Source organism: Lysobacter sp. CA196 (assembly GCF_052078695.1).
Taxonomy (GTDB): domain Bacteria; phylum Pseudomonadota; class Gammaproteobacteria; order Xanthomonadales; family Xanthomonadaceae; genus Lysobacter.
Genome location: NZ_JBQJIN010000003.1, coordinates 1 through 57,671, shown reverse-complemented (window position 1 = coordinate 57,671; position 57,671 = coordinate 1). Strand labels below are relative to the sequence as shown.

The following is a 57,671-nucleotide window of genomic DNA, read 5'->3' as shown; positions in this document are numbered from 1 at the left end:
AAATCGAGACCACCAGATCGTCGCCGACCCGCAGCAGCCTCAACGCTTCCTGGGCGATACCGTCGCCGAACTGAAGGAGATCGACGACGCCGGCTTCCGTACCGGCGACGATTTCGTCGTCGCCGAAGCCGACCTCGAAGTGGTAGACGTCGGTTCCGAGCCCGCCATCGAGCTTGTCGTTGCCCGCATCGCCTCGCAGCGAATCGTTGCCGTCGCCGCCCAGCAGATGGTCGTCGCCCGCGCCGCCCAGCAGCGCGTCGTTTCCGCCGTCGCCGCGAACAGAGTCGTTGCCACCGCCGGCCCAGACCGAATCGTCGCCGCTGCCGGCATTGATGCGATCGTTGCCGCTGAAGGCGCCCACATCGTCGTCGCCGTAAAGAATATCGTTGCCGGAGCCGCCAAACAGCAGGTCGTCTCCACCGAAGCCGTAGATCACATCGGCCCCGTCGCCGCCGTCCAGGGTGTCGCGACCGTGCTGTTCCGGCGCCACCGACAAACCGTCTCCGTCGAGGTAATCGTTACCGGCACCGCCGGCGAGGGTATCGTCGCCCTCGCCGCCCCAGGCCTGGTCGTCGTCGTCTCCGCCATCGAGCCGATCGTTGCCGCCATTGCCGTACAGCTTGTCCTTGCCGGCACCGCCGATGACGGTGTCGTTGCCGTGAGCCGCCAGCTCGACGTCCGCCACATTGGCGTCGCCCATCAGCACGTCGTCGCCCGCACCACCTTCTACAAGGTCGCTGCCGCCCTGGCCGAACGCGATATCGTTGCCGGCGCCGCCGCGAAGCAGGTCGTTGCCGTGATAGGCGGTGCCGAGCGCGGCGTCGTCGCCGATCAAAGTATCCGCACCGTCGCCGCCATCGATGACGTCGTGCCCGCCCATGCCCCACAGCTGATCGTTGCCGATACCGCCGTCAAGGGTATCGTTGCCGTGCAAAGCACCTGCCGTAACGGCGTCGTCGCCAATGACGATGTCGTCGCCATCGCCGCCTCGCACCGTGTCATGACCGGCATTGCCTTCGATGCGGTCGTTGCCGCGGCCGCCATCGATCAGATCGTCCTCGGCCACGCCTGGGTTGCGCGCATCCGATTCCGGTTCGCTGCCGATGCGGTCGCCGCGAATCACATCGTCGTCGTCGCCGCCGTCGATCACGTCGTCGCCGCCCTGGCCATAGATCACGTCCGCGCCGGCGCCGCCCATGATCACGTCGTTGCCGGAAACGTTCGCGTCGGTCGAAGCGGCCCAGCTGCTGCCGTCCAGCGCGGTGGCCGTGCCGAGCAGCACGTCGCCGAAGATGACGTCGTCGCCGGTGCCGCCCTGGATGAAGTCGTCGTCCTCGGCACCGAGCAGCAAGTCGTTGCCGCTGCCGCCGTCGATGGTGTCGTCGCCCTCGCCCGAGCGGACTACGTCCGAGCCGGCGCCGGCGTCGATCACATCGTCGCCGCTCTGGTTGCCTGCGTTCGGGTCGAGGTCTACGAAGGGGTTCGTCGGCTCGCGGCCCGGTTCGGCGTTGACCTCATCGGCGGTCATGCCGCCCCGCTGGGCGTACATATCGAGCCGGCGCAGGTAATCGCGCGCATCGACCGCCGCCTCGCTGGGGCCGAAGAAGTACCAACCGTTGCCCGCGGCCAATTCGCGGCCGGGCCCGGTGGTGTCGACCCAGGCCCAGGGATGCGTTACGTTCGCCGGATCCGACCATCGCTTCCAATACATCACCGTGGAGCCGTCGAAGATGAAGTCGTTGCCGTCTCCACCGATCAGGGTGTCGCGCCCGGGACCGCCCATCAGCAGATCTTCGCCGTCGCCGCCATCCAGGTGATCGTCGCCGTAGCCGCCATCCAGGCCGTCGTTGCCGGCCATACCGTAGACGCTGTCGCTGCCGCTGTGTTCGAGCAAGGGATTGCCGTCGCGACCGAAAAGGTCGTGGAGGCCGGTGAGCGATTGTCCCGTAGGCAAGCTCATGCCGCCCGGATCGGGCAGATCGATGCCGAGATCGCCATTGCTCCAGTTCTGGACCACGATGCGCGCATTGGTTTCGCGATGGACCAGGATCAGGTTCTGCGAGGCGCCTTCGCCCACCAGCAACAAACGGAACAACTTATCGGTGGTCAGCCAGCTGAAACCGTCTTGAGTAACCGAAGTGAACGGCGAATCGGCTCCGACCGCAAGGCCCTCGTAGCGGATACGGCCATTGCCATCGGCGTCGACGATAATGTCCTGGGTGCGGCCGTCGAAGAAGTCTTCGCGGGTGAAATCGTAGAAGTCGTGCCCCTCCCCGCCCTTGAGGGTGTCGTTGCCGACACCACCGATCAAGGTGTCGGAACCGGAGCCGCCGAGCAACATGTCTGCGCCGTTCTGGCCACGCAAGACATCGTCGCCTTCGTCACCGCCCAGGTAGTCGCTTAATGCGCCACCTTCGATCGTGTCGTTACCGGCACCGCCGACGATGGAGTCGCGCAGGTTCGATCCCAGAAGAACGTCGTCACCTTCGGTACCCAGCCGCGCGACATAGTTCAGATTCGGGAACGTGACTGACCCGTTGTCGAATTCGGCGAAGACGCGCGATATCAATGCGCCGATATCCTGATCTTCCTTCTCACCGAATACCCCGGCGAAGAACTCTTCGGCATCTTCCTCGACCTGTACGCCGAAAACCGTCGCCGTAGCCACGACGATGACCGAGGCGGCCAATGCGACCGGCGCGCTGATGGCGCCCGCGGCGACCGCGCCTGCTACGGCCATGTTCCCGATTGCCGCCAGCGCCTCGGTCGCTATGTATCCGGCGACGACGCCGGCCAGTTTCGCACCGTCCCGGTTGACGACCGCTGCGATCAGATCGCCGGCGGTCAGTGCGTCGTCCACCCGTCCGAGCACTTTTCCATACTTGGCGCCGTCGGCGAAGCGTCCGAGACTCTTATTGAGATTTACGTTGAAATGATCGGCGAACTGCTGCAGGCGCTGGATCGGGGCCAGGCTCTCGTTCGCCAGCATTCTGGCCAGGCGGTCGTAGTCGAACATAGCCTGCGCCGCCAGGCGCTTACGAATGGAATCTCGCCTGAGCTCGGGGCTATTGGCCACCTCCAGCATCCGCTCCGACGAGAGCTTTGCGCTCAGGATCAGAGCGCGGACCATCGCAGCTTCTTTGTCCACGTCGTATATGTCGCCGTTTCGCAATTTTTCCGAAACGTCGGCGAGCCCCGACAAGAACGAAATCGTAGCTTCGTTCAAATCCTGTTGGATGTTCGCCAAGTCTTCCCGCGTTGCGGAATCAATGCCTTCAATGCCTTCCATGCCCCATCCTTGTTCGTTCGTTTGACCCCGACCCCGGGGAATTCGCCAGTGATGCCCAGCCCCACGCGGATCGCCAGGCATTCCAGCTGATGCTGCCCCATGCCTGTATCCGGGCATGAGATGTTAGCGAGGCGCACGCGCCTCCACCACTGGAAGGAAAAGCCAGTACCGGCAACGGCGTGGCGAGACCCGCCGCCGTATCCGGCGCGGCGGCGCTCGGTGAGCGCGGCTCAGGCGGCCTGCACCGCCAGCGCAGTCGCGATTCGCACCCCGCCAGTCAGCACCTTATGGATCGGGCAGGCGTTGGCGACCTGCAGCAGGCGCTCGCGTTGCTCATCGCTGAGGTCGCCGCTCAGGACGATGCGGCGGCGGATGTCGGTGCCCTCGGTGGGCTTGCCGTCGGGATTGAAGCTCAATTCCACTTCGACCGCGCTCAGCGGCCATTGCTTGCGTGCGGCGTACATGCGCAAGGTGATCGCGGTGCAGGCGCCGAGGCTCGACAGCAGCAGGCGCTCCGGCGGCGGGCCGCTGTCGGCGCCGCCCTGTTCGGCGGGCTCGTCGGCGAGCCAGTGGTGGTCGAGGTCGTCGCTGAAACGAACCTGATACGGGACGCCGTCGCTGCTGGCCACGACGGTGGCGATGGCGGACATGGATGACTCCGGTACGATTGAAGATCGACCGGTTATCGCATGCGCTCAACCAAAGCAGAAGCACTCGCAGTGGAACGCTGCATCGGGGCTTGAGGCTTGGTCGGTGCTGCGCACGAACACCGCGCTTGCGCGATCGGATAGGAACATCGACAAGGCGCGGTTCGGCGCGAACCGACCGCTACCGGGAGCCGCCGGCATCGAGTGCGCCGGCGGCAGGACCGGACCGAGGCATCCTGGTTCTGAGCGTGTCCTGGCCGTGTTCTGGCCGTCTTTGCCGACCAATTGCGTACCCCTTTTTGGCGGTCGCGACGGCCGCTTCGAATCGATGCGCCCGACCGGCGCGACAACCGGCCACGAGGAGAACGGCATGACCCAGGACAGGGGCGCGGGCAACAGCTTGCTTGCGGATTTCGGGACCCGCGACATCGTGCTCGAAGTGGTCGCCGACACCGCGACCCAGGACGGAGCGCCCGAGGTCCAGGTGACCTTGCTGGTGGCGGGCGTGCTGATCTCGGGCACGGTCATCGGCTTCGAGCGCTATGCCCAGCACCACCCGATCACCGCGCGCATCCAGAAAGCGATAGCCGGCCTGGCCGCGAGAGCCTCCGATGAAGAAGGCGCGCTCCGCCCCGGGCCGCCGCTGTACCTGCATCTGAGGGATGCGATCTACTACACCCCCGGGTCGCAGCAGGCGTTTCCGTCCGATCGCGGCGTGTTCTGCCGAATCGCCCTGAAGGACGTGTCGGCGTTCAACTTCGGCAGCATCGGCTGGTCGCAGCCAAGCTGAGCCTTGTCGTCGCCGCCTTGCCCTGCTCGGCCGGGCGACGACGCCCTCAGCGATTGAGCCACGGCGAGGAGGTCGCCCAGAAAATGATGTCGGCGCCGAGATAATCCTCAGCGAAAGCGGTGAACTCCTCGCGCGTGAACGGCTTGCCGGTCTTCTGATCAGTGTAGGTCAGGGTCGGTTCCTGGATCGCCATCGCGATCAACGGCAGTTTTGCACGATAGCGATGGAAGAACGGATAGGAATTCTTCATCTGCCCCGGCTTGAACGGGACGATGTCGGGCCCGCCGAGACCAACGCCGTGCTTGGCGGCATACGCGAACAAACGGCCCATGTAGTCGTGGTCGTTATTCCATTCGCAAGGCCAGAAGTTGACGTACTGGACCACGTGCGACTTCTTGAAAGCCATGCGCGCCGCAGCCAGGTTTTCCATTTCCGCAGCGAAGTACTTATCGCAGCTGAAACCGCTGCGGTCGTGCTTGTCGTCGATGTCGATCGCGGTCTCGGGCAGGTTGATGCCTTCGATACGGCCGTCGTAACGCTTCGCCAAGGCCTGCAGCAGCTTCTGGAAGCGCTCTCTTACGGCGGGGTTCCATTGCTGCGTGGCCCAGCCGGAAGCCTGCGGTTGGTTCTCGCCGGGGTTGTCGAGTTGCGGCACGAGGCCGCCGCCATAGATTGGATCGGTCAGCAGATAGGCGGGGATGTTGCGTGCCCGGGCTTCAAAGAAACGGTCCTGGATCTGGATGAACAATTTCTTGCCCAGGGACTGCACCTGCTTGAGGTCGGCATCGATCCGATCGAAATCGTACTCGCCCTGCTCTCGCTCCAACTGCTTCCAGTGGTAGACGATCTGCACGCCGGCGATGTCGGGCCGCGCGAGATAGCGCTGCTGCTCGGCGAAATCGCCCGCGCTGGTGTAGATGTAGTCGGCAGGCGCCTGGGTCGCGTCGGCGAGCGGGCTGGCCGCGATCAAGAAGAATCCAAGGGCCGCCGCCAGGGGCTGGTATGTGCGCATGCGTTGCGACCGGTTGCCGTCGAACGACGATGGTAGCGAAGCAGCCTTCGCGTGGATGAATCAATGTTCACGCTCGGCGCGCCCGAGCTCGCACGCCTTTGCGCAGAAACCGCAAGGCGCCGTTCAGAACGCCGGCGCGTTATGCCATTGCCAGGCGCTGTCGACGATATCTTCCAGCCGGGTATAACGCGGGACCCAGCCCAACAGCGATCGCGCCGCATCGCTGGCCGCGACCAGCACCGGCGGGTCGCCGGCTCTGCGCGGCGCCACCTCATAGGGAATGCGGCGGCCGGCGATGGCTTCGGCCGCGCGGATCACCTGCAGCACGCTGAAACCCCGGCCGTTGCCGAGATTGAAACGATGCGCTCCCGGCGTGCTGTCGAGCCAGCGCAAGGCGCGGATGTGCGCGTCGGCGAGATCGAGCACGTGGATGTAGTCGCGCACGCAGGTGCCGTCGATGGTGTCGTAGTCGTCGCCGAATACCTGCAGCGCTTGCGCTTCGCCGAGGGCCGCGCGCAACACGTTCGGGATCAGATGGGTTTCCGGATAATGCGATTCGCCGATGCCGGCATGGGCCGCGGCGCCGGCGGCATTGAAATAGCGCAGCGATACCGAACGCAAACCGTAGGCCTGCGCGGCATCGGCGAGCATGCGCTCGACCATGAGCTTGCTCGCGCCGTAGGGATTGATCGGCTCGGTCCGGTGCGCCTCGTCGATCGACACCGAGTCCGGCTCGCCGTAGACCGCGGCCGTCGACGAAAACACCAGGCGCCCGACGCCATGACGCTGCATCGCCTGCAACAGATTGAGGCTGCCGACCACGTTGTGCCGGTAATAGTCGTAAGGCGTGGCCACCGATTCGCCGACCAGCGAGCGCGCGGCGAAATGCATCACCGCATCGACCGGACGCTCGAAGGCGGCATCGAGCGTGTCCGGTTTCAGCAGGTCGGCGGCGATCCAGCGGCCCCAGCGCAAGGCCTCGCGATGACCGGTGCTGAGGTTGTCGAGCACGCTGACTTCGAAGCCTTGATGCGCGAGCGCATAAGCGGCGTGCGCACCGATGTAGCCGGCGCCGCCGCAGACCAGGACATGGCAGGAATCGTGTGAGGGAACAGTGAGCGGAACCGGTGCGACGCTTGCGGGATGAGTCACGAAAGCCTCTGGAAACTGAAGGTTTTTCCTGGTCTGCCCTTGTGGCTCCGAGCATGCCGTGGGAGTATGCGTCGGACTAAAACTGTGATGCAAATCACTTAATTATCTTCATATTTATGAATGAACCGGCCCGGTAAGGAATCGAATCGGCCGGCTCGGAAGCTCGCGCGATTCCGGCGCGGAGCTCTCTTCGTTGCAACCGACATGTTGTGACCAGCAAGGACGCCTCGTGCTGATTCGCCAGACCCTGCTGTACCTGCCCGCACAACTGCTCGGCCCGCTCGCGCAGTTGGCGGCGATCGTGTTGTGGACGCACTGGCTCGATCCGAACGAGTTCGGCCTGTTCACCCTGGCCATGGCGATGCAGGAAGCGGTGTATCTGTTGTTCCTCGCCTTCTGGTCGTATTTCCTGCTGCGTTTCCTGCCCGGCGCCGACGCACTTCTGCGCGAGCGCATGGACGCGATCGAAAGTTGGGTGTTCTTCGCCAACGGTGTGCTGCAGGCGGCGGTGCTGCTGATCCTGTTGCGCTACGTCGCACACGAGTGGCCGTCGCCAGCACTGTGGACGACGCTGTTCGTATTCACCTTGACGCGTTCCTATTGCACGCACCTGGCCGAGCGCGCCAAGGTCGCCGATGCCATCGGCGTCTACACCGCCTTGCAGAGCGTCGGTCCGGTCGCCGGTCTGGCGATCGGCTGGAGCTGGGCCCGCCTGGCGGCGAACGGCCCGACCCAGATCGGCCCGCTCGAAGTGCTGGCCTCGTACGCGATCGCGCAAAGCCTGTCCTTGCTCTACGCGGTGTCGCGGTTGCGCCTGCGTCTGCAATTACGCAGGCCGGACCGAGCCGTCTGGCGCCGGGTCTGCCTGTACGGTCTGCCGCTGGCGATCAGCGGTGTGCTCGCCTGGGTGCCCGGCAACGGCATCCGCTTCGTGGTCGAACACGGCATGGGCCTCGCCGCGGTCGGTCTGTTCTCGGTCGGCTGGACCTTGGGCCAACGCGCCTGCGGGTTCGCGGCGATGCTGGTCACCGCCGCCGCGTTCCCGATCGCCTTGCGCCTGGAAGCACAGGGCGAAAAGCATCAGGCGCTGCAGCAGGTCGCGCTCAACGGCGCCCTGCTCTGCTCGGTGCTGGTGCCGACCGCGGCCGGCCTGATCTTGCTTACCGAGCCGTTGTCGCGCGCGGCGGTGTCCGCGCCGTACATCGCGACGACCTTGAGCATCCTGCCGCTCGCGACCCTGGCCGGGCTGATCAAGAACCTGCGCAGCCATTTCGCCAACCAGCCGTTCCTGCTCGCGCAGAAGACCGGTTGGACCTTGGCGATCGACGTGCTCGAAACCGCCCTGTTCCTCGCCGCCGCCGCGATCGGCCTGCGCACGATGGGTTTGGTCGGCGCCGCTGCCGGTGCGCTCGCGGCGGTGAGCGTCGGTGCGCTGGTGTCGTTCGTCGTCGCCGTACGCAAACTCGGCATGCCGATGCCCATCGCCCACCTTGCGCGCATCGCGCTGGCGACTCTGGCGATGGCCGCGAGCCTGTCGGCCTTGCCGTCGCTCGCCGGCTGGACCCAACTCATCGCCGCCGTCGCACTGGGTACGACGGTGTATGCGGCAGCGCTCGCGCTGACTTATCGCGGCCAGCTCGGCCAGTTGCGCAGCGCGCTTCGTCCCAACTCACCTTAGCGGAACGCCGTCATGCTCGAACCCACCTCGTCCCCCTTAAGCAATCTCGGCCCGCAGTCGCCGGCGCAATGGCAAGCCGCGCCGTTGCTGTTCGAACACCGGCTGCACGTCGACCCGCGTTTCAGCCGCGAGGCCATCGCGCGCACCATCGAGCGTTATCCGCGCCGTCATTACTCGATCGTGCACATGGGCGAACAAGGCGCGAACGGCAAGCGGGTATGGCGCGAAGGCGACTTCGGCGGGCTCGACGGCGAGCGCGTGCTGCAAGCGATCGAACGCGGCCGCCTGTGGCTGAACCTGCGCAACGGCCAAGACCTCGAAGCGCATTTGCTCCAAGTGTCGATGGGGTTGTTCGGCGAAGCCGGCACCCTGGCGCCGCCGCTGTCGAGTTACGACCACCGCATGGGCTTGCTGGTGTCCTCGCCCGGCGCCCAGGTGTATTACCACGCCGACTTGCCCGGCCAAGGCCTATTGCAGTTGCACGGCCGCAAACGCATCTACGTCTATCCGCCGCACCGGCCCTTCCTCAGCGCCGAAGGGCTGGAGAACATCGCCCTCAGCCAACTCGAAGTCGGCCTGCACTACGACCCGGCCTTCGACGAACAGGCCGCGGTGTTCGACCTGGAGCCCGGGCAAGGCCTGTTCTGGCCGCTCAATTCGCCGCACCGGATCGAGAACCACGACTGCCTCAACATTTCCATGACCTTGGAGTACTGGACCGAGGAGATCCGCCGCAATCACATGATCAACCTCGCCAACGGCATCCTGCGCCAACATCTGGGCTACACGCCGCATACGCGCAAACTCAGCGGGCCTTCGTTCTATGCCAAGGCCGCCTTGCAGGCGGCGTGGCGCCGCAGCGGCCGCCTGGATGCATTGCGGCGCACAGCGCGTCCGGTCGATTTCCGTCTCGATGCCGACGTGCCCGGACGCATCGTCGACCTGGCGGAGCCGGCACGGTGACGCCGAATGCGCATCCGCAGGCGGCCACGCAGGACTTCATCGCAACGGTCGATACCGATGTCGCCACAGCCTTGCCGCGCTGGCGCGAATGGATCGACGGCGGCGCCTCGATCACCGTGTTTCAAACCGAGCGCTGGCTGTCGGCCTGGTACGCCACCCTCGGCGCTCAGGCCGGGCGCACACCGCTGCTGGCGAGCATCGCGCGGCGCAGCGACGGACGCGTGCTGATGGCCCTGCCCCTGGTCGCCGAACAGCGCGACGGCCTGCGGCGGATCGGGCTCGCCGATCTTGGCGTCAGCGACTATGCCGCGCCGCTGCTGATGCCCGGTTGCCCCGACGATGCGCCGCAGGTCCGCGCGATGTTCGCCGCGCTGCGCAAGGCGTTGCCGCGCGCCGATTTGCTGGCGATCGAGAAAATGCCCGAAACCATCGGCGCGCGCGCCAACCCGCTGCTGCATCTGCCCGGCGTGCGCGCATCGGCCCTGTTCGGCAATCCGGCCACGGTCGGCGACGACTTCGACGCCTGGCGCTTCAGCCGCGAAAAGACTCACCGCAAGGAGTTGGAACGTTCATGGCGGGTGTTCACCCGTCACCCGGACGCACGCTTCGAGCAAGTGTCCGACGCCGGCCAGGCGCGGCGGGTCATGGACGCGCTGGAGCAACAGCAACGCAGTGCGATCTCCGGCAAGGGCTGGGCCTATATCCTCGACGAGCCCGGCTATCGCGACTTCTACCGCAAGCTGGTCGACGAAGGCCTCGCCAGCGGCGAAGTGGTGCTGACTGCGCTGATCGCCGGCGACGAAGTCGTGGCCGCCCTGCTCGGTCTGCGTCGCGGCGGCGAGTACGCGATGATCCGCATCGGCAGCGCCGCCGGCGAATGGCGCAGTTGCTCGCCGGGACGGCTGATCATCGAGCGCACCATGGCCGCACTGCATGTGCAGGGCGTGCGCCGTTTCGATTTCACCATCGGCGACTACGCCTACAAGAAGGGCTTCATGCCCGATCAGCTCGACCTATTCGACCTCGCCGTGCCGCTGTCGTGGAAGGGCCGTCCGCATACCCTGTGGCTCGGGCTTCGCCATCGTCTCAGGCGGTGGTCGCAGACGCATCCGCGCCTGCACGCCAGGCTGGCGCAGGCGCGCGAGGCGTGGACGCGCGCACGCGCCGGGCGCCAGGCCTCCGCTTAAGCGGAACGGGCCGAGGCGATCCGGGCGAACAAGGCCAGGTATTCGTCGACGCTGCGTTCGACCGTGAACTCCAGGGCACGCCGCGTCGCTTCGGCCTGGTCGCCCGGGCGCTGCAAACGGCTTTCGATGGCTGAGGTCATCGCCGAGACGTCGCCGACCGCGACCAGATCGCCGTAACGGCCGTCGCCGAGGATCTCGCGCGGCCCGACCGGGCAGTCACTGCTGATCACCGGGATGCCGCAGGCCATCGCCTCGATCAACACGTTGCCGAAGCCTTCGAATAAAGAAGCCAGTACGAACACGCGGGCCCGGCGCATATAGGCATAGGGATTGGCGCGCTGGCCGAGCAGGCGCACGCGCTGGCCCAGGCCGAGTTCGTCGATCAAGCCCTGCAAGGCCGGCCGCTCCGGGCCTTCGCCGATGATCGCCAGGCGCGTCTGCATCGGCATGCGCACGCCGACGAAGGCGCGGATCAGGCCGGCGAAATTCTTCTCCGGGCTCAAGCGCCCGACCGATAACACCAGCGGAGCGGCATCGGCGCCGAACCAGGGGTCGTCGACCGGCTCGTGGGCGAGCGAGTTCCAGTCGCGGCGCAACACCGGGTTTGGAATGACTTCGAGCCGCGCCCGCGTGGCTTCGGCCAGGCGCGGCTCGAAGTCGTCGCGCACGCCCTGCGAGACCGCGACCACCGCGTCGGCGAGGCGGTAGGCCCAGGGCATCAGGCGCAGGGTCGCGCGATAACGCGCGGAAGGATCGAGCCGCTGCATCGAGGACACTGGCGCGTGCTCGGTGAGCACGGCCCGGGTCGCGCCGCCTGCCCATCGCGCCGCGACCGCGGCGACGATATTGCTATGGGTCAAGGCCGAGACCAGCACCTCGGGGCGGCGCCGGCGCAAGACCTGCACCAACCGCCCCGCCGCCGACAAGGTGCGATCGGCGTCGAGCGAGACCACCTCGATATCGCCGGCAAGCGCCCTCGCCTCGGCGTCGCCGCGATGGACGACCAAGGCCACCTCCATACCGCGCGTGCGCAGGCCCTGGGCCAGGCGCAGCAGCGAAATCTCGGCGCCGCCGACCTTGAGCTGGGGCAAATACAACAGCGCGGTGCGCATGCCCGAGGCGCTGGCAGCCTGCGACGTCATTCGCCGGCTCCGCTCGGCAAGCGCCAGCCGCGGCAGCGCAGCTTGCGCCCGAGTTCGTGCAGATTGAACACGTAACGCTTGCCGTCGACGAGGGTGCGTTCGCCCCAGGACGACACGGTATGCAAGCCGTGCGGATTGGGCCCACGCGGATCCGGGCGGCAGCGGCGCACCACCTGTTCGCGATAGCGCTGCGGCGTACACACCTCGATGCGGTTGATCGCGATGGCCGCGCCGTAACCGTCGCTGCAGTCCTGCGCCGGGCGATACAGCGTCCCGCCGTGCACGAACGGCGTGCCGGCCGGACGCGAGCTGCAATGATCGAGTTTGACCGGATGCAGCGCATGCGGATGCCACGGCCCGCTCAGGTCGGCGGCATAGCTCAGGCACAGATTGTCGAATGCGCCCAGGCCGAGGTCGGTATAGGCCAGCCAGAACCGGCCCTCGTGGACGAACAGGCTGGCATCGGCGGCTGCGATACCGTCCAGCAGCACCGCCACCGGCCGCCATTCGCCGTCGGCCTCGATCCGGTACAGCTCGCAGCGGCGGTTCGCCGAGGTTTCCGGGATCGCGTACACGGCGCCGTCGTGCGCGAACAGATACGGATAGGACAAGTGCGTCGACGAATGCAGCCGCGCCGGCTCGGCCTGGACGATGCGGTCGCCGCGATCGAGTTCGATCGCTTCGATGCGGCCCAGGCCGTCGCGATAGTCGTAGACCTCGCAATACAGACGGTGGCGATCGCCGGGAATGCCGAAGGGATCGGCGCGGTAATGGGTCGAGCCGCGCCGGCCGAGCCAGCGGATCTTTGAGGCCAGCGGTGTCTCGATCAGTTCCTGGATCGGCGCATCGATCACCCCGATCATCCAACTTTCGCTGAGCCAGCGCGCCACCAGCCGGCGCCGCCACGCCAAGGCCTTGCCGCGCAAGCCCAGCACCGCCCGCCGCAACGGCGTCGGCGAAGGCAGCGGAACGAATGCCGTGGTCGTGGACAAGGCGGCGGCGACGATCAGTTCCTGCACGACGCCGCGCAGCAGGGTCGCCACTTCGCCATACAGGCGTTGGAACGAACGCGGATAGTCCGGGTCGGCGAAGAAGCGCACGGCGTCGAGCACGCAAGCGCGGTCGCGCACCAGCAACAGTTCGCCGCCGAGACCGGCGCTGATCGCCGCGTGGCACGGCCAGGCCGCGGCGAGATGGATGCCCTGCGCATCCAGCGGCTGCCAGACGCCATGCCGGCTGGCGGCGCGCCACGCCGACCATTGTTCGCACTCGCCGCCCTGGCCGACCCCGCTCGAATCGATGCCGGCCAGGTCGATCACCGCATCCCAGCGCGAATCGCCTGGCGATTGCAGGTCCGCCGACGGCGCCGGCGTCTCGGTGAGTATCGCGGTCGCGCGTTCGAGCCGGCTCCAATCGGGGCGATAACGATCCGGCACGCGGACACGGCGCACGTCGACCTGCACGCCGGGGATGCTGCCGAGGTCGGCGCGCGCCTGCTTCTGCCAGGCGCGATGACGGTCCGCCGGCAGCAGCACCGCGATCCGCACTACCCTCGTCCGCACGCTATCGACATCGAGCTGGTCCGGACGCTGACCGACCAGACTGTCCGCCGGTGCGCTCGCCGGCGTGGCTTCAGAGTCGATCATGCAAGGCGCGAGGCAGATGGGAGCGATGTTTGTTGAGGATGGAACCGAGCACCTGGGCGTTGACCGCGGCGAGGTCGTCGAGCAGCTTGCGGACCGCCGAGGCGCGGGTGACTTCGGCTTCGACCACCACGATCACGCCGCTCGCGCGGGCCGCAGCGACCAGGCCGAACGCCGGCTTGGCGTCGACCACGATCTCGTCGAAGCGCTTGCACAGGCCGCTCCAGACCGAGGCGTCTTCGATCGCCGCGTAATTGTCCTGATAGCCGCGGGCGTCGCTGGACAGCCGGGCCTGGGTGACACGACCGTTGCCGTCGTCGTCGCCGGCGGCGACGATCGAGGCGCAGGCGCGGTCCAACGCTTCCTCGACCAGGCAGGGCCAGGCGCGCTCGCGGTCGAGATCGTCGGACAACAGCAGCACCTTGCGCTTGCGCAGACGCGCCGAAGCCTCGGCGTAGGCCTGCGCCAGCGAGCTGACGCCCTCGCCCGGGCGCGCGGCGATGAACTGCACGATGCGTTGGCCGCCGCCCGCCATCTGCGCGTCGAGGCGTTGCACCAGGCCGGCCATGCGTTGCTGGGGCTGCGCAAACAAGGACTCGGCATCGACGGACATGGACGACTCCGTGGGGCTTCCATCGGTATCGACACTGAGCGAAGCCGCGCTCGGCGTTTCGCGCTCGTCGCCGCTGTCCCAGGCCAGGCGCAGCACTCGCCACAGGAACTGGCCGCCGCCGAGCACATAACGGCGCCACAAGCGGCGCGGCTCCTTGAGCAAGCGGTACAGCCACTCCAGGCCGATGCGCCGCAGCCATTGCGGTGCGCGCGGGAAACGTCCGGCCATGAAGTCGAGGATCGCGCCGCCGTTGACGATCAGCGCCGGCTGTTCGAGTGCGCCGGCCAGGCGCGCGGCGATCCGTTCCTGCCGCGGCATGCCCATGCCGAGAATCACCAACTCCGGGCGCGCGGCGGCGATGGTCGACACGCAGCGGTCCTCGCCACCGAATCCGTCAATCGAACAGACGATGTCCAGGCCCTGCCCGCGCAGAAGCTGCACCGCGCGTTGCAGATACGGCTGATCGGTGCCCGCCACCGCCACGCGCCGGCCGACATAGGCCGCGACCAACTGTGGAATCAGGTCGGTGCCGTTCATGTTCAAACCCGGTGCGCGTGCGAGCAGGCGCAGGCAAGCGGCCATGCCGACCCCGTCGCGCAGCAAGCGCTCGCTGCGCAGCAAGTCCTCGCAGAAGGCCGCATCGGTCCAGGCCAGATTGAAGGCGTGTTGATTGAGGAACGAGACCACGATGGTGCGCTTGGGCTGGCGCAGCTCGTCGAGCAGACGCCGCCGGCCGCGCGAGTCGGCGACCGTATCGAGGCGGTCGAGCAAGCGGCGGATACGCGGCATCGCCGCGGCGGAGTCGTGTTTGTCTGTCATGCGAAGGCGCCTTCCGCGCGCAATTCTTCATAGACCGCAGCGACCTGGCGGGCCATCGCCAGATCGGAATAGCGTTCGCGCTGGCGTTGCAGACCGACCCGCGCCATCGCCTGGGCCCGATGCGGCTGCTCGATCAAGCCGGCGACGGCGTGGGCGAAAGCGGCGGCATCGCCGGGCTCGACCAGCAGGCCGGCGCGGCCGTTGCCCAACACTTCCGGGATGCCTTCGTTGTCGGTGGCGACGACCGGCAAACCGACCGCGAGCGCTTCGATCAAGACCATCGGCAAGCCTTCGCCGTACAGGCTGGGCAAGGCGAACAGATCGATCCGGGCTAGTTCGGCGCCGATGTCGCGGGTGAAGCCGGTCCAGACGATGTGCTCGGCGACGCCTTGCGCCTCGGCGTAGGCCAGCACCTGCTGTCGGTAGGCCTCGCTCTCGAAGCCGCCGACCGCGCGCAGGCTCACCGGCCGGCCGGCGGCGCGCAAGTTCGCCAAGGCCTCGATCAAGACCTCGATGCCCTTGCGCGGGCGGAATAGCGCGACCATGCCGAGCACCCACTGCGACGGCGGCGGCCGCCACTCGCGCACCTCGGCCAACGCCGGCACGCCGTTGGCGACGGTGCGGATCAGGCCGTCCTCGTAGCCGATCCGGCGCAGGTAGTCGCGGGTGCTGTCGGAGACCGCGATCAAACGGTCGGCGCGGCGCAGGCTGAAGCGCTGGATCGCGCTGTTGATGCGATTGCGCACGGCGCTCTCGGTGTCGCGGTCGGTGCGGCTGTGGACGTGATGCACCATCGGCTTGGCGGCGCGACCGGCGGCGAAACAGCCGATCAGCGCCGAGCGTGCGGTATGCGTATGCAGCAAGTCGTAGGCGCCGTCGCGCAGCAAGCGCGCCACCTCGCCGGCCGGCTTGAAATCCAGGCGCGAGCGCATCGGCACGGTGGTCAGGGCGCTGCCGCTGGATTCGCGCACCCTTTCGAAGGCACCGGACTTGAGACAGGCGAAATCGACCTGCCAGCCGAATTGCGGCAGTTGCCGAGCGAGCAGATCCTGCACCCGTTCGGCGCCGGCGTAATGCTCGCCGTTGATCAGATGCAAGACGCGGCCCGGGCGCGGCGCGCCGATGACGATGCCGCTCATGCGCGGGCTCCCATGGGTGAAGAGAATGCTTGCGAGGAGCATGCTCGTGAAGAGCATGTTCGTGAAGAGCATGTTCGTGAGGAAGATGCCTGCCGAGGTGCGCCGCGGCGTTCGGCCCCGGCGGCCCGCGCGCCAAGCGCGCGATAGCCGGCGACGCCGCACAGCACCGCGAACAGCAGGGTCAGGGCGCTGGTCTTGGAGGCCAGCGAATTGGTGGTCGATGCGGTGACGAGAAACACCAGCAAGGTCCAACGGCCGCCGCTGCCGGCCCGTCGCCACAGCAGCCAGAGCGCGCAGAGCAGGCCGAGCGCGAACACCGCAAAACCGAACACGCCCAGTTGCAGCAGCATGAACAGCCAGAAGTTCTCGATCGCCTCCAGGTTGGCGCTGAGGCCGACCCGGGCCGAAACCGCCTGGATCTGCGCCGGCGAGATGCCGAACAGCACATCGAAGGTATCGAGGTAATCGAACACACTGAAGATGCGCAGGCGCACCGTCGCGCTATCGTCCAGGTACAGCCCCTCGAAGATGCGCGCGCCCAGGCCGCTGTGCCACACCAGGGCCATCGCTATCGGCAAGGCCAGCAACACCGCGATCGAGGCGCCGACGATGTGCAGATAGCCGTAGCGACCGGCACGCAGGCCGTGCAACGCGCTGAAAGCGGCATAGGCAAGCAAGGCCAGCGTGGTCAGCACGAAACTGGTGCGTCCGCCGAAGGCGAGCAAGGCCAGCACCAGGAAGGCGACCAGCGAGCCGCGCCACAGCGGCGACATCGGCCGGTCGAGCGAGGCCAACAGGACGATGCTGGTGATCAAGGCGTTCTCGAGCGGATGGCCCAGCAACGCGGTGGCGCGGAACTTGTCCTCGATGACCGGCACACCGCCGGCGACCGTATACGGCACCAGATGATGCTGCACGGCCGCCTCGACCAGGCCGAGCGTCGCGTTGGCGATCACCGCGATCAGGATCAGGCGGAACAGGCCGCGCAACTGCGCGGCGTCCAGGCGCAGCAGAACCAGAGCCATCGCAGCCGGCATCATCAAGGTGTCGATGAAGAAGGCCGAACCCGAGGCGCCGTAGCGCAACAGCGAGTAGGCGAAGCTCGCCAGCATCGCGAGCAGGTACAGGCCCAGCAAAGGCTGCGCGGCGAGACGGCGCAGCAAGGCGACCAACGGATTGCCCTGCCCGGCCAGCGACAAGGCCAGCGCGATGCTCAGCAGATAGCTGCCGGGATGCAGCTTGAACACGAAGCTACCGTAGGGCGCGTCGTAAGGAATGCCCAGCAGTGTCAGCAAGGCCGGCGACAGGCACAGGTAGGCGAGCAGGCTCAGGACCAGGAACACGCGGCTGGCGCGGTCGAAGGCACTTCCTTGGCCGTCGTACGCCTTCATCGTGCGCGCCGGCCCGATCCCAGCCTGCTCAGTCCCAGCGCACGCAACGCCGGCGCTTCCAGCTCGCCGCGCTCGCGGCCTTCGGTGTTGCTGCCGCTGGCGATGCCGAAATCGTCGGCGTAGTTCCACAGCGACCAGCCCCAGCCGTTGCGCTCGGCCAGGGTGCGCACGTCGCCGATCCAGGCATAGCGCGAAGCCGGGTCGACGCCGTTGCGGATCACCCCGAACTCACCGCAATGCACGCGCACGCCGTGCTGGCGCGCCCAGGCCGCCAGCGGCTGCCATTGCGCGGCGATGCGCTCGCGGCTCCAACCGCCCTGGAAATACTCGGCGAGCTCGTCGGTGGCGCGTTCGGCCGCGACCTGGCCGTCGCTGCGCGGCAGCTTGAGACGCGCCTGCAATGCCGGATAGCGAACGCCGCGCCAATGCCCGGCGGTGGTCCAGCGGTCGCCCTGCATCCAGCTCGCGCCCTGGTGGGTGAAGATGTACGGCAGGTAGTAATGGAAGCTGTAGATCAGGTTCGGATCGTCGAGCGGATCGAGCTCGACCAGGCCTTCCAGGCTGCCGCCCTTGCGGCCGCTGACGATCAGCGCGTGCGCCGGCAGCACCTCGCGCACCGCGCCGACCAGGCGTTGCTGATAGCGGCTCCACAGGAAGCCGCCGGCGATACCGTAATATCCCGGTTCGTTGAACAACTCGAAAACGACCCGCTTGGTCGGCGTGCGCTTGAACTCGCCGGCCAGCGTTCGCCACATCGCGATATAGCCGTCCGACCATTGCGGCTCGGCTTCGATCGCCTGCTTGGTCTGGTCGTTGGGATGCAGGTCGACGATCACGTCGAGCCTCGCCTCCAGCGCGGCATCGACCGCGCCGCGCAAGCGCGCGAGCCCGCTCAGCCGCGGCCCGCGCTGCGGCGACCAGCCCAGCGCGACCGGATCGACCGGCAGGCGCACGTGGTCGAAACCGGCCTCGTGCAGCTTGCGCAGCTCTTGCGCCGTCACCGGCGGCCCGCCGCTGGCTTCGAGCCACCGGCTCAGGTTGATCCCACGTTGCAGCGACTGGGCGTACGCGGTCGTGCCGAGCGTCAACCCGAACAGCAGGCCGACGACGCGGAACGCCCCGATCGAGTCGTTACGGCGGCGCCGATGCCGCGACGGATCGGCCGCACCCATCAACGCTCCATCCTCGGCACCGTCGCCAACACCGGCAGGCCGAAGCTGCGTTCCAGCTTCTGCGGCGACAAAAAGCTCGAACGCAGCGCTTCCGACAGGAAGGCGACGATCAGGGCCACGCCGAGGCTGAGGAAGAAGCCGATCGCCAGGATCGGCAAGCGCACGCTCTTGGGCTTGAGCGGCCAGCTCGCCGCTTGCAGCACGCTGACGCTGGTGCGTTGTTTCTGGTCGCGCGCCTCGGCGATGCGCGCGCTTTCGAGCTTGCGTGCATAGTTGGCGTAACTGTCTTCGAGCAGCTTCTGTTCACGGCTGAGGCCGGCGAATTCGGATTGCTGGCGGGTCAGCTCGGCGGCGCGGCGCTTGAGCTGGTCCAGGCGTTCCTGCAAGGCCTTGCGGCTGCCGGCGAGCGCGGACTCGTCCGAGGTCGCGCGCAGCAGATCCAGCTCGGCGGCTTCGCGCACCGGGTTGCGCCCGGTCCGCACCGTGGTCGGCGGACTGCGGCGCTGCTGTTGGATGAAAGACTCCGCCTTGGACACGTCCTTGCGCGCGTTGACCACCAGCGGGTTGCCGTCGAGATAGCGCGAACTCAGGCTTTGCTCTTTCAGCTGCAGGTCGAGCAACTGGCGCGGGATCTGCGGGTCGCCGAGGGTTTCGCTGAACTGGACCAGGTTGGCCGGGGTCTGGCTGGCGATCTGTTTCAGGGTCTTGGCGCGGGCGTTGGCGGTGCCGGCCTGCTGGCTGGTCTCGTTGAGGCGGGTTTCCAGGTCGTTGCCCTGCTGCACCATCAGGCCGAGCTGCTGCTCGTAGTTGACGATGCCATGCGCCTGCTTGAACTCGGCCAGGCGTTTTTCCGCGTCCTTCAGGCGCAACTCGACCCCGGCGACCTGGCCTTCGAGGAAACGCACCTGATCGTCGGAGAAAATCGCGCGGCGACGGTCGAGATAGGTCGCGACCAAGGTGCGCAGCGCCGACTGGGCGATGGCCGGGTCGGGATGGGTGAAGCGCAACTGGATCACCGTCGCGCCCTTGAGCAACTGCGCGTCGAGGTTCTCGCGGAACGACTCGACCGCCTGGTCGAGCTTCGGCCGGCGTGGATCGTCTTTCTGCTGGGCGATCGAGGGATACAAACGCCCCATGCCGATCCGCACGACCACTTCGCGGATCAGGTCGCGGCTGGCGAGGATTTCGTTCTCGGCGCTGAGCGCCTCGGTGCGGTCGAACATCAGCGGCGTCGCACCACCGGTGCCGTTGCCTTCGGAGGTATCGGCGACGTAGACGTACTCATGCCCGAGCCGGACCAGCAGACTGGCATCGGAAACGTAGCGCGTGGTCGGCAGCCAGGAGGCGATCAGCACCAGTGCGAAACTGATCGCGAACGCGAGCCCGATCCGGCGCCGGTCCCTGAAGGCGGTGCCGAGCAACTCGCGCAGCGAAAACGCCGAGGAAGGCCGCGAACGGGATGGGACTGCGAAGGCGTCCTGCGGTGCGCTGTCCATTCAGTAGCCCGAGCGATTGTCGTTGAGGTCGTAGGAGAAGCCGACGTTCACCGGCAGGTTCCGGCGGATGTACTGGTCGATCCACCGATTCAGGCGCGACACGTGCGAGGGCACCGCCAGCACCACGTCGAAGGGCTGCAACAACGGGTCGTTGGCGGCGTCGGCACCGTTGCGCGACTGCGAGGCGACGTCGACCCGGATCACCTGCCCGCGGCCATCGTCGCCGCGGCGCAGGATCACCACCCGGTTCGCCGCCGCGGTGTCGCGCAGGCCCTGGGCGACGATCAATGCCCGCATCACCGTCAGCGACGGCAACAACGGCTGCGCACCGGGACGCCCGACTTCGCCGCCGACAAACACCTGCTGGCGTGCGAAGCCTTTCTCGACTTCGACCGATACCTCGGGTTGGCGCAGGCTGCCGGCATAGGCGCGCTTGAGCGCGGCGGCGAGCTCGGCCGGGGTGAGTTCGGCGGCCGGCACTTCGCCGACCAGTTGCAGGTGGATGCGGCCGTCGGGCCGCACCGTCACGTTTTCGTTGAGCTCGGGCACATAGAAGAACTTGAGCGCGAGTTCGTCGCCCGGCGCGATGCGGTAGGCAGCCGAGCTCGATACGGCGTCCGGCGGCAGGTTCGATGCTTCGTTCGATGCGACGCTCGCGATCGACGCGGTGCCGGGTGCGGTGCGCCCGGCGATCTGTGCGGCCGCCGACAGCGGCAGGATCAGCAGCAACAACGCGAGACACACCCGATGAAACCCAAGTGCTGGCCGCAACAATGTGTAACGAAGCACATATGCACCCGCCGCGACGGCCTGCATCCCTGCCCTGTTTCCGCGTTCCATCGGCGCTGGTCGGCCGGTCTTGCGGAAGCGTTTGCTCATGCCTTCAATCCTGACCTGACAACATTCATTGCGAAAGCGCGGTAACACACTGATTAATAATTGATATTGGCCGCCATCAATGGCGATGCAGGCCGCGTTCGTGGATGCAATTTTGTGACGAACATCACGAATATAGACCTTAGCATCCCCGTGTCGAGATGGGGCGAACACCGTCGCTGCGAGGTTCGATCGCCGATCAGGCTGCTGAACGAGCCGCCGTTCGATGCCCGCTCTTCAATGCCTGCTCTTCGATGCTGAGTCTCAATAAGCCGCTTCGGCCGAGAGCACCGCCGGCACGGTGCGCAGCAGGATCGACAGGTCCAGCCACAGCGACCAGTTCTCGATGTATTCCAGGTCGTATTCGACCCGCTTCTGGATCTTTTCGAGGGTGTCGGTTTCGCCGCGATAGCCGTTGACCTGGGCCAGGCCGGTGATGCCCGGCTTGACCCGATGGCGAGCGACGTACTCCTCCACCGCGTCCTCGAACAGCACGTTCGCCGCCTTGGTCGCGGTGGCGTGCGGGCGCGGGCCGACCAGCGACATGCTGCCGCCGAGCACGTTGAACAGCTGCGGCAGCTCGTCGAGGCTGGTCTTGCGGATGAAACGGCCGACCCTCGTCACGCGCGGGTCGTCGCGACCGGTCTGGCGCTCGGCGTCAGCGTCGCGCAGGTGGTGATGCATCGAGCGGAACTTGTACACCCCGATCAGGCGCTGGTTGTAGCCGTAGCGTTTCTGCCGGAACAGCACCGGCCCGGGTGAGTCGAGCTTGACCGCGGCCGCCACCAACAGCAGCACCGGCGACAGCAACAGCAACGCCAGCGAGGACAGGATCAGGTCCTCGCAACGCTTGTAGACCGGCGACCAGCCCTGCAGCGGCGGCTCGGCGACCACGAACATCGGCACGCCGCCCACCGGCACCATGCTGCGATGGGCGAAGCGGAAGGTGCTCATGTCGGGGATCAACAACACTTGCACCGACAGCCGGCGCAAACGCTGGGCCATCGCCTCGTTGCGGCCCTGCGCACCGGCCGGCAAGGCCACCAGGATCTGATCGACGCGGCCCTCGCGGACCAGGCGTTCCAGCGCGTCCAGACCGCCCAGGTGCGGCAGGGATTTCGGCGGCGCTTCGCGCAGGCGATGCACGGTGCGTTCGTCGATATAGCCGATCAGGCCCGAGACCACGTCGGGGCGGTGATGGACCTGCTCGGCCAGGCGCATGGCGTTGTCGGTCATGCCGAGGATGACCGAGCGCTGGATGAAATGGCCCTGGCGGATGCGCCGCTGGAAGAACGCAAGCATGACCATCCGGCTCAACAAAAAGCCGGCCAGGCTCAGTCCGTACCACAGCAGCAGCAGTTCCAGCGGCACCTCGGCGATGAAGCGGAACAGCAGGTGCAGCAGCACCATCAGGCCGAACGAGGCGCTCCAGGCGACGAAGGTGCGCCGGATCAGCAACAGGTTGCTGAACATGTCGCGGCCGTACATGTCGAAGCTGTTGAACACCAGCACGCACAGCAGCCCGGCAAGAATCGACATCGCCAGATAACTGCGCACCGCCACCGCCTGATCGACCTGCAGCAGGGCCACCACCAGCACGCTCGGTGCGGCGGCGACGACGAAATGCAGCAGTCGCGCCATCGCTACCGTGTAACGGATCGCCGTCGGCTTGGCGAAGGCGAAAATAGCGTTGGAAAACGGTAATCGCATCTTGTATCGCAATACCCACTGCAGACGGGAACCGGGCATTCATCGGTCGACGTCTGGCGGTTGACGTCCCTGCCAATGTGCTCCGGGCTCGGATTCTGCGGGGTCAATGTGTGACAGCCTCGCGAAGAATTTGCCGCATAAGGTCACGCTTAATGTGCTTTCTTTAGTGTGCTTTCTGCGCCGCATGGCGAGCCGGTCGATCGAAGCAACACGCGGCTCTGCGCGCTGCACGCCGCCGCCGTGCATTCGCACCGACAACAATGTGCTTCGCCACATGCCTGCCATATGCGGGCGTTAGGGTTGCGCCACCTCGTGCCGAGCCAGCGCCATGCACGCCAACGATCCGCACCGTCGTCGTTTCCTCGTCCGCTCCGGCAATGCCCTCGGGCTCGCCGCCGCCAGTTGGGCCCTGCCCGCCGGCGCCGCGCCGGCCATCCTCACCGCCGAATCGGCGCGCCCGCGCCTCGACTACGGCATCCAGTTCGGCGACGTCGGCATGCGCCAGGCCACGGTCTGGGCACGCAGCGACCGCGCCTCGCGCATGCTGGTGGAAATCGCCGACAACGAAGGCTTCCGCCGCGCCCGCGCGCTGCGCGGTCCGCTCGCGAGCGCCGCCTCCGACTACACCGCCCGCCTCGACCTGCCGTTGACCCACGGCCCCGCGCAACGCTACGTCCGCGTCGCCTTCGAGGACGCACGCAGCGGCATCCGCAGCGCCTGGACCGAAGGCCGCCTGCGCAGCGCACCGCAGGGACGCGCCGACGCGCGCCCGATCCGCTTCGTCTGGGGCGGCGACGTCGCCGGACAGGGCTGGGGCATCAACCGCGAATTCGGCGGCATGCGCATCTTCGAAGCGATGCGTCTGCGCGATCCGGATTTCTTCCTGAATTCGGGCGACACGGTCTATGCCGACGGCCCGATCCAGGCCGAAGTCGCGGCCGAGGACGGTCGCGTGTGGCGCAACCTGGTCGCCGAAGGCGTGCACAAGGTCGCCGAGACTCTCGACGAGTACCGCGGCCGCTACCGCTACAACCTGCACGACGACAACCTGCGCCGCTTCGCCGCGCAGGTGCCGCAGCTGTGGCAGTGGGACGACCACGAAGTCGTCAACAACTGGTCGGCGTCGAAGGACCTCAGCGGCGACGCCCGCTACTCGGTCAAGGACGTCGCCGTGCTGGCGCGCCGCGCCCGCCAGGCCTTCCTGGAGTATTCGCCGCTGCGCATGGACTGCGGCAGCGAACGCACGCGGATCGACCGCGTGGTCCGTTACGGCCCGCAACTCGACGTGTTCATGCTCGACATGCGCAGCTATCGCGGCCCCAACACCGCCAACCTGCAGCCCGGCCCGGACGCCGACACCGCCTTCCTCGGCCGCCGCCAGTTGCGCGAGCTCGCCCACGGCCTGCACCAATCGCGCGCCACCTGGAAGATCGTCGCCGCCGACATGCCGCTGGGCCTGCTGGTGCCGGACGGCGTCGACGCGCAGGGACGCGCCCGCTGGGAAGCCGTGGCCAACGGCGAGCACGGCCTGCCGCGCGGGCGCGAACTCGAGTTCGCCGAACTGCTGCGCGCCATCCGCGAGGTGCGCAACGTGGTCTGGCTGACCGCCGACGTCCATTACTGCGCCGCGCATTACTACGACCCGGGCCGCGCCGCGTTCCAGGACTTCTCGCCGTTCTGGGAGTTCGTCGCCGGTCCGCTCAACGCCGGCTCGTTCGGCCCCAATGGATTGGACGGCACGTTCGGCCCGCAAGTGGTGTTCCAACGCGCCGCCCCCAAGGCGAACGCCTCGCCCTTCGCCGGCTACCAGTTCTTCGGCGAAGTGAACATCGATGCCGACAGCTCGGCCTTGACCGTGGACCTGCGCGGGCTCGACGGCGCCAGCGTATTCAGCAAGCGCCTGCAGGCGCAGTAGGCGCGAACCGCATAGCGTAAGCGCCGCATCCCTACGCGCGCTCGCGCGTAGGGATGCGGCGGCCGCGAATTGGAACGCAGCGATTCGACGGCCGCCGTGGCAGTGGACGAGGGCTGCGCTTAGGATGCGTGGCTAGCTTCCGGAGCCGAGCCCGCCATGACCGACTTGCGTGTGTACCAGATCGACGCCTTCACCCGGCAGCGCTACCAAGGCAATCCGGCCGGCGTGGTCGCCAACGCCGAAGAGCTCAGCGACGAACACATGCAATTGATCGCGCGCGAACTCAACAACTCCGAGACCGCCTTCATCCTGCCGGCCGAAGCCGCCGACCACGACCTGCGCGTGCGCTTCTTCACGCCAACCACCGAAGTGCCGGTCTGCGGCCATGCGACCGTCGCCGCCCATTTCGTCCTCGCCCTCGAACGCGGCCTGCCGGCCAAGCCCTGCCGGCAACTGACCGGCGCCGGCATTCAGGTCATCGAGACCCTGCGCAGCGACGACAGCTTCCGCATCGCCATCGAACAGAACCGGCCGACGTTCGAACCGCGCCTGCCGCGTGCGCTCGCCGCCGAAGTCGCCGCGGCGCTCGGCGTGGATGCGCGCGCGCTCGACCCCCGCTGCCCGGTGCAGTTCGTCTCGACCGGGCACGGCAAGCTGCTGGTCGGTCTGCGCGAGCGCCGGCAGCTGCAGGCGTTGGTGCCGGACGCCGCGCAGTTGATCGCGCTCGGCCCCAAGGTGGGCGCCAAGGGGTTCTTCGTCTTCAGCCTGGACCGCGAAGACGATGGCCATGGCGATGCCTTGACTCATGGCCGGATGTTCGCGCCGGCGATCGGCATTGCCGAAGACCCGGTCACCGGCAATGCCAACGGCCCGCTCGGCGCCTATCTGGTCAAGCACGGTTTGCTCGAAGCCCGCGATGGCGTTGCCCGGTTCCGCGCACGCCAACAGGCCGGCAACGGCCGCGCCGGGCATATGGACGTGACGGTGCGGGTCGAGGGCGACGAGCCGAGCGGTGTGCGCATCGAGGGCGATGCGGTGACCTGTTTTTGGGCGACCCTGCCGCGTACGTTCTGAGCAGCGCCGATAGCGTCTTTCGGGATGCGCCGCTCTAGGGCGATGACGGAAAGCGGCAAAGCAAATCCCCCCGCCCCCCCTTTTCCGAAAGGGGGAGCTGCCGAGCAGTTTGGACCCGACGACATGTCGCCCCGCCAGCTCGATTGCCTCCCTTTCGAAGCGAGGGCTCATGCCGTCCCGCCAGCTCGATTACCTCCCTTTGAAAAAGGGGGCTGGGGGGATTTGCTCTTGCCTCGACAAGGTCGCCCGGAATCAGCTCATCGGTGAGAGCGGATCGACACCCACCATCGGTGCTCGTGCAACAGGCCGATATTCCCGCATCCGGACAGCGACGCTTTTTCAATGCATCGACCGACCCGACATCGACGGATCCAAATCAGCACTGCCACCATCGAAACCATTCGGCGTGCACTTGCAATCCGAAACTGAGACGCAGCGCGTGAAGACTGTCGCCCCTCGACAATAGCGCTTCGCGATTTTCTATGCGCTTATCGCCGACTTCGGTCACGAATCGATAATCGGCCAATTTCCCCTGGAAAAAAGCAATTTCCGCATAGTCGGACCAGCCGCCGGAATACACTCACGCGGTAATCACACGCCCGATTCTGTGACCATGCACGAACGATAATGCGATATGCATCGCTACTTCGATCGACAAACACGCTGAGTCGTTGACCGCCCTGACAACAGGACGTAACACTGTCTGGGCAAGATGCAATCCAAGGTTTCGTCGAACAACGTCTCGCGCACTAAAAACAACAACAGCGAGCCGTTCCATTCCGATCCGTCCGCACTCCGCCGCATGGAATGCGCGACGAACTTATTCGTGACACGGAGCAAGTCGATTGAAAAACCCCAGCGCTATCGCCGCGGGATCGGTGCTATCCACGATCCCATCGATTCGGATCCTTCCACCGCAGGCGCCCATGCACTCGGCCCGGTCGAACGGCACCGTGCCCGAGCCCTGTCCCGGATGAACCTGTCCGGGATGATCTGCCTGGGATGATCCGCAGGCCCTAGCGCGGCGGCAGCGTCGATTCGCATCGAATCCGCGGCCGATCCAAATCCAGTAGTAACGCAACGAGCCGACCGGCATGCGCTTTGCGCGTGCCGCGGGAGCCATCGTGCCGACCGGCATGCGCCTTGCGCGTGCTGCGGGAATCCTCGCGCCGGCCGCGGCCGCGGTCCGACCAACAAAAACCAGCGCAGTCACCTGACCGCAGTCCTTTCGTGGAGTTCGCATGAGCAGTTCCTACAGCGACTTGTGGCGCCTGATCCGCACCGGCAAACCGTCCATCGCGCTGCTGTCGCTGGCGGCGCTGACGGCGATGGGCTCGGTGGCGGGCACGCTCTGGTTTCCGATCCAGACCAAGCAGTTGATCGACGACTTCGGCTCCGGCGGCATCGACCCGAGCCGCATCGCGATCCTCGCCGGCATCCTGATCGCGGCCAACCTGGTCGGGGCGATTTCCGCCTATCTGTTGGCGCGGGTCGGCTACCAGTTGGTCGCGCGCCTGCGCGCATCGCTGGTCGACAAACTGCTCAGGCTGCCGATCGCATCCTTCGACAGCGAAAGCAGCGGCGAGCGGGTCAGCCGGGTGGTCCGCGATTGCGAATCGATCTCCGAGCTGACCACGCGCCAGGCGATCAATCTGCTGACCGGCGTGCTGCTGCTCGGCGGCTCGATCGTGGTCCTGCTGCTGCTCGACGTACGCCTCACCCTGACCCTGCTCGGCTCGATCGGCGCTGCTTTCGTAGTGATGATCCCGATCGCCTTCCTGCTCGACGGCCTGTCGCGCCGCATCCAGGACCGCACCGCCCGACTCAGCGGCATCCTCACCCACGTGTTCCAGGAAATCCGCCTGGTCAAGGCCTTTACCGCAGAACCGCGCGAACGCGAGCGCAGCGAAGAAGAGATCGAAGGTCTCAAGCAACTCGGCTGGCGGGTGGCGCGGGTCAACGCCGCGCTCGAACCGCTGATGAGCCTGGCGATGACCCTGGCGATCATCGTCATCCTGGTCTACGGCGCCTCGCGCGTCGCCGCCGGTGAGATCACCATGGGCACGCTCACCGCCTTCATTCTGTACATCTTCAATGTCGCCAATCCGCTGGTCCAGCTGACCAACTTCACCGCCGAGTTGCAAAAGGCGAAGGGCGCCTCGGGACGGATCAGCGCGATCCTCGCCGAACCCGAGGAAGAACCCCTGCCCGGCCGCGCCGAGCGCCGCAGCGGCGGCATGCTGGAATTCCGCAACGTCTCCTTCGGCTACAGCGGCCGCGACACGACCGTGCTGCACGGCATCGACCTGCAGTTCGCGCCGGGCACCACCACCGCCCTGGTCGGCACCAGCGGCAGCGGCAAGACCACGATCCTGTCGCTGATCGAACGCTTCTACGAGCCCAGCGGCGGCGAGATCCTCTACGACGGCCAGCCGATCTCCGGCTTCCCGCTGGTCGACTGGCGCGGCAGCATCGGCTACGTCGCCCAGAACGCGCCGATCATGCCCGGCAGCGTGCGCGACAACATCGCCTACGGTCTGGCCGGCGAGTTCTCCGACCAGGCCCTGCGCTCGGCGGCCGAGCGCGCCGGCGCACTCGATTTCATCGAGCGCATGCCGCAGGGCTTCGACACCGTGCTGATCGAACAGGGCAACAACCTGTCCGGCGGCCAGCGCCAGCGCATCGCCATCGCACGCATGTTCCTGCGCGACCCGGACCTGCTGATCCTCGACGAGGCCACCTCCAACCTCGACAGCGAAACCGAACACCAGGTCAAGCTGGCCCTGGAATCGCTGATGCAGGGGCGCACCAACATCATCGTCGCCCATCGCCTGTCCACGGTCATGCACGCCGACCGCATCTGTTTCCTCGACAGCGGCCGGATCTCCGGCGTCGGCAGCCACGGCGAGCTGATCGCCACGCATCCCTATTACGCCCGCCTGGTCGAGCGCCAGTTCCAGCGGGCGCCGGAGCCGGCCTTGCTCGAAGCCGACTGACCGGAGCCGCACGAATCCGCCGACGGCCTTCATACCGTCCGGCGGTGCCGCGCCCGGTCCGCTGGTGCGGCGCAGCGAACCCAACGACACCCAGCGCTCCATCTTCAGCCCACCGGTGAGTTCATGAGCAAGGCAAATCCGCGCCCCCTGTCGGCACCGCAGTCGGAAATGTGGTTCGCACAGGCGTTCGACCCGGACAACGCGTACTACGACACGCGCGGTTTCGTCGACATCCGCGGGCCGCTCGACGTCGAGGCCTTGAGCCGCGCGATCGACGCCTTCGCCGCCGAGGCCGACACCTTGCGCCTGCGCTTCGAGCACGGCGTCGACGGGCCATTGCAATGGCTGGGCGAGAGCCGAGTGTCGCTGCTGCAGATCGTCGACTTGTCGATGCACGCGGACCCGGTCGCCGAAGCGCACGCGCGGATGCTCGCGGACGCCAGCCAGGTCTACGACCTCGCCGCTACACCGCTCACCCAGATCCTGTTCACCCAGATTCTGTTCAAGCTGGGCCCGACTCATCACCAGTGGTACCAGCGCTATCACCACATCGTCATGGACGGCTACGGCTATTCGCTGGCGACCGCACGCATCAGCGAACGCTACAACGCGATCCGCCGGGGCCTCGAAGCGGCAGTCGGCGAACTCGCCAGCGTCATGCAACTGGTCGACGAAGACTTGCGCTACCGGCAATCCGAACGTCACGCCAAAGACGCGCAGCACTGGCAGGATTATCTGCGCGACGCCCCCGAGCGGGTCGGCCTCGACGGCCGTATGCCGCGGCCGTCGACGCGTTTTCATCGCCGCAGCACGGCGATCCCGCAGGTCCTGGTCGATAGTTTGTTCGAAGCCGAGCAGCGCACCGGGGTGAAGTGGCCGCAGTTGATGACCGCCGCGGTCGCCGCTTATCTGCAGCGGATCGCCGGCCGCGAGCGGATGCTGTTCGATTTCCCGGTCGCCGGCCGTTCCAAGGTCGCCCGCGGCATTCCCGGCACGGTCGCCAACGTCCTGCCGCTGCGCCTGTCGTTCGCCAAGACCACCACCCTGCAGGAGCTGGCGAGCGCGGCCGGGCGCGAAATCGGCAACAGCCTGCGTCACCAGAACTGCCGCGGCAAGGACATCCTGCAAGCGCTCGCCGACGGCGGCCAGCAGCGCTGCTTCGGCCCACGCATCAACATCATTCCCTTCGACTACGCCTTCGATTTCGACGGCCAGCCCGGCATCCTGCATTCGCTCGCCAACGGCGTGGTCAACGACGTCGCGGTGAACCTGGAAGGCCAGATCGGCCGCGACGGATGCCTGCTGCATTTCGACGGCAACGCCGAGAGCTACGACGAGGACGAGGTCGCCGCGCATCTGCAGCGCCTGCTGGCCTTCGTCGCATCGGCAGCGGCCGACCCGCAGCGGCCGCTCGCCGCGATCGAGCTGCTCGATGCCGACGAGCGCCAACGCCTGTTGCTGGACTGGAACGACACCGCCCACGAGGTCGAACCGGAATCGGTCGCTGCCGCGTTTCAGCGTCAGGCCCGCGCCACCCCGGACGCCATCGCCGTGGTCGGCGAGCACGGCGCGCTCAGCTACGCCGAACTCGACCGCCGCGCCGATGCCCTCGCCCACGAGCTGCTGCAGCGCGGCGCGGCGGCCGAACGCGGCATCGGCCTGTTGCTGCGCCGTTCTCCCGACCTGATCGTGGCGGTGCTCGCCGTACTCAAGACCGGCGCCTATTACGTGCCGCTGCACGAGCAGCACCCCGACGAACGCCTGGCCCAGGTGCTGGCCGAAACCGACGCGACCATACTGATCGCCGACGCGAGTCTCGATGCGCGCGCCCTGGCGCATCCGAACTTGCTGCGCCTGGATCGTTTCGATTTCGTCGAATGCGCCAACCCGCGCCTGATCAAGACCGAGATCCACCCCGAACAGCTCGCCTACGCCATGTTCACCTCGGGCTCGACCGGCGTGCCCAAGGGCGTCGCGGTGCGCCACTGCGACATCGTCGAGTTCGCCCAGGACCGTCGTTTCGGCGAGGGCCACGAGGTCGTGCTGTTGCATTCGACCCACGCCTTCGATGCTTCGACCTATGAGCTGTGGGTGCCGTTGTTGAACGGCGGGCGCATCGTCGTCGCCCCGGCCGAGGCCGCCGCCGGCCGCGATTTCCAGCACCTGATCGAGCGCTTTGGGGTGCGCAGCCTGTGGCTGACCGCCGGCCTGTTCCATGAATTCGCCGAGTCGACGCCGCAGCTGTTCGCTTCCTTGCGACAAGTCTGGGCCGGCGGCGACGTACTGTCGGCGGATGCGATCCGCCGCTTGCAGGCGCGCCATCCTCAGTTGCGCATCGTCAACGGCTACGGCCCGACCGAGACCACTACGTTTGCCCTGACCTGCGAGATCCCGGCGCTGGCGGCCGACGCCGGACGCGTGCCGATCGGCGCGCCGCTCGACAATATGCGCGTCTACGTGCTCGACGGCGCCCTGCGGCCGGTGCCGGTGGGCGTAGCCGGCGAGCTGTACATCGCCGGCAGCGGCGTCGCCCGCGGCTACCTCCATCGCCCGGCCTTGAGCGCCGAGCGCTTCGTCGCCAATCCCTTCGAGCACGGCAGCCGCATGTACCGGTCCGGCGACCGCGTGCGCTGGCGCGGCGACGGCCGCATCGATTACCTCGGCCGTGCCGATCAGCAAATCAAGTTGCGCGGCTTCCGCATCGAACTGGGCGAGATCGAAACGGCCCTGGCCCGCGCCGGGCATGCGCAGAACGCGGTGATCCTGCGCGAAGACCGGCCCGGTCAGCCGCAGCTGGTCGCCTACGTGGTCGGCCACGAGATCGACACCGAGAGGCTGCGCGAGGCTCTGGCCGGGCGCCTGCCCGAGTACATGCTGCCGAGCGCCTTCGTCGCGGTGCCGGCCTTGCCGCTGACCGGCAACGGCAAGCTCGACCGCAAGGCTTTGCCTGCGCCGGAGATCGACGCCCGCAGCCATCGCGAGCCGCGCAACGAACGCGAACGGGTGCTGTGCGAATTGTTCGCGCAGGTGCTGGGTCTGGAGCGCGTCGGCATCGACGAGCATTTCTTCGCTCTCGGCGGCCACTCGCTGCTCGCGACCCGGTTGATCGGGCGGGTCCGTGCCGCGCTCGAGGTCGAGCTGAGCCTGCGTGTGGTATTCGAGGCGCCGACGGTCGAAGCGCTGGCCCGACGCTTAGGCGAAAGCGCACCGGCGCGGCCGGCGCTGACCCGGCGCACGCGTCCGCTGCAATTGCCGCTGTCGTTCGCCCAGCAGCGTCTGTGGTTTCTGCATCAGTTCGAGGGGCCCAGCCCGACCTACAACATCCCGCTGGCCCTGCGCCTGGACGGCGTGCTCGACCGCGACGCGCTGCGCCTGGCGATCGCCGATCTGCTCGACCGCCACGAGAGCCTGCGCACCGTATTTCCCAACGGCGACACGCCGCAGCAGCGCGTGCTCGCTACGGCGGTAGCGCCGTTCGAGATCGTCGATTGCGACGAAGCCGGTCTCGACCAGGCGCTGGCCCGCGCGGCGAGTCATGGCTTCGACCTGAGCCAGGAGATTCCGCTACGCGCGAGCCTGTTCCAGCTCGCCCCGCAACGCCAGGTCTTGTTGCTGCTGATGCACCACATCGCCGCCGACGGCGCCTCGTTGGCGCCGCTGGCCGAGGATCTGGCCCTGACCTATGCCGCCCGTTGCCAGGGCCACGCGCCCGAGTGGGCGCCGTTGCCGGTGCAGTACGCCGACTACGCCCTGTGGCAGCGCCGATTGCTCGGCGATGTCGGTGAGGCTGCCAGCCTGGCCGCACGCCAAATCGCCCACTGGAGCGAAGCGCTCGCCGAGCTGCCGGAAGGCATCGAACTGCCGACCGATCGGCCGCCGCCGCAGACGCCCAGCCATCGTGGCCACAGCCTGCGTTTCGCCGTGGACAGCGAGGTGCATGCCTCGCTGTCGGCCTTGGCCCGGCGCCAGGGCGCGAGTCTGTTCATGCTGCTGCAGGCCGCGCTCGCCGCGACCCTGAGCCGGCTCGGCGCCGGCACCGACATCGCCATCGGCACGCCGGCCATCGGCCGCGACGATCCGGCGTTGGAGCGTCTGGTCGGCATGTTCGTCAACACCCTGGTGTTGCGCACCGACACCTCCGGCAATCCGAGTTTCGCCGCGCTGATCGAACGCGTGCGCCGCTTCGACCTGGCCGCGTATGCGCAGCAAGAGCTGCCCTTCGAGCAATTGGTCGACGCGCTGAACCCGGTCCGCAGCCTCGGCCGACACCCGCTGTTCCAGGTGATGCTGTCGCTGCAGGCGGCCACGCCTGCGCTACCGGCCCTGCCCGGCCTGCGCAGCGAGTTGCTGGCCTTCGATGCGCCGGTCGCCAAGTTCGATCTCAGCTTCGATTTCACCGAGCACCAGGCCGGCGGCGGCGCCTCGCGCCTGACCGGCTTGCTGGAGTACGCGACCGACCTGTTCGACGAGGCCACCGCGCAATCCATCAGCGACGGCCTGATCCGGATGCTCGCGGCGATGGCCGCCGACCCGCAACAGCGCATCGGCGAGGCCGGCCTGTTTGATCCCGCGCAACGCCGACGCCTGCTCGAAGCCTCGCGCGGCGACTCGGTCGAAGTGGAAGCGACCGCCCTGCCGCAGTGGTTCGAGCGCCAGGCCGCGGCCACGCCCGAAGCGATCGCCCTGGTCTGCGGCGACGACGAGATCGACTACGCCACGCTCGAACGACGCGCGAATCGACTGGCCCACCTGCTGATCGGCGAAGGCGTCGGCGCCGAGAATATCGTCGCCCTGGCCCTGAACCGTTCGGTCGACAGTGTCGTGGCGATGTTGGCCGTGCTCAAGGCCGGCGCCGCCTATCTGCCGCTCGACCTCGAACATCTGGGCCCCCGCCAGCACGAGATGCTGCTGGATGCCGCGCCGACGCGCGTGCTTGCCCACGCCGATATCGCCGCCCGTCTCGGATCCGATCTGCCGTTGCTGACGCTCGACGACGCCGCATTCGAGGCGCGTCTGCAATCCATGCCGATACAGGCGCCGACCGATCTGCAACGAGTGCACCCGCTGCATCCGCAGCACCCGGCTTATCTGATCTATACCTCGGGCTCGACCGGCCGACCCAAGGGCGTGCTGGTCGCCCACGCCGCGCTGTCGCACCTGTTCCAGCACCAACGCAGCACCCTGTACCGCGCGGTCGCAGGCGACAACGGCACAACGCGGGTACGCTTCGCCCTCACCGCGACCTTCGCCTTCGACACCGCCGTCGAAGGCCTGCTGTGGATGAGCGCCGGCCATCAGCTGGAACTGATCGACGACGACACCCGCCGCGACGGCGAACTGCTCATCGCGCACCTGCGCGAACGGCGCATCCATGCGGTCGACCTGACGCCCTCGCATTTCGAGCCGCTGCGCCAGCGCGGCCTGCTCGATCCCGCACACTGGCATCCGCGCAGCGTGATCCTCGGCGGCGAAGCCATCGCCCCGGCGCAATGGCAGGCTTTCGCCGAGCGCGACGACGTACGCGGCTACAACGCCTACGGCCCGACCGAATACGGCATCGATGCCGCGTTCGCCGCAATCGACGGTGAGGCTGCTGCGCCCTCGGTCGGCCGCGCGATCTGGAACACCCGCGCCTACGTGCTCGACGCCTGGCTGCAGCCGGCGCCCGATGGCGTGACCGGCGAGCTGTACCTGGCCGGCCCCGGCCTGGCGCGCGGCTATCGCGAGCGCGCCGCGCTCAGCGCCGAACGCTTCGTCGCCGACCCCTTCCATGCCGGCGAGCGCATGTACCGCAGCGGCGATCGGGCACGACGCCGTCGCGACGGCCGCCTGGAAGTGCTCGGCCGCATCGACGATCAGGTCAAGATCCGGGGCTTCCGCATCGAACTCGGCGAAGTGCAGGCCGCGCTCGCCGAACTCGGCCATGCCGACAACGCGGTGATCGCACGCGAAGACCATCCCGGCCATAAGCGCCTGGTCGCCTATGTGGTCGGCGAAGCGGTCGACACCGCGGGCTTGCTGCGCCAACTCGGCGAGCGCCTGCCCGATTACCTGCGCCCGGCCGCGGTCGTCGCCCTCGACGCCCTGCCGCTGACCCGCAACGGCAAGCTCGATCGGCGCGCCTTGCCGGCACCGAGCGTCGATGTCGTGCATAGCGCCGCGCCGGAGTCGGCGCAGGAGCGCCTGCTCGCGCGCTTGTTCGCCGACGTGCTCGGCCTGGCCGAGGTCGGCGTCGACGACGGTTTCTTCGCCCTCGGCGGCGACAGCATCAGTTCGATCCAATTGGTTGGTCGCGCCCGTCAGGCCGGGCTGCGCCTGAGCGCCCGCGACGTGTTCCAGCACCAGAGCGTGCGCGCGCTCGCGGCGGTCGCGAGCGTACTCGACCCGGCATCGATGCCGGCGCAGTCGACCGTCGACCCGGTCGGCGAGCTGCCGGCCACCCCGATCGTGTGCGACCTGTTCGAGCAGGACGGCCCGTTCGGACAGTTCCAGCAATCGATGCTGCTCCGCGTGCCGGCGTTGCGCGAGGCGCCCTTGTTGGCCGCCCTGCAGCGCCTGGTCGACCATCACGACGCGCTGCGCCTGCGCGTCGAGGCCGGCCCGGCCCTGCGCGTCGGCGCCGCCGGCAGCGTGCGGGCGCGGGATTTGCTGCGACGCATCGACATCGATATCGACGGCTTCGACGCCGCCGCGCGCAAACGACTCATCGAAGCCGAAGCCAAGGCCGCGCAGACCCGGCTCGATCCGCACGCCGGCCGTATGCTGCAGGCGGTCTGGTTCGACGGCGGCGAGGACTCGCGTCTGCTGCTGACCGTGCACCATCTGGCCGTCGACGGCGTGTCCTGGCGCATCCTCGTGCCCGACCTGCGCATGGCCTGGGAGGCCTGCGCCGAAGACCGTCCCGCCCTACTGGCACCAGTGCCGACTTCGCTGCGGCAATGGGCGCTGGCCTTGCCGGCCGCCGCCGAACATCGCCGCGCCGAACTACCGTTCTGGCGCGCGATGCTCGACGGCGATGCCGTTGCGGTCGCGGCGCGTCCGCTCGATCCGCAGCGCGACCCCCTCTCCAGCCAGCGCAGCCTTAGCCTGCGCTTGGACAGCGACAGCACGCGCCTGTTGCTGACCCGCGCGCCTGAAGCGATCCACGGCCGCATCAACGACGTCCTGCTGACCGCATTCGCGCTGGCCTTGTCGGCCTGGCGCGGGGCGAGCGGCGCGAACGGGGACGACGCTTCGGTGCTGTTCGATCTCGAAGGCCACGGCCGCGAAACCGGCCTGCTCGAAGGCGCCGATCTGTCGCGCACCGTCGGCTGGTTCACCAGCCTGTTCCCGCTGCGCCTGCGTCTGCCCGATGCCAATGCCGACGCCGCGTTGCGCGGCGGCAAACCGCTGGAGCGCGCGCTCAAGTCGGTCAAGGAACAACTGCGTTCGCTGCCCGACAACGGCGTCGGCTACGGCCTGCTGCGTCACCTCGACGACGAAGGCCGCGCCGCACTCGCCGGCCTGCCGGCGCCGCAGGTCGGTTTCAATTACCTGGGCCGTTTCGATCTCGATGCCCACGCCGACGGTCTATGGAACGCCGCCGAGCCCGGCCTCGCACTCGGCAGCGGCGGCGACACGGCGATGCCGCTCGCGCACGCCATCGAACTCAATGCCCTGACCCTGGCCGGCGAGCACGGCCCGCAACTGTGTGCGAACTGGAGCTGGGCGGGCGAGCTGTTGCGGCAGGACGAAGTCGAGGCTCTGGCCGAGCACTGGTTCGCGGCGCTGCGCGCGATCGCCGCCTACGCCGCCGCCAGCGACACGCGCCGGCTGACCCCGTCGGATCTGGAACTGGTCGCGATCGACCAGGCCACCATCGAGCGCCTGGAATCGACCCAGGCGCTGGCCGAAGTGCTGCCGCTGTCGCCATTGCAGCAGGGCTTGCTGTTCCACACCTTGTACGACCGCTCCGCACCCGACGCCTATCTGACCCAGATGGTGTTCGAGCTCGACGGCGCCCTCGACGGCGACCGCCTGGAACACGCCGCACGCGACCTGCTCGCCCGCCATCCGCATCTGCGCGCGGCCTTCGTCCACGACGGCCTCGACCAGCCCCTGCAACTGATCCCGCAGGACTTGCTGCTGCCCTGGGAAGTGATCGACCTGAGGCCGTTGACCGCGGAACGCCGCGACAGCGAACTCGAACGCCTGCTCGCCGACGATGCGCAACGTCCGTTCGACCCGGCGCAATCGCCGCTGCTGCGCTTCACCTTGCTGCGCTGCGCCCACGACCGCCATCTGTTGGCCTTCACCAGCCACCATCTACTGCTCGACGGCTGGTCCTCGCCGATCCTGATACGCGAGCTGTTCGCGCTGTACCGCGACGGCGCCGACGCGGCGCTGCCGCGAGCGACGCCTTACCGCGATTACCTGCGCTGGCTCGCCAGCCGCGACACGGCCGCCGCAAGCGCCGCCTGGGGCGCGGCCTTGGCCGGTTTCGAGGAACCGACCCGCATCGCCGCGGCGACCACCGCGACGGTCGCGCCGGAAGTACGCCGCTACAACGCCGACGCCGCGCTCAGCGCCCGCCTGGACGCGCAGTCGCGCCGCCTCGGCGTGACCCTGGCCAGCTTCGTCCAGACCGCCTGGGGCCTGGTGCTGGCGCAACTGAGCCATCGCGACGACGTCGTGTTCGGCGCCACCGTGTCCGGGCGCCCGCCCGAGCTGGCCGGCGTCGAAGACATGATCGGCTTGTTCATCAACACCTTGCCCTTGCGCCTGCGACTGCATCGGGACGAGACCGTCGGCGCCTTGTTGCAACGCCTGCAGGACGAACAATCGGCCTTGCTCGACCATCAGCACCTCAGCCTGACCGAGATCCAGCAGTCGGCCGGTCATGCCGAACTGTTCGACACCCTGGTGGTGTTCGAGAACTTCCCGATCGGCGCCGACGCCAGCGGCAGGGTCGAGGTCGACCCGCAACTGAGCGCGCGTTTCCACGGCCACCGTGGCGGCGATGCCTCGCATTACCCGCTCGGTCTGGTCGCGGTGCCCGGGCGCGAACTCGCGCTGAAGCTCAGCTATCGCCCGGACCTGTTCGATGCAGCAGCGATCGACCGCATCGCCTCGCGCTGCCTGCTCGCGCTCGAGGCGCTGGCCGGCGATCCGCAGGCACGCGTCGGCCAGATCGACCTGTTGCCGGGCGATGAGCGCCGCCTGCTGCAACAGTGGAGCGACACCGCCCATGCCTTCCCGGCACTGCCACTGCCGGCCCTGTTCGAAGCGCAGGTCGCGCGCACGCCCGACGCCGTCGCCGTAGTGTTCGAGGGCGAGCGTCTCAGCTATGCCGAACTCGACGCCCGCGCCAACCGCCTCGCACACCGCCTGATCGCCGACGGCATCGGCCCGGAGAGCATCGTTGGCGTGGCCTTGCCGCGTTCGCTTGAGCTGATCGTCGCCCTGTACGCGGTCAGCAAGGCCGGTGCGGCCTATCTGCCGCTGGACACCGATTATCCGGTCGAGCGCCTGGCCTACATGATCGACCACGCCGCGCCGGTGCGAGTGCTGACCCGCTCGGACGTCGCTGCGCGCTTGCCGGCGCAGGCCGCGTTGCTGTCGCTCGACGATACCGAAGTGCTCGCCGCGCTGGCCCGGGCCAGCGATCGGGCGCCGAGCGACGCCGAACGCATCCGTCCGCTCGAACTCGACCATCCGGCCTACGTGATCTACACCTCCGGCTCGACCGGACGTCCCAAAGGCGTGGTCAATTCGCACCGCGGCATCGTCAACCGCCTGGCCTGGATGCAGGCCGAATACGGCCTGCGCAGCGACGACACGGTGTTGCAGAAGACCCCGTCGAGCTTCGACGTGTCGGTGTGGGAGTTCTTCTGGCCGCTGCTGGAAGGCGCGCGTCTGGTGGTGGCCCGCCCCGACGGCCATCGCGACCCGGCCTATCTGGCCGCGCTGATCGAGCGCGAAGCGATCACCACCGTGCATTTCGTGCCATCGATGCTCGACGTGTTCCTGTCCGAGCTGGCCATGCGCGGCGCCGATGGTGCGACCAGCTGCACCGGCTTGCGCCGCATCCTGTGCAGCGGCGAGGCCCTGTCGGGCGAGCTGCGCACACACGTACGCGAACAAATCGCACGGCCGCTGCACAACCTCTACGGCCCCACCGAGGCGGCGGTCGACGTCAGCGCCTGGGCCTGCCGCGACGACGAGACCGGCGCGCAGGTGCCGATCGGCGCGCCGATCTGGAATACCCGTTTGTACGTGCTCGATGCCGCGTTGCGCCCGGTGCCGGTCGGCGTCGCCGGCGAGTTGTACCTGGCCGGTGTCGGCCTGGCCCGCGGCTATCTGTCCAATCCGGCGCTCACCGCCGAGCGCTTCGTCGCCGATCCGCATGCGGCCGACGGCTCGCGCCTGTACCGCACCGGCGATCTGGCGCGCTGGCGCGCCGACGGCCAGGTCGAGTACCTCGGCCGCGTCGACCATCAGGTCAAGATCCGCGGCCTGCGCATCGAACTCGGCGAGATCGAAGCCGCGCTGGCCCAGCTCGGTTGCGCCCAGCACGCGGTGATCGCACGCGAAGACCGCCCCGGCGACAAACAACTGGTCGCCTACGTCGCCGCCGAGTCGATCGATGTCGACGCCCTGCGCGAGGGCCTGGCCGCGCGCCTGCCCGAGTACATGCTGCCGAGCGCCTTCGTGCGCCTGGACGCCCTGCCGCTGTCGCCGAACGGCAAGCTCGACCGCAAGGCCTTGCCGGCGCCGGACTACGCCCCGCATGCGCATTCGCGCGGCCCGCGCGACGCCACCGAGGCCTTGTTGTGCGCGCTGTTCGCACAGGTACTGGGGCGCGAGCGGGTCGGCATCGACGATAGCTTCTTCGCCCTCGGCGGACATTCGCTGCTCGCCACGCGCCTGATCGGGCGCGTACGTGCGACCTTCGACCTGGAACTGCCGATCCGCGCCTTGTTCGAAGCGCCGACCGTGGAGGCGTTCGCTCGCCGCCTCGGCGAAGGCGGGCGCGCGCGCCTGCCGCTGTCGGTACAGGAACGCCCGCAGCCGCTGCCGCTGTCGTTCGCTCAGCAACGCCTGTGGTTCCTGCACCAGTACGAAGGCGCCAACGCCATCTACAACCTGCCGCTGGCGCTGCGCCTGCACGGCGAGTTGCATGCGGCCGCCCTGCACGCGGCGATCGCCGACCTGGTCGAACGCCACGAAAGCCTGCGCACCGTGTTCCCCGGCGGCGACATGCCGCAGCAACAGGTGCTGGCGAAGGTCGCGGTCGAACTGCATGCGCTCGATTGCAGCGAAGCCGACTTGCCCGAACGCCTGGCCGCGGCGGCCGCCTACGGCTTCGACCTGGAACGCGAGATTCCGCTGCGTGCGAGCCTGTTCAAACTCGGCGAGCAGGATCACGTGCTGCTGCTGTTGCTGCACCACATCGCCGCCGACGGTGCTTCGCTGGTACCGCTCAGCGAGGATCTGGCACAGGCCTACGCCGCACGTCGCCAAGGCCAAGCGCCGGGCTGGGCGCCGCTGCCTGTGCAGTACGCCGATTACAGCCTGTGGCAACGGCGCGTGCTCGGCGCCGGCCCGGCCTCCGGCAGCACCGACGACGACAGCGCGTATGCGCGCCAGCTCGCCTGGTGGACGCGGCGCCTCGCCGCCCTGCCCGATCAACTCAGCCTGCCGACCGCGCGGCCGCGTCCGCAGGTCGCCAGCTACCGTGGCGCCTCGCTGTCCCTCGCCATCCCGGTCGATCTGCATCGCAGCCTTGCGGCGCTGGCGCAGCGCGCCGGCGCGACCTTGTTCATGGTGTTGCAGGCGGCATTGGCGGCCACCCTGACCCGTCTGGGCGCCGGCACCGACGTTCCCATCGGCAGCCCGGTGGCGGGTCGCACCGATGCCGCGCTCGACGACCTGGTCGGCCTGTTCCTCAACACCCTGGTGTTGCGCACCGACACCTCCGGCAACCCGAGTTTCGAGCGCTTGCTCGAACGCGTGCGCGACGCCGACCTGGCCGCCTACGAACACCAGGACCTGCCGTTCGAGCAACTGGTCGAAACGCTCAATCCGGTACGCTCGCTGGCCCATCACCCACTGTTCCAGGTGATGCTGGTGCTGCAGAACAACCCGCCGCCGCAAGCGGCGCTGGCCGGCCTGCGTTGCACGCCGCAGCGCCTGGCGCTGGCCTCGTCGAAGTTCGACTTGAGCTTCGATTTCAACGAAGCCTTCAATGGCGACGGCGCACCCGGCGGCGTCGACGGCACCCTCGAATATGCACTGGATCTGTTCGACCACGACGACGCGCACGCGCTGACACAGCGCCTGCTGCGCGTGCTGGCCGCGGTCGCGGCCGATCCGTCGCTGCCGCTGGACCGCATCGAGCTGCTCGACGCGGACGAACACCGGCGCTTGCTGGTCGAGGCCAACGCCACCGCACGCCTGCAACCCGGCGAGACCCTGCCGGCGCTGTTCGAGGCCCAGGCGCGACGCAACCCCGATGCGACCGCCGCGGTCTGCGCCGATGTCCGCTTGAGCTACGCCGAACTCGACGCGCGCGCCAACCGCCTTGCCCACGTCCTGATAGCGCAGCGCATCGGCCCCGAGGACATCGTCGCCATCGCGCTGCCGCGTTCGCTCGACATGCTGGTGGCCCTGCTAGCCACCCTCAAGGCCGGCGCTGCCTATCTGCCGCTGGACCCGGACTATCCGGTCGAACGCCTGGCCTACATGGTCGAAGACGCGCGTCCGTCCGCCCTGATCGGCGATACCGAAACCCTGGCCTTGCTCGCCGGCAGCGAGGTCGCCTTACGTTATTCGCTCGACGACGAGGCGCTGCGCAAGCGGCTCGCCAAGGCCGATGCGCAGGCCCCGCGCCAGGAGCAGCGCGTGCGCGCCCTGCGCCCGCGCCACCCGGCCTACGTCATCTACACCTCCGGCTCGACCGGCCGGCCCAAGGGCGTGGCGATCGAACACCGCGCGCTGGAAAACTTCCTCTGCGCGATGCAGCGCGAACCCGGCCTCGACACCGGCGAGCGTCTGCTGGCGCTGACCCCGATCTCGTTCGACATAGCCGGGCTCGAGTTGTACCTGCCGCTGCTGTGCGGCGCCGAGTTGCATATCGCCCCGCGCGAGATCGCCATGGACGGCGAGCGCCTGCGCGAGCACATCGCCGCGATCGCGCCGAGCGTGATCCAGGCCACCCCGGCGACCTGGCAGATGCTGCGCGCCGCCTCGTGGAAGCCGACCGCCAACTTGCGCGTGTTATGCGGCGGCGAAGCGCTGCCGCCGGAGCTGGCCGAGTTCCTCGCCGCCGATGCGGCGGCATTGTGGAATCTGTACGGCCCCACCGAAACCACGATCTGGTCGCTCGCCAGCCGCGTCGTCGCCGCCGAGCCGGTGCGCATCGGCGTACCGATCGACAACACTCGTGTCTACGTACTCGATGCCGGCCTGCGGCCGGTGCCGAGCGGCGTCGCCGGCGAGTTGTACCTGGCCGGCGATGGTCTGGCGCGCGGCTACTTCCGCCGCCCTTCGCTGAGCGCCGAGCGTTTCGTCGCCGACCCGTTCGCGGACGGCGAGCGCATGTACCGCACCGGCGACCTGGCGCGCTGGGGTCATGACGGCCGCCTGGATTTCCTCGGCCGCGTCGACCATCAGGTCAAGATTCGCGGCTTCCGTATCGAACTCGGCGAAATCGAAGCGGCCCTGGCCCAGCTCGGTCACGCCCGTAACGTCGTGGTCGCGCGCGAGGACCGCGAAGGTCTCAAGCGCTTGGTCGCCTATGTCGTCGCCGACAGCCTCGACGGTGCCGTCCTGCGCCAGGCGCTGGCCGAGCGCCTGCCCGAGTACATGCTGCCCTCGGCCTTCGTCGCCCTGGACGCGCTGCCGCTGACGCCGAACGGCAAGGTCGACCGCAAGGCCCTGCCGGCACCGGGCGAAGCCGACCGCGCCGCCGAGACCTATCGCGCCCCGCAAACACCGCAGCAACTGCTGTTGTGCGAGTTGTTCGGCGAAGTGCTCGGGGTCGAACGGGTCGGCCTGGACGATCATTTCTTCAGCCTCGGTGGGCACTCGCTGCTCGCCACCCGTCTGGTCAGCCGGATTCGCGCCGCGCTCGGCATCGAGCTGCCCTTGCGTGCCCTGTTCGAGGCGCCGACCGTGGCAAGCCTCGCCGCGCGTTTGCCCGCGGCCGAGCTGGCCCGCCCGGCGTTGCGGCCGCAGGCGCGCCCGGCCTTGCTGCCGCTGTCGTATGCGCAGCGCCGGCTGTGGTTCATCCAGAAGTTCGAACAGCACGCGGGCAGCGGCGATGCCGGCGCCGCCTACAACATCCCGATGCCGCTGCGCCTGTCGGGCCGGCTCGACCTCGACGCCCTGCGCGCCGCGCTCGACGACGTGGTCGCCCGCCACGAAAGCCTGCGCACGATCTTTCCGGAGGCCGACGGCACCCCGTATCAGCAGGTGCTGTCGCTCGACGATAGCGCGCCGCAGTGGTCGCTGATCGAAGCGAACGCCGACACCCTGTCGGAGCAACTGCATGCCGAAGCCATGCACGTGTTCGATCTGGCCCACGAGACGCCGCTGCGCAGCCGCCTGTTCCGTCTCGGCGAGCAGGAACACGTGCTGCTGGTGGTGCTGCATCACATCGCCGGCGACGGTTCCTCGTTGGCGCCGTTGGCGCGCGACCTCGGCCGCGCCTATACCGCGCGTTTGCAAGGCCGCTCGCCCGACTGGGCGCCGCTGCCGGTACAGTACGCCGACTACACCCTGTGGCAACAGCGCCTGCTCGGCAGCGAACAAGACCCCGACAGCCTGATCTCGCAGCAGTTCGGTTACTGGAAAACGCAACTGGCCGACCTGCCCGAGCGCATCGAGCTGCCGACCGACCGGCCGCGTCCGTTGGTCGCCAGCTATCGCGGCCGGCAATGGGCGTTGAGCATCGACCCCGAACTGCACGCGCGCCTGCTGGCACTGGCGCACCGTCATGAGGCGAGCTTGTTCATGGTGCTGCAGGCCGGCCTGGCCGCGCTGCTGCACCGGCTCGGCGCCGGCGACGACATCGCCCTCGGCAGCGCCATCGCCGGGCGCAACGACCAGGCCCTCGACGATCTGGTCGGCTTCTTCGTCAACACCCTGGTGCTGCGCGCCGATGTCTCCGGGCAGCCGAGCTTCGAGACCCTGCTCGGCCGGGTCCGCGCCACCGCGCTGGCCGCCTACACCCATCAGGACGCACCGTTCGAGCGTCTGGTCGAACTGCTCAACCCGACCCGCTCGACCTCGCACCACGCCCTGTTCCAGGTCGGCATGGTCCTGCAGAACGTGGCCGAAGCCGAGCTGCGCCTGCCCGGGCTGAGCGTGTCGATGCACAGCGCGGATTTCCGCAGCGCCAAGTTCGACCTGTTCTTCAACCTCGGCGAACGCCTCGCCGCGGACGGCGTGCCTGCTGGCCTCGACGGCGTCATCGAATACGCCACCGACCTGTTCGACGAAGCCTCGATCGAACGCCTGTGGCAGCGCCTGCTGCGCTTGCTCGACGCCGCCGCCCGCGACCCGCAGCGCAGCATCGCCGCGATCGACCTGCTCGACCGGGACGAACGCCAGCGCCTGCTCGGCGATTGGAACCACGCGACGCTCAGCGATGCGAGCCCAGCCATCGCCGACGCCACCATCCCGGCCCTGTTCGCGCACCAAGTCGCACGCGATCCCGACGCGCCGGCGCTGCTGTTCGGCGACAGCCGCCTGAGCTATGCCGAACTCGACCGCCGCGCCAATCGTTTCGCCCATGCCCTGATCGCCCAGGGCATCGGCCGCGAGGACTGCGTCGCCATCGCCCTGCCGCGTTCGCCGGAAATGGTCGTCGCGGTGCTCGGCATCCTCAAGGCCGGCGCCGCCTATCTGCCGCTGGACCCGGACTATCCGCCGGAACGTCTGGCCTACATGCTCGCCGATGCGAAACCGGCGCGCTTGATCAGCCGCCGCGAGATCGAAGCGCGCCTGCCCGAACACGGCGTGACGAGCTGGTTGCTGGACCTGCCGGAAACCGTGCAGACGCTCGCCGCGCAAGCGACCGATGCGCCGCGGCTCGCCGCCGCATCGCCGGCCGATGCCGCCTACGTCATCTACACCTCCGGTTCGACCGGTCGGCCGAAGGGCGTGGTCGTCACTCATGCCGGCGTGCCGAGCCTGCTCGCCAGCCAGATCGCCGCCTTCGAGGTCGGCCCGGGTTCGCGCGTGTTGCAGTTCGCCTCGCTGAGCTTCGACGCCGCGTTCTGGGAACTGTGCATGGCCTTGTTGTCGGGTGCGGCCCTGGTGGTCGCCGAGGCCGACCGATTATTGCCCGGCGAGGCCCTGGTCGAGACCCTGCAGCGCCACGAGGTCACCCATGCGACCCTGCCGCCGGCGGCGCTGTCGGTGCTCGGCGCCGATGCGCTCGCGAGCTGCAGCGACCTGATCGTCGCTGGCGAGGCCACCGCGCCGCAGTTGGTCAAGACCTGGTCGCAAGGCCGGCGCATGACCAATGCCTATGGCCCGACCGAAACCACGGTGTGCGCGACCCTGAGCGCGCCGCTGGCGGGTGCGTCGGTGCCGCCGATCGGCACGCCGATCCTCGGCGCCCGTGTCTACCTGCTCGACGCCGGCCTGCAGCCGGTGCCGGTCGGTGTGCCCGGCGAGTTGTACCTGGCCGGCAAGGGCCTGGCGCGCGGTTATCTGCATCGCCCGGCGCTCAGCGCCGAGCGTTTCGTCGCCGATCCCCATGTCGCCGGCGAACGCATGTACCGCAGCGGCGACCTGGCGCGCTGGCGCGCCGACGGCCAACTCGAATTCATCGGCCGGGTCGACCATCAGGTCAAGCTGCGCGGTTTCCGTATCGAACTCGGCGAGATCGAAGAAGTGCTGCAGGGCCACGCCGCGGTCGCGCAGTCGATCGTGGTCGCGCGCGAAGACGTGCCCGGGCACAAGCAACTGGTCGCCTACGTGGTGCTGGAACACGAGCGCGATGCCGACCGCGACCAAGGCCAGGAATCGCGCCTGATCGGCGAATGGGAAACCATCTACGAAAACCTGTACGGCGAAGAACCGCCGCAGGCGGTCGAGTTCGGCGAGAACTTCCACGGTTGGAACAGCAGCTACGACGGCTCCGAGATCGCCCTGGAACAGATGCGCGAATGGCGCGCGGCCACGGTCGAGCGCATCCTCGCGCTGCAGCCGCGGCGGGTGCTCGAAATCGGCGTCGGCAGCGGCCTGATCCTGTCGCAGGTGGCGCCGCACGTCGAGGCCTACCACGGCACCGACCTGTCGGCGGCGACCATCGAGCGCCTGCGCGGCGAGATCGACCAGCAAACGCACCTGGCCGGCAAGATCGAACTGCATGCGCGGCCGGCGCATGAGATGCACGGCCTCGGCGACAGCCTGGCGAGCGATGGCCAGGACGGCCGCTTCGACACCATCGTCATCAACTCGGTGCTGCAGTATTTCCCCAACGGCGACTACCTGCAGGAAGTGATCCGTCAGGCAATGGACCTGCTGACGCCGGGCGGCGCGCTGTTCCTCGGCGACGTGCGCAACCTGCAGCTGCAACGCAGTTTCGCCACCGCGATCCAGCTGCACCAGGCCGATGCCGACACCGATGCCGCGACCCTGCAGCGGCGCATCGAACAGATCCTGCTGGCCGAGAAGGAACTGCTGGTCGCACCGGAATTCTTCAGCCAGCTGCCGCAACGCCTGGACACGATCGCCGCGGTCGATATCCAGACCAAGCGCAGCGCCTACGGCAACGAGCTCAGCCGCCACCGCTACGAGGTGGTGTTGCGCAAGGGCCCGCTGCCGCTGCATTCGCTGGCGTCGCTGCCGGTGCTCGAATGGGGCCGGGACGTAGCCGGGATCGACGCCGTCGCCGTGCATCTGCACGACCGACAGCCGGCCGGCCTGCGTCTGCGCGGCGTGCCCAACGCCCATCTGCAGCCCGAACTCGATGCGCTGCAGACCTTGGCCTGCGGCAGCGCCATCGCCGAAGTGCGCGCGCACTTGATCGCCGCCGGCAGCGCCATCGACGCCGCGAGCGAGGCCTTGGTGCAACTCGGCCGCGGCCTCGGCTACCGGGTCGCCACGACCTGGTCCGGCGGCGCCATCGGCGACGGGCTGGACCTGCTGTTCGTGCACGACGACGCAGCACGGGTCTGGAGCGACCTGTACCTGGCGCACGCGCCGCGCGACTTCGCCGCCTGCACCAACAACCCGGCCAGCTTCGACCAGTTCAGCGATCTGCGCCGCCACGTCGCCGCGCAGTTGCCGGACTACATGCAGCCGGTGATGGTGTTGCTGCCGTCGATGCCGCTGACCCCGAACGGCAAGATCGACCGCAAGGCTTTGCCGGCCCCGGATTTCACCCCGACCCATCACCGCGCCGCGCGCAACGACCGCGAACAGATCCTGGCCGAGCTCTACGCCGAAGTATTGGGCCTGCCGCGGGTCGGCATCGACGACACCTTCTTCGATCTCGGCGGCGACAGCATCATCTCGATCCAGTTGGTCAGCCAGGCGCGCAAGGCCGGTCTGCTGATCACCCCGCGCGACGTGTTCCAGCACCAGAGCGTCGCCGCGCTGGCCCTGGTCGCGCGCGATGCCGATGAGGCCGCGCCGCCCCTGATCGACGAGCCGCTCGGCGAACTGCCGATCTTGCCGATCCTGCGCTGGTTCCTCGATCGCGAGGTCGCCCTCGACGGCTTCAACCAGTCAGTGCTGCTGCGGGTGCCGGCCGGCCTGGCCGAAGCCGAGCTGCGCGACGCGTTCGCCGCCCTGCTCGACCACCACGACGCCTTGCGCCTGCGATTGGACCGCGACGCCGCCGACGCCTGGCGCCCGCAGGTGCCCGAGCGCGGCAGCGTCGACGCCGCAGCCTGCCTGCGCCGCGTCGACGTCGCCGGCCTGGACGGCGCCGCGCTCAAGCTGCGCATCGATGCGGCCGCGGCCGAGTCGGCGCAGGCCTTATCCTGCGAACGCGGCGACCTGCTGCGTGCGGTCTGGTTCGACGCCGGCAGCGACGGCGGCCGCCTGCTGCTGACCATCCATCACCTCGCCGTCGACGGCGTGTCCTGGCGCATCCTGATTCCGGACCTGCGCGACGCGGTCGAAGCCATCCAGGCCGGCAAAACGCCGGGCTTCGCCCCACGCAGCCATTCGCTGCGCGCCTGGTCGCAGCAGTTGTTCGACGACGCGCATTCGCCACAACGCCTGACCGAATTGCCGCATTGGCTGGCCGTGACCGAGACCGTCGACCCGGCGTTGTCGCCGGTCGCGCTCGACTCCACCCGCGACACCGGCGCGAACTGCGAACACCTCACCCTGAGCTTGCCGAGCGAGATCGCCAGCGCCTTGCTGACCAGCGTGCCGGCGCGCTTCCACGCCCGCATCAACGACGTGCTGCTGAGCGGCTTCGCCCTGGCGGTCGGCGATTGGCGCCGCCGCCACAGCGGCGCGGCGGTCGATTCGCTGCTGCTGGACCTGGAAGGCCATGGCCGCGAAAGCGAGCGCAACGGGCTCGACCTGTCGCGCACGGTCGGCTGGTTCACCAGTCTGTATCCGCTGCGCCTGTCGCTCGACCAGATCGACCTGGAGCGCGCCTTCGCCGCCGACGCCGAACTCGAACGTCTGGTCAAGCGGGTCAAGGAACAGCTGCGCGCGGTGCCCGACCACGGCCTCGGCTATGGTCTGCTGCGCCATCTCAACGCCGACACCGGCGCGGCGCTCGCCGCAAGACCCGCCGCGCAGATCAGCTTCAATTACCTCGGCCGCTTCGGCGTGTCCGAAACCCGCGACTGGGAACAGGCCGAGGAAGAAGTCGCCAGCAGCGGCGGCGATGCCATGCCGATCGCCCATGCGATCGAGCTCAATGCCCTGACTCAGGACCGCGCCGACGGCCCCGAATTCGTCGCCACCTGGTCGTGGCCGCGGGCCTTGTTCGATCGCGCCCAGATCGCCGATCTGGCCGAGACCTACGCTCGCGCCCTGCGTGCGCTCGTCGCGCTGCTCGAACGCGAAGACGCCGGCGGCCTGAGCCCATCCGACCTGCCCTTGGTCGCCCTCGACCAGGCCCGCATCGAAACCCTGGAGCGCGGCCACGGCGGCGCCCAGACCGTCGCCGACGTACTGCCGCTGACACCGTTGCAGCAAGGCCTGCTGTTCCACGCCCTGTACGACCACGAGGGGCCAGACCCCTACGTGGTGCAGGTGCACTTCGATCTCAACGGCCCACTCGACGAAGCGCGTCTGCGCGGCGCCGCGCAACAGCTGATGCAACGTCATGCGCACCTGGGTGCGGCCTTCGTCCACCGCGGGCTGGAAACCCCGGTGCAGCTGATCCCGCGGCAAGTGCCACTGGATTGGCGACGGGTCGATCTCGACACGGTGCCGGCCGCGCAACGCGAAGCCGAAACCGTACGCGTCGGCGAAACCGAGCACTTGCGCCGCTTCGAGCTCGACCGCGCGCCCTTGCTGCGTTTCACCCTGATCCGCCTCGGCGAAATGCAACATCGCCTGCTCATCACCAACCACCACATCCTGCTCGACGGTTGGTCGCTGCCGGTGCTGGTGCAAGAGCTCTTCGCGCTGTACGGCGGCGCCGAGCTGGCGCGCGCCACCCCGTACCGCGACTACCTGGCCTGGCTGGGCCAGCGCGATCCGGCCGCGGCCGAACAGGCCTGGCGCGAGGTCCTCGCCGACATCGACGAACCGACCCTGTTGCTGCCGTCGCGCCCGGCCGCGTCCGGCGAGCAATCGCATCACGCCCTCGACCTGCCCGAGCCGTTGTCGCGCACTCTGGCGCAGTTGGCCCGCCGCCACGGCCTGACCTTGAACACCCTGGTGCAGGGCGCCTGGGCGCTGCTGCTCGGGCGCATGCTCGGCCGCGACGACATCGTGCTCGGCACCACGGTATCGGCGCGTCCGCCGGAACTGCGCGACGTCGCCCAGATGATCGGCTTGTTCATCAACACCGTGCCCTCGCGCGTGCGCCTGCAGCCCGGCCAGAGTTTCATCGACCTGCTGCTGCACCTGCAGGCGCAGCAGGCCGGCCTGATCGATCACCAGCACCTCAACCTGTCCGAGCTGCAGCGCCTGGCCGGTTTCGAGCGCCTGTTCGACAGCCTGTACGTGTTCGAGAATTACCCGATCGATCACAACGGCCTGGAGTCGGCGCTCGGCGAGCTGCGCATCAGCGGTTTCCACAGCAGCGATGCCACCCACTATCCGCTGAGCTTGCTGGTCACGCCGGGCGCACGCCTGTCGTTCCGTTTCAACTACGACCCGGCACGCTTCGACGCGCTCAGCATCGAACGCCTCGCCGAGCGTCTGTCGCGCCTGCTCGACGCCGTCGCCGCGCACCCCCAACGCGCCCTGGAGCAGTTCGACCTGCTCGACGACCGCGAGCGCCGACGCGTGCTCTACGACTGGAACGGCAACGAGGTCGAGCTGCCCTCGCAGACCGTGCCGCAGTGGTTCCAGCAACGCGTCGCCGCCGCGCCCGACGCGGTCGCGGTGGTCTGCGCCGGCCACGAGTACAGCTACGCCGAACTCAACCACCGTGCCAACCGCTGTGCGCATGCGCTGATCGCGCACGGCGTCGGCCCCGAGGACCGCATCGCCATCGCGGTGCCGCGTTCGCTCGACACCGTGGTCGCCGTGCTCGGCATCCTCAAAGCCGGTGCGGCCTATCTGCCGCTCGATGCCGATCACCCGGCCGAACGCCTGGCCTGGACCCTCGCCGATGCGCGTCCGCGCAAGGTCATCGCCACCCGTGCCAGCGCGGCGCGTCTGCCCACCGACGCCGAATTGCTGCTGATCGACAACGACCACGGTTTCGCCTCCGAACTCGCGCATGCACCGAGCCACGACCCGGACGACCGCGAACGCATGCGTGCGCTCGATCCGCGCCACCCGGCCTACGTCATCTACACCTCCGGTTCGACCGGTCGGCCGAAGGGCGTGGTCGTCACCCACGCCGGCATTCCCAGCCTGACCCACAGTCAGATCGAACGCTTCGGCCTCGACGTCGACAGCCGCGTTCTGCAGTTCGCGTCGATGAGCTTCGACGCTGCGGCGATGGAAATGCTGATGTGTTTCGCCGCCGGCGCGACCCTGGTGCTGCCGCCGCCGGGCCTGCTGCTCGGCGACGCGCTCGCCCGCACCCTCGACGAGCAGCGCATCAGCCACACCCTGATTCCGCCGAGCGCGCTGAGCAGTCTCGACCCGAGCGTGCAGACCTGGCCGAGCACCCTGATCGTCGGCGGCGAAGCCTGCCCGCCGCACGTCGCCGCGGCCTGGTCGGCCGACCGGCGCCTGGTCAATGCCTACGGCCCGACCGAGATCACCGTCTGCGCAGCGATGAGCGGCGTGCTGTCGCCAGCCACCCTGGCCGGTACGGCGCCGCCGCTCGGTACGCCGATCGCCAACACCCGTCTGTACGTGCTCGACGCCATGCTGCGCCCGGTGCCGGCCGGCGTGGCCGGCGAGTTGTATATCGCTGGTGCCGGCCTGGCACGCGGTTATCTCGATCGCCCGGGCCTGAGCGCCGAACGTTTCGTCGCCGACCCGTTCGTGATCGGCGAGCGCATGTACCGCAGCGGCGACCGCGCCCGTTGGCGCGAAGACGGCCAGCTCGATTACCTCGGCCGCGCCGACCAACAGATCAAGCTGCGCGGTTTCCGCATCGAACTCGGCGAAATCGAAGCGGCGCTGGCGCAATGCGGCCATGCCGGCAATGCGGTGATCGTGCGCGAAGATCGGCCCGGTCATCCGCTGCTGGTCGCTTATCTGGTCACCCATGAAGCCATCGACGAAGACGGCCTGCGCCGCCGCCTCGGCGAACGCCTGCCCGAGTACATGGTGCCGTCGGCCTTCGTCGCCCTGCCTGCGCTGCCGCTGACTGCCAACGGCAGCAAGCTCGATCGCAAGGCGCTGCCGGCGCCGGAGTTCGCCGCGCAACCGGCCTCGCGCGGCCCGCGCAACGCCGCCGAAGCGATCCTGTGCGCGCTGTATGCCGAGGTGCTCGGCCTGGAACGGGTCGGCGTCGGCGACAGCTTCTTCGCCCTCGGCGGCCACTCGCTGCTCGCCACCCGTCTGATCGGCCGCATCCGCGCGACCTTCGATGTCGAGTTGTCGATCCGCACCCTGTTCGACGCGCCGACCGTGGAAGCGCTCGCGCGCGCCCTGCCTTCGGGTGGCGGCCGCCGTGCGCCGTTGATCGCACAGCCGCGGCCGCAGCGCCTGCCGCTGTCGTTCGCCCAACAGCGTCTGTGGTTCCTGCATCAGTTCGAGGGCCCCAGCGCGACCTACAACATCCCGCTCGCTCTGCACCTGGACGGGGCACTCGACCGCGATGCCTTGCGTGCCGCGCTCGCCGATCTGGTCGAGCGCCACGAGAGCCTGCGCACGGTATTCCCCGCGACCGCCGTCGCCGGCGAAGCGCCGAGCCAGTGCGTGCTGGCCCAGGCCGAAGTGCCGTTGGCGGTCGCCGATAGCGACGACGAACGCCTGCGCGCCGACCTGTCGCAGGCCGCCGCCTACGCTTTCGACCTCAGCCGCGAATTGCCCTTGCGCGCGCATCTGTTCGCGCTCGACGCGCAGCGCCACGTGCTGTTGTTGCTGCTGCACCACATCGCCGGCGACGGCGCCTCGCTGGCGCCGCTGTCTCGCGACCTCGCCCAGGCCTATGCCGCACGTCTGCGCGGCCGTGCCCCGGATTGGTCGCCGTTGCCGGTGCAGTACGCCGACTTCAGCCTGTGGCAACGCCAGGTGCTCGGCGACGAGGGCGACGCCGGCAGCCTGCTCGCTCAGCAGACCGAGTACTGGAAGCGCACGCTCGCCGACTTGCCGGAACTGATCGCCCTGCCGAGCGACCGACCGCGGCCACCGACCTCGAGCTACCGCGGCGGTCATCTGTCGTTGCCGCTCGACGCCGCCTTGCATGCGCGTCTGGCCGCGCTCGCCGGGCGCCACGGCGCGACCGTGTTCATGGTCCTGCAGGCCGCGCTCGCCGCGACCCTGAGCCGGCTCGGCGCCGGCGACGACATCGCCATCGGCACGCCGGTCGCCGGCCGCTCCGACGCCGCCCTCGACGATCTGGTCGGCGTGTTCCTCAACACCCTGGTGCTGCGCAACGACACCTCCGGCAACCCGAGCTTCGCCGCCCTGCTCGGCCGCGTGCGCGAGACCGACCTGGCCGCCTACGAACACCAGGACCTGCCGTTCGAACGCCTGGTCGACGCGCTCAAGCCGGTGCGCTCGATGGCCCATCACCCGCTGTTCCAGGTGATGCTGTCGCTGCAGAACCACGCCCAGGCCGAGCTGGAGCTGCCCGGCCTGCGCAGCCGCAATGCCGAGTTCGACCTCGACATCGCCCAGTTCGACCTCAGCTTCGACTTCACCGAGCTGCACGACGAACGCGGCGCACCGGCCGGCCTGCACGGCATGATCGAATTCGCCGTCGACCTGTTCGATGCCGACACCGCGCAACGCATCGGCGCGTATCTCGAACGCATGCTGCGTGCGGTCGCCGACGATGCCGGCCGCGCCATCGGCGAGGTCGAACTGCTCGATGCCGACGAACGCGAACGCGTGCTGGTCGGCTGGAACGGCGCCCGGGTCGCGCCGTCCGGCCGCTGCCTGCCGCAGTGGTTCGAGGCGCAAGTCCGGCGGACGCCGGACGCGGTCGCCGCGGTGTGCAGCGAAGCCTCGCTGAGCTACGCCGAACTCAACCGCCGCGCCAACCGCATCGCCCACGGTCTGATCGCCGCGGGCATCGGCGCCGAGGACCGCATCGCCCTGGCCTTGTCGCGTTCGCTCGACACCGTCGCCGCCATGCTCGGCGTGCTCAAGGCCGGCGCGGCGTATCTGCCGATGGACACCGAGCACCTCGGCCCGCGTCTGCGCGAGCTGCTCGCCGAGGCCGCGCCGCGGATGCTGCTGGCTCACAGCGCCATCGCCGACGCGCTTATCGACGATGCCCCGCTTGCGTTCGCTGCGCCGACCTGGCGACTCGACGATGCCGAAGGCCAACAGCGCCTGCTCGATGCGCCCGAGCACGATCCGAGCGACGCCGACCGTCGTCGGCCGCTGCATGCCCTGCACCCGGCCTATGTCATCCACACCTCGGGTTCGACCGGCAAGCCCAAGGGCGTGGTGGTGACCCATGTCGGCGTCGCCAATCTGTTCGAGGAACATCGCGAGCGCCTGTTCTTTGATGTCGTGCGCCACTCCGGCCAGGACCGCATCCGCTTCGCCCTGACCGCGACCTTCGCCTTCGATACCTCGCTGGAAGGCCTGCTGTGGCTGTGCGCCGGCCAGGAACTGCACCTGGTCGACGACACCACCCGCCGCGACGGCGAAGCCTTGCTCGACTACATCGCGACCCGGCGCATCGACGCGGTCGACCTGACCCCGGCGCACTTCGAGCAACTGCGCGCGATCGGCCTGCTCGACGAAGGCCGCAGCCACCCGAGCACGGTCGTGCTCGGCGGCGAGACGGTCGGCGAATCGCAGTGGAAGGCGCTGCGCGAGCATCCGGTGCGCGGCTACAACTGCTACGGCCCGACCGAATGCACCGTCGACGCGAGTTATGTCGCCATCGACGAGATCGAAGAAGGCGACCGGCCCAGCATCGGCACGGCCCTGCGCAATACCCGCTTGTACGTGCTCGACGCGCGCCTGCGGCCGGTGCCGGTCGGCGTGGCCGGCGAGTTGTATATCGCCGGTGCTGGCCTGGCCCGCGGCTATCTCGGCCGCCCCGAGCTCAGCGCCGAACGCTTCGTCGCCGACCCGTTCGCCGCCGGCGAACGCATGTACCGCTCCGGCGACCTGGTGCGCTGGCGTCGCGACGGCCGTCTCGAACACCTGGGCCGCGCCGACCATCAGCTCAAGATCCGCGGCTTCCGCATCGAACCGGGCGAGATCGAAACCGCGCTCGCAGCGGTCGGCTATGCCGGCAATGCGGTGATTGCGCGTGAGGACCGGCCAGGCCAGCGTCAGTTGGTCGCGTATGTGGCGGCGCCGCAGATCGATGCCGCGCAACTGCGGCGCGAACTCGCCGAACGCTTGCCCGAGTACATGCTGCCGGCGGCCTTCGTCGCCGTGCCGGCCCTGCCGCTGACCGCCAACGGCAAGCTCGACCGCAAGGCGCTGCCGGCTCCGCAGGTACAGGTCGACGTCTCGGCCGCGCCGGGCAACGAGCTGGAACAACGCCTGTCGGTGCTGTTCGCCGAGGTGCTCGGGCTCGATGCCGTCGGCATCGACGACGGCTTCTTCGCCCTCGGCGGCGACAGCATCAGTTCGATCCAGTTGGTCAGCCGCGCCCGCCAGGCCGGCCTGCGCCTGAGTGCGCGCGAGGTGTTCCAGCACCAGACCGTGCGCGCGCTCGCCACGGTCGCCACTGCGCTCGAACAAGTCGTTCGACTGCCAGCAGTGGCGTCGACCGGGCCCTTGCCGGCGACGCCGATCCTGCGCGACCTGTTCGAACAGCCGGGGCCGTTCCGGCAATACCAACAATCGATGCTGCTGCGGGTGCCGACGCTCGCCGCCGCGCCCTTGCTGCACGCGATCCAGGCTCTGCTCGATCACCACGATGCCTTGCGCCTGAGCGTGTCGGCGACGCATGAGTTGGAGATCGCCGAACCCGGCCGAGTGCGGGCCGACGACTGCGTACTCGCGGTGTCGCTGCACGGGCTCGATGCGGCCGCACGCGAGGCCGAGATCGCCGCCCAGGCCCAGGCCGCGCAGGAGCGCCTCGACCCGCAGGCCGGACGCCTGCTGCAGGCGGTCTGGTTCGACCACGGCGAACACTCGCGCCTGTTGCTGGTCGTGCATCACCTGGTCGTCGACGGCGTGTCCTGGCGCATCCTCGTGCCCGACCTGCAATCCGCCTACGAACAGGCTGCGCGCGGCGTCGATAGGATCGCGCTCGACCCGGTGCCGACCTCGTTGCGCGAATGGGCGCTGGCCCTGCCCGAGGCGGCGCAACGGCGCAGCGCGGAATTGCCGTTCTGGCGTTCGATGCTCGACGACTCTTCGCCGTCGTGGTTCGCGCGTCCGCTCGATCCGCGGCGCGACACCCATGCGAGCCTGCGCAGCCTCAGCCTGAGCCTCGACGTCGCCACCACCGAGCGCCTGCTGATCCAAGCGCCGGAACGCATCAACGGCCGGGTCAACGACGTGCTGCTGACCGGGTTCGCGCTGGCTGCGTTCGCCTGGCGGCGCGAGCGCAGCGACGACCTCGATACGCATAGCCTGCGTTTCGACCTCGAAGGCCACGGCCGCGAGACCGCGGTCGTCGACGGCCTGATCGACGACGCCGACCTGTCACGCACCGTCGGCTGGTTCACCAGTCTGTTCCCGGTGCGCCTGCAGGCCGACGAGTTCGATCCGGTCGAAGCCTGGGCCGGCGGCAAGGCTCTGGAACGCGCGCTCAAGTCGATCAAGGAACAACTGCGGCAAGTGCCCGACCAAGGTATCGGCTACGGCCTGTTGCGGCATCTGCATGCGCAGGCCGGTCACGAACTCGCTGCATTCGCACCGCCGAGCCTCGGCTTCAACTACCTCGGCCGCTTCGCGGTCGGCGCCGCCGACGACGGCGTGATGTGGAACGTCGCCGACGACCCCGGCGCCTTCGGCGGCGGCAGCGACGACGCTCAGCCCTTGCCGCACGCGATCGACCTCAACGCCCTGGTCCAGGACGGTCCGAACGGGCCGCGCCTGTGCGCGAACTGGAACTGGGCCGGCGAACTGCTCGACGAAAGCGAGGTGCGTGCTTTCGCCGACGCCTGGTTCGACGCGCTGCGCCGCATCGCCGACTTCGCCGCGGCCGCCGACACGTCGACCCTGACCCCGTCGGACGTGCCCATGGTCGCGCTCGACCAGTCCGACATCGAACTCCTGGAATCGATCTATGCGCAACTCTCAGATTGAAGATCTGCTGCCGCTGTCGCCGTTGCAGCACGGCTTTTTGTTCCATGCCCTGTACGACCAGGAGGTGCAGGACAGCTACGTCGTGCAGATGGTGTTCGCGCTCGACGGCGCGCTCGATGCGGCGGCTTTGCAGGCGGCCGCGCAGGCGCTGTTGCGGCGCCACGCCAGCCTGCGCGCGGCCTTCGTCCACCACAAGATCAAGGAGCCGGTGCAGGTCATCCAGCGCGAGGTCGAGTTGCCGTGGCGCGAGGTCGAGCTGGGTGGTTTGCCTGCGGACGAACGTGCCGCAGTCTTGGCGCGTGCGATCGCCGACGACCAGCAGCAACGCTTCGAACTGACCCGCGCGCCGCTGCTTCGCTTCGTGCTGGTGCGCGAGTCGGCGACGCGCCATTACTTGCTGTTCACCAGCCACCACATTCTGCTCGACGGTTGGTCCTCGCCGATCCTGTTGCAGGAGTTGTTCGCGCTGTACCGCAACGGCGCCGACGTGCAGGCGCTGCCGCGGGTCACGCCCTACCGCGATTACATGCGTTGGTTGACCTCGCGCGACGCCGCCGCCGCGCGCACGGCCTGGCGCGATGCCTTCGCCGGCTTCGAGGAGCCGAGCCGGATCGCGCCGGCGACCACCGCGCCGGCGGTGCCCGACACCGTGCGCATCGACCTGCCCGACGCACTCGCGCAAGCGCTGACCCGGCTCACGCGCGGCCTCGGGGTCACCCTCAACACCGTCGTGCAGGCGGCGTGGGGACTGTTGCTCGGTCGGCTGACCCATCGCCGCGATGTCGCCTTCGGCACCACCGTGTCGGGCCGGCCGCCGGAACTCGCCGGCGTCGAGCAGATGGTCGGCTTGTTCATCAACACCTTGCCGCTGCGCCTGCAATGGCGGCCCGAGGAATCGGTGCGCGAGCTGCTGCTGCGTCTGCAGCACGAACAATCGGCACTGCTCGATCACCAGCATCTCGGCCTGACCGAGATTCAGCGCCTGGCCGGGCACGGCGAGTTGTTCGACACCTTGGTGGTGT

Annotated in this window: 23 protein-coding genes (1 of these 23 running past the window's edge); 10 read left to right on the top strand and 13 right to left on the bottom strand. The window is 68.5% G+C overall.

Annotated features, from left to right (window positions below; translation table 11 throughout):
• Both ACTOWK_RS04275 and ACTOWK_RS04270 read right to left on the bottom strand, forming a co-directional pair.
• Positions 1 to 3,289 carry the 5' portion of a calcium-binding protein gene (locus ACTOWK_RS04275; RefSeq protein ID WP_441328951.1) on the bottom strand. It extends 2,933 nt beyond the left edge of the window, so 3,289 of the gene's 6,222 nt are visible here — the first part of the coding sequence; its start codon is at positions 3,287 to 3,289; its stop codon lies beyond the left edge, outside the window.
• 230 nt (positions 3,290 to 3,519) lie between these two features.
• Positions 3,520 to 3,939: an OsmC family protein gene (locus tag ACTOWK_RS04270; protein ID WP_441328950.1), complete on the bottom strand. Its 420-nt coding sequence runs from the start codon at positions 3,937 to 3,939 to the stop codon at positions 3,520 to 3,522.
• Between ACTOWK_RS04270 and ACTOWK_RS04265 the strand changes: the two genes are divergently transcribed.
• Positions 3,938 to 4,726 (top strand): hypothetical protein, encoded by a 789-nt coding sequence (locus ACTOWK_RS04265; RefSeq protein WP_441328949.1) that lies wholly within the window; start codon positions 3,938 to 3,940, stop codon positions 4,724 to 4,726. The genes ACTOWK_RS04270 and ACTOWK_RS04265 overlap by 2 nt on opposite strands.
• Positions 4,727 to 4,772: 46 nt before the next feature.
• Here the strand turns inward: ACTOWK_RS04265 and ACTOWK_RS04260 are convergent, their stop codons facing one another.
• Complete coding sequence (locus ACTOWK_RS04260; RefSeq protein WP_441328948.1) at positions 4,773 to 5,696, bottom strand: hypothetical protein; 924 nt, start codon at positions 5,694 to 5,696, stop codon at positions 4,773 to 4,775.
• 165 nt (positions 5,697 to 5,861) lie between these two features.
• Positions 5,862 to 6,890, bottom strand: a complete 1,029-nt coding sequence (galE, locus tag ACTOWK_RS04255) for a UDP-glucose 4-epimerase GalE (RefSeq protein WP_441328947.1) — start codon at positions 6,888 to 6,890, stop codon at positions 5,862 to 5,864.
• A gap of 229 nt (positions 6,891 to 7,119) precedes the next feature.
• Here galE and ACTOWK_RS04250 point away from each other — a divergent pair, with 229 nt between their 5' ends.
• The 3 genes from ACTOWK_RS04250 to ACTOWK_RS04240 are packed head-to-tail and all read left to right on the top strand — an operon-like array spanning position 7,120 to position 10,718.
• Positions 7,120 to 8,568 carry a lipopolysaccharide biosynthesis protein gene (locus tag ACTOWK_RS04250; protein ID WP_441328946.1) on the top strand — a complete coding sequence of 483 codons (1,449 nt, stop codon included), beginning with the start codon at positions 7,120 to 7,122 and terminating at the stop codon, positions 8,566 to 8,568.
• A 12-nt stretch (positions 8,569 to 8,580) separates the two neighbouring features.
• Complete coding sequence (locus ACTOWK_RS04245; RefSeq protein WP_441328945.1) at positions 8,581 to 9,531, top strand: hypothetical protein; 951 nt, start codon at positions 8,581 to 8,583, stop codon at positions 9,529 to 9,531.
• Positions 9,528 to 10,718: a GNAT family N-acetyltransferase gene (locus ACTOWK_RS04240; protein WP_441328944.1), complete on the top strand. Its 1,191-nt coding sequence runs from the start codon at positions 9,528 to 9,530 to the stop codon at positions 10,716 to 10,718. The genes ACTOWK_RS04245 and ACTOWK_RS04240 overlap by 4 nt, the downstream gene beginning before the upstream one ends.
• Here the strand turns inward: ACTOWK_RS04240 and ACTOWK_RS04235 are convergent.
• From ACTOWK_RS04235 to ACTOWK_RS04195, 9 genes are all read right to left on the bottom strand, one after another.
• Positions 10,715 to 11,860 (bottom strand): glycosyltransferase, encoded by a 1,146-nt coding sequence (locus ACTOWK_RS04235; protein ID WP_441328943.1) that lies wholly within the window; start codon positions 11,858 to 11,860, stop codon positions 10,715 to 10,717. The genes ACTOWK_RS04240 and ACTOWK_RS04235 overlap by 4 nt on opposite strands.
• Positions 11,857 to 13,506 carry a glucosamine inositolphosphorylceramide transferase family protein gene (locus ACTOWK_RS04230; RefSeq protein ID WP_441328942.1) on the bottom strand — a complete coding sequence of 550 codons (1,650 nt, stop codon included), beginning with the start codon at positions 13,504 to 13,506 and terminating at the stop codon, positions 11,857 to 11,859. Before ACTOWK_RS04230 ends, ACTOWK_RS04235 begins: the two co-directional genes overlap by 4 nt.
• Positions 13,493 to 14,935, bottom strand: coding sequence for a WecB/TagA/CpsF family glycosyltransferase (locus tag ACTOWK_RS04225; RefSeq protein ID WP_441328941.1), 1,443 nt, complete (start codon positions 14,933 to 14,935; stop codon positions 13,493 to 13,495). Before ACTOWK_RS04225 ends, ACTOWK_RS04230 begins: the two co-directional genes overlap by 14 nt.
• Positions 14,932 to 16,074: a glycosyltransferase gene (locus ACTOWK_RS04220; RefSeq protein WP_441328940.1), complete on the bottom strand. Its 1,143-nt coding sequence runs from the start codon at positions 16,072 to 16,074 to the stop codon at positions 14,932 to 14,934. The genes ACTOWK_RS04225 and ACTOWK_RS04220 overlap by 4 nt, the downstream gene beginning before the upstream one ends.
• Positions 16,071 to 17,465 carry a VpsF family polysaccharide biosynthesis protein gene (locus tag ACTOWK_RS04215; protein ID WP_441328939.1) on the bottom strand — a complete coding sequence of 465 codons (1,395 nt, stop codon included), beginning with the start codon at positions 17,463 to 17,465 and terminating at the stop codon, positions 16,071 to 16,073. The genes ACTOWK_RS04220 and ACTOWK_RS04215 overlap by 4 nt, the downstream gene beginning before the upstream one ends.
• Entirely contained in the window at positions 17,462 to 18,637 is a 1,176-nt protein-coding gene (locus tag ACTOWK_RS04210; RefSeq protein ID WP_441328938.1) for a glycoside hydrolase family 5 protein, read from the bottom strand. The genes ACTOWK_RS04215 and ACTOWK_RS04210 overlap by 4 nt, the downstream gene beginning before the upstream one ends.
• Positions 18,637 to 20,133 carry a GumC family protein gene (locus ACTOWK_RS04205; protein WP_441328937.1) on the bottom strand — a complete coding sequence of 499 codons (1,497 nt, stop codon included), beginning with the start codon at positions 20,131 to 20,133 and terminating at the stop codon, positions 18,637 to 18,639. The genes ACTOWK_RS04210 and ACTOWK_RS04205 overlap by 1 nt, the downstream gene beginning before the upstream one ends.
• On the bottom strand, positions 20,134 to 21,183 hold the full coding sequence (locus tag ACTOWK_RS04200; protein ID WP_441328936.1) for a polysaccharide biosynthesis/export family protein: 1,050 nt from the start codon (positions 21,181 to 21,183) through the stop codon (positions 20,134 to 20,136). It lies immediately after the preceding gene.
• 90 nt (positions 21,184 to 21,273) lie between these two features.
• Positions 21,274 to 22,719: an undecaprenyl-phosphate glucose phosphotransferase gene (locus ACTOWK_RS04195; RefSeq protein ID WP_441328935.1), complete on the bottom strand. Its 1,446-nt coding sequence runs from the start codon at positions 22,717 to 22,719 to the stop codon at positions 21,274 to 21,276.
• Between the two features lie 328 nt (positions 22,720 to 23,047).
• On the opposite strand from ACTOWK_RS04195, the gene ACTOWK_RS04190 reads away from it, so the two are divergent.
• From ACTOWK_RS04190 to ACTOWK_RS04165, 6 genes are all read left to right on the top strand, one after another.
• Positions 23,048 to 24,634: an alkaline phosphatase D family protein gene (locus ACTOWK_RS04190; RefSeq protein ID WP_441328934.1), complete on the top strand. Its 1,587-nt coding sequence runs from the start codon at positions 23,048 to 23,050 to the stop codon at positions 24,632 to 24,634.
• Positions 24,635 to 24,790: 156 nt separating this feature from the next.
• Positions 24,791 to 25,708, top strand: coding sequence for a PhzF family phenazine biosynthesis isomerase (locus ACTOWK_RS04185; protein WP_441328933.1), 918 nt, complete (start codon positions 24,791 to 24,793; stop codon positions 25,706 to 25,708).
• A gap of 712 nt (positions 25,709 to 26,420) precedes the next feature.
• Complete coding sequence (locus ACTOWK_RS04180; RefSeq protein ID WP_441328932.1) at positions 26,421 to 26,714, top strand: hypothetical protein; 294 nt, start codon at positions 26,421 to 26,423, stop codon at positions 26,712 to 26,714.
• A gap of 235 nt (positions 26,715 to 26,949) precedes the next feature.
• The gene (locus ACTOWK_RS04175; RefSeq protein WP_441328931.1) at positions 26,950 to 28,704 is read left to right on the top strand and encodes an ABC transporter ATP-binding protein; all 1,755 of its coding nucleotides are present in this window, start codon (positions 26,950 to 26,952) and stop codon (positions 28,702 to 28,704) included.
• A gap of 123 nt (positions 28,705 to 28,827) precedes the next feature.
• The gene (locus ACTOWK_RS04170; protein WP_441328930.1) at positions 28,828 to 56,649 is read left to right on the top strand and encodes a non-ribosomal peptide synthase/polyketide synthase; all 27,822 of its coding nucleotides are present in this window, start codon (positions 28,828 to 28,830) and stop codon (positions 56,647 to 56,649) included.
• A partial coding sequence (locus ACTOWK_RS04165; RefSeq protein ID WP_441328929.1) for a condensation domain-containing protein occupies positions 56,630 to 57,671 on the top strand: 1,042 nt, incomplete at its 3' end. The genes ACTOWK_RS04170 and ACTOWK_RS04165, both read left to right, overlap by 20 nt.

What these genes read in the sequence shown, in the direction of transcription:
- ACTOWK_RS04265 (WP_441328949.1), top strand. Translation starts at nt 3,938, where the DNA reads ATGGATGACTCCGGTACGATTGAAGATCGACCGGTTATCGCATGCGCT.
- ACTOWK_RS04270 (WP_441328950.1), bottom strand. Translation starts at nt 3,939, where the DNA reads ATGTCCGCCATCGCCACCGTCGTGGCCAGCAGCGACGGCGTCCCGTAT.
- ACTOWK_RS04245 (WP_441328945.1), top strand. Translation starts at nt 8,581, where the DNA reads ATGCTCGAACCCACCTCGTCCCCCTTAAGCAATCTCGGCCCGCAGTCG.
- ACTOWK_RS04235 (WP_441328943.1), bottom strand. Translation starts at nt 11,860, where the DNA reads ATGACGTCGCAGGCTGCCAGCGCCTCGGGCATGCGCACCGCGCTGTTG.
- ACTOWK_RS04230 (WP_441328942.1), bottom strand. Translation starts at nt 13,506, where the DNA reads ATGATCGACTCTGAAGCCACGCCGGCGAGCGCACCGGCGGACAGTCTG.
- ACTOWK_RS04225 (WP_441328941.1), bottom strand. Translation starts at nt 14,935, where the DNA reads ATGACAGACAAACACGACTCCGCCGCGGCGATGCCGCGTATCCGCCGC.
- ACTOWK_RS04220 (WP_441328940.1), bottom strand. Translation starts at nt 16,074, where the DNA reads ATGAGCGGCATCGTCATCGGCGCGCCGCGCCCGGGCCGCGTCTTGCAT.
- ACTOWK_RS04215 (WP_441328939.1), bottom strand. Translation starts at nt 17,465, where the DNA reads ATGAAGGCGTACGACGGCCAAGGAAGTGCCTTCGACCGCGCCAGCCGC.
- ACTOWK_RS04210 (WP_441328938.1), bottom strand. Translation starts at nt 18,637, where the DNA reads ATGGGTGCGGCCGATCCGTCGCGGCATCGGCGCCGCCGTAACGACTCG.
- ACTOWK_RS04205 (WP_441328937.1), bottom strand. Translation starts at nt 20,133, where the DNA reads ATGGACAGCGCACCGCAGGACGCCTTCGCAGTCCCATCCCGTTCGCGG.
- ACTOWK_RS04195 (WP_441328935.1), bottom strand. Translation starts at nt 22,719, where the DNA reads ATGCGATTACCGTTTTCCAACGCTATTTTCGCCTTCGCCAAGCCGACG.
- ACTOWK_RS04190 (WP_441328934.1), top strand. Translation starts at nt 23,048, where the DNA reads ATGCACGCCAACGATCCGCACCGTCGTCGTTTCCTCGTCCGCTCCGGC.
- ACTOWK_RS04185 (WP_441328933.1), top strand. Translation starts at nt 24,791, where the DNA reads ATGACCGACTTGCGTGTGTACCAGATCGACGCCTTCACCCGGCAGCGC.
- ACTOWK_RS04180 (WP_441328932.1), top strand. Translation starts at nt 26,421, where the DNA reads ATGCAATCCAAGGTTTCGTCGAACAACGTCTCGCGCACTAAAAACAAC.
- ACTOWK_RS04175 (WP_441328931.1), top strand. Translation starts at nt 26,950, where the DNA reads ATGAGCAGTTCCTACAGCGACTTGTGGCGCCTGATCCGCACCGGCAAA.
- ACTOWK_RS04170 (WP_441328930.1), top strand. Translation starts at nt 28,828, where the DNA reads ATGAGCAAGGCAAATCCGCGCCCCCTGTCGGCACCGCAGTCGGAAATG.